The sequence below is a fragment of the Microbulbifer variabilis genome, assembly GCF_020524905.1.
Lineage (GTDB): Bacteria > Pseudomonadota > Gammaproteobacteria > Pseudomonadales > Cellvibrionaceae > Microbulbifer > Microbulbifer variabilis_A.
In genome coordinates, this window is sequence record NZ_JAIVKI010000007.1 from 1 (window position 1) to 57193 (window position 57193).

Here is a 57193-nt window from a genome sequence, read left to right on the forward strand (position 1 = left end):
GTTAAAATCCGTGGCACCAATGCCCTGGCCGGCAGTGCAGAGAATAAATTCAATCTCATCGCAACCCGCAAACTTCCCGTCTATGAAAATGGCAGCTGGTCCGCGCCTCAACCCACTGAAGATATAGCCCCGTTCTTTGCCTATGTGATCAAGAGCGTCGGCCATACCGATCACCAGATCGGCCTGGAGGAAATGGAGGAACTCCATACGCTGTGGAGCGCGCGCGGTGATAACTTCTCGGCGGTGTTCGATAACAAAACCACCTTGTTCGAGGCCCTGAAAAAAGTCCTCGCCGTGGGCTATGCAGAGCCCACCCTGGACTATGGACAAATTATCCCGGTACGTGACGGACCGCGCACGGCGTTTGAACACATGTATCAGCCCGATAATATGGTCGGCGAGCTGGAAAGGGATATAAAGCTGTTTGATCCCGACGAGCCGGACGGCATCGAGGTGGAATACTTCGACCCGCAAACCTGGAAACCGGCCACAGTGCTCTGCACCTTGCCAGGAGACCTGGGCCAAGCGCCGAAAAAAGTTAGGGCCTTCGGCATCACCGATAAAACCAAAGCCTGGCGTTTCGGCATGCGCCAGCGACGCATCCAGAGATACCGCCGCATCCGTTACAGTTTCAAGACCGAAATGGATGGCCTCAACAGCCGCTATCTGAGCTACTGCGCCCTCGCCGATGATATCCCCGGCTATTCACAGACGGGCAGGGTGCTGGCAGTTAACGGCCGGCTCATCACCCTGGATGCGGAACTGGAATGGGGCACAGGTACGCATTTCCTCGCCCTGCGCAAACCAGATGGCACCCTGTCTGGGCTCTATACAGCTACAGCAACCGACAGTGCCAACGTCGTAACGATAGATTCCAATCTGGATTTTACCCCGGTACTGGATGGCAGCATGGAGCCACCGCTGTATATGTTCGGCGAGGCCGAGCGCTGGAGCCACCCGGCACTCATCACCGATATTAAACCCAGTGGCACCGAGCGGGTGGGTATGACGGCGGTCAATTACGATGAGCGGGTTTATGCGGATGATGATAATGGACCATTTTAATGGTTAATTAATTTTCACTTTTTGTATGACAATTTTGTGGGAGATAAATGGTCTCTGTAGTGAGTTTTAGGAAGCAGGTAAGGTGTTAATTTTTGAGAGATGTTCAATTTCTGCATTTGTGTTAAAGCAACTTTAATGGGCTAATTCTCGGCTTGTAACGTAATAACTTTTTAGAAGTTCTGCCTCCTTATTTTACGAGCTGCCTCTATTTATATTAATTCGAATATTGGTGAATAAGATATAGTTCGCTATTGGTTTCAGGTGAAATCAAAAAATATGCTTTTTAATGTGAAAACTGTGGTAAATCTTTAGGAGGTTGAATAAGATGACTGCTCGAAAACAAAAGCAGACAAAGGTTGTGTCTGTACTCTTTATGATTAGCGTGCCATCTGAAAGGAATGTTAAATTATGGGTATTCTAAATAAAATTTTCATCGTGGTGTTTGTAGCTACTTTTTCATTAAGCGCGACAGCAAATTGGGAAAAAGATTATGTACTTTGCGGCGAGCAAGTAACAATCAATGAGATTATGATTGGTGATGTAAATCGTGATAACGGTAAGGATGGCGGTAATGCTATTTATATAGCAACATCGGATCATCCAGGCGGAATTGCAGTCAATGATCATATGAATCTTGATGATGGTCAGAAAGGCGTCGCCTTTGTTGCGCTTATGCAAACTGCGATGGTGATGGGGTACAAGGTAAATTTACTCGATCATCATGGTGAGGGTTGCAAAAGTTTTTCTGAGTTAATTGTCACCAAGTCTTAATTTTTTTAGAAGGTGCCTGAGCATAAGGATAGTGTCGATGAGAATGGTTTATGGGGTTACTGCTGTTTTTTTAATTATTGCGTCGGCACCACCTGCTCTGTCTACGCCCTCAATTAATCCTGTTTTTTATTATAAGGTAGAGAAGAGCACGAATACTTTTGCAGTATACGGTGATATGCCTTACATGACCGCAAAAAGAGAGATCAATGGAGAGTTGTTGACAGATAAAGAGGTTCTCGATCGATACATTGTACCAAAAATCCGATTAAAAAAAGATGATATTCGTTTCGTGGTACATGTAGGTGATTACGGTAGGCCGGGGGATACTTGTAAATGGGGCTCGAAACGTAGCCAAGCTATTGACTTCTCCGATTATTTTCGATGGCAAAACATTGGTTTTTTCTTTACTCCAGGCGATAACGACTGGACGGACTGTAATGAAGAACGTTTTAAAGACACAGATGTGACAGGGTATAACCTTGACCCTCTGAATAACTTGAAAGAAATAAGGGAGTGGTTTTTTGAGGCGGCAGCGCGAGATGTTAGTACTTCCAATAAGGACTATAAAAGGGCGCAATTTAAAATTGCCGATGTAAGCTTTCCGCTGAATCAGTCTCATTATCCAGAGAACCAGATGTGGCAATATGGTGATATGCTTTTTGTCACTATTCATGTTGTTGGTTCGGAGAACGGAAAGCAAACTCGTGATAATGTCTCTGCAAGAGTAACTTCTAATGAAAACTGGATAGACAAAGCTGTGGATAGGGTCAAGTCAAAGAATGAGCTGAGTGGTTTAGCTATTATTACGCATGTTGATCCATTTGGTGATCCATATAAGTCGCCGTGGGGCGATAAAGATCACAAGTCAGAATTTTCTGAGTATACACGCTGTGCGTTTAGTGAAGACTATAATTGGTTGTGTAAAAAACTCACAGATTCGGCAAAAAAATTAAGGAATTTAGGTCATACTAGAGATAAACCCGTGCTATTTATACATGGGGATACTTACCCACATTGCCTCGATAAGCCTTTTCCTCTGCAAGAAAACCTTTGGCGACTCAATGCAGCTGGCGATTTTGATACACTTGATGCTGATGTGGTTTCCTTTAATCGGTATTATACTCCGAGACCGTTTAAAGCTTATACAATAGTTGATGGTCAAAAAGTACCAGACGTATGTGAGTATAAGCCTAAGTCTAATTAATTATTTAGTTGGCTATTGTTTATCACTATTTCTGGAAGTTCATTATTGAGAGGCGCGGCGCACGGCTCTTAGTGAGGAAATAAAAAATCTCAGGGAGTAGCACGAGGTTTTGTATCTCACAGGGTGCGGTTGCGCAGCTTTTTTTCCTGTGCTTGGGATTCTGATTTTTTCAGTTTGATTCATCGTTTCTCTATATCCTGTTAACTCTGAGAAATAAGGTAGAATGGGCATTGATTGCCGAGAAAATATTATATATTTATGGTGATAGTTAGTATAAGTCTAAGATAGCGTAAGGAGAGTGAGCCAATGCTAAAGCAGAGTTTGTTAACCGGGGGAACATTGGAAGATAATCCGCCTGCTAACTGGCTAAAGAAACAGATAAAAATAACACAGGATGGGGGTTATCATTTCTACGCTTCAGTGCCTGGCCATTCACATGTCTATGGCACTTTGGATTTATACCTTGATTATAGAGGGGATCTTTGGATCAATCATATAGATGTTCAACAAGCGGCGCGACGTTGTGGGGTAGGGTCAAAGCTGGTTTTGGCTGCTATCAAAAAATATGGAAAGGTTTATGCATCTCGTTCTGGACAGGATGCTGAAGTAGATGATGATGATACGAGACACTTGTCCCATGAAGGTGCAGCGCTAGTAAACCATTTAATCGCGAGGGGGGCTATGAAAGAAACTTGGTTGAGGTATGTCAGCTAATTCTGGATATATGTTATTCAACCTTATATTTTTACATCCTCGTATTTGATTGCCTCCTGTCATCAGGTACGATCCCTCAAAACAACAATGAGGGGTCGTCATGCGCCTTTTGCTGCCTATTCTCCTATCTGCCGCCCTGGCTGGCTGTCTTGAAGTCGAAGCCAAAGAAGAGCGCGGCTATGACCGCCATGAGTGGCTACCGAAGTGGTCTGACTCTGACGGCGATTGCCAGAGCACCCGTCACGAACTGCTAGTTCAATACTCCCTGGCCCCAGTAAGCTTTACCAATGAGAAAGCATGCACGGTAGATACTGGCCTGTGGCTGGACCCATACACCGGCAACTTCTATACCCTGGCAACCGACCTGGATGTTGAACACATCGTCCCACTTTCGTGGGCCCATAAGCACGGTGGTGCCAATTGGACCCGCGAGCAGCGCCGTGCTTTTGCCGAAGACCCAGCGAACCTGTGGCTGGTGGATGACGGCCACAACCAGAGCAAGGGTGAAAAAGGCCCCGATGAATGGTTACCTCCATACCAGCCCGCCCGCACCATTTATGCCCAACAGTTTCAGCTCATTGCCGAGAAGTATGGGTTGATGTGATTGGGTGTGCCCCCGCATACGCGGGGTTGAACCGCCGACTTTTAGTGCCAATGGGGGCTGCTCAAAACATGTCGTTGAACTTAACCATGCCAATATTCTCAATCGTTATCTCTTTTGCATAACGCTTTAGAGCCTCATCCGTTAAACGGTCTTCTTCCTCGCTCAGCTCGACCATCTCACGCCTGGCTTCTTCTATGGCTTCCTCCAACGTGTTCCCTGTCATTGAGCCGCTTATAAGCGCGTTGATTTCTTGCGCTGTCATTTCAGCAATAAACTCTACGCCCATTCGAGACAGGTAAAATTTAGCGACATCATCGGGAAGTTCATCAATTCTGTCTTCATAAAATCTTACTAACATAGCGCGGACTCCCTAATGGTTTTGCCCAACTCTTTGAGAAAGAGCTGCATCTGCGGCAGTTTTTGAGGTTCATAGCGGCTCATACCCCAACCTATGCCGCCTTCCACATCGATCTTGATCCCGTGTGGCAAGGTATCTTTAACAGCTTTGTGCATCTCCTTTGCTTGAATACTATAAAGAGCATCTTTTAGCCTTATTTGTCTCTCATCAAGCCCTTCCGTAAGAAGATAAAAGCCAAAGAAATCAACACCGCGTAAATCGCCCAGCATCTCAACTGCTCTAAGGCCTATTGCTCTTGCGAGCCCTCGTCCAGAGACCGAAACGCCGGTCTTGGATGAATCCATGCTGCCAGTGGAATCTTCAACTTGAGTCCAACGGCGTGCCCGTTCATATTTTTGACTTGGTGAAAGCTGAGTTTTATGTTGTATTTTCTACCACCGTAAAGCAATACATCCGTGCGCTCATCTTTCTCAGTCAAGGCGGGGTGTCCAGCCATAAAGTGATCCTTCATTTTATTGCTTATTGGTGACACGTATTTTGTCATATCAGTCTACCGAGGGCACTTAGAGTTTCTCCCCGGTGATGTACTTGAAGAGTGGATTGTGGATCTTGCCGATGGCTGGAGAGGCAACAACGACTTTTCGGTTTGGCTAAACGAGCTGGGCTGACTCAACTCCTACTTTTCCAAAGCTGGTAGCTGCTCTCAATCACTCGGTGAATATGCCTGCGGAACCCCTGCGGTAGCTTCGAATACAGCTGCGCAATCAACGGCAGGAAGGGTAACTGTGCAAGGTGATGCAGGTTCTCGGCCCCGTACACTTCCACCAAAGTAATCTCTACCGTCTCGTACCAGTCCGGCATCAGCTCCGCCGGCACCTTCTGGCGGCCTGCTTCCATTTTCGAAATCTGTGAAGGTGCTAGCCCCAGCCTCTTACCTAGCTGCGCCCCCATCATCCTCTTTCCTTGCTTAGCGCAGGCGCCTCTCTAGTGTGCCTGGCTCTAACATCCAGCCGTTGCCGTAACCTCATGTAATAACAAGGTTTCGATAATCGAAATTTAGCCGCATTTTGCATTGCTAGATTGAAAATAATCCAGAATATTCATTTATAAACTGTAATTTTGTTAGAAGTGTTTCGGTGTTTGTCGCCAAAACCCCAAATAAATCACTGAAGGAATTCAGGACGACAGGCCGCCGTCGCTCGGAGGCCCCAGCGGCGGTGAGGGTTTTGAAGTTCCTACAGGAGGTAGACCGTGCCAATGACTGCTCATATTCAACAGCTTCATCATATTGATAGCCTCTGTTCCGGCATGGAGTGGGTCACGGCCTGCCCGGATCTAGGCGCGCGTGATGTGTTGCTACGGATAATCGGCGAGGAGGTGGGCGCAATTGTTCGCGGTGTAGTTCATGCGGTTGAGACTAAAACTGTCGGCAGTAATCCCCCGGGGGAGGAATCAGCACTCAGATAGCTTTCCACTGGAAGTCAGATACGGCTCCAACCACTTGTTATGATTGCCTATATGCCAACTAGTCCAGTTGGGTTTCAATTGAGCGTGGCCCTGGTCACGCTGCTTGGAGGGCTCTTATGTGTTACTCCTTCGCGGTTCCTAAGGATAAGTCGCTGTCATTGCTTCCGATCGAGTTCAACAATGACACTTCGGCTTGGCAACAATTGCGTCTAGATCAGGAGTGGGAGACTTCTTCTGGTAAAGCAGAGGTTCAGCATGTCCTTGGCTTAAAGGGGCAGCCCCGTGTGAGCCAATTCCGTCTCGCAAAGCCTGGTGAGCGCGTATATCCCCGATATTTTGCGCCGGGTATCGTGAGTGATGGGGGGCAGAACTGGTTGCGTCCACTGCGTTATTCCATACGGCCAGCAAGGTCGGCTGTGGATTTAGCGACCCGCTATAGCCTATATAACGCTCGATTAGATAGGTTGCTGGAGGCAAAGACCTGGCGGCCTTTGGTTGGTCACCAGCATGGCATATTGCCGTTTAGCAGTTTCTTTGAGTGGGTAGAGCGCAAAGGGAAGAGGGCTCAAGTTCAATTTACCCCAGAGAGTAGGGAGCTGATGTGGGCGCCTATCCTCTGGGACTACTGGGAGTCTGTCGGTGGAGAGGTTGGTTACTATTCATGCACCTTGATTACCGATGACCCGGCTCCGGAGGTTAAGGCGGCCGGCCACGATAGAAGCCCGATCTTTCTTGCTGCAGATGATATGCAGACCTGGCTAGACGCGAAATCTCACTCGGCTCCAGAGTGGCAGGAGTTTTTGAGGGGGCACCGTGAGCCAGTGACGTATCAAGCCTCTATGGCTGCATGAGTATGGTGGGCTAGCTGGTCAGTTAATGCTCTTGCCTGTTCGCTAATACTACTCAATAGCTGTATAAACATACAGCTATTGAGTATCCCCCAAATGGCATTTGCTTCTCTATACAGCCACGGCGTCAGCTGTGGCTTTCCTTCACCTGCAGACGATTTTAAGGAAGCTGCACTCAGCCTTGATGACCATCTGATCACCAGATCGGCCTCAACCTACATGGTTCGTGCCAATGGCGATTCGATGGTGAATGCCGGCATCCACGATGGTGACCTGTTGATCGTCGATCGCTCCCTAACGCCTGTGCATGGCGATGTGATTGTTGTGGCACTGGACGGCCAGCTCACTTGTAAAATCTTGGACCGACGTCGGGGAAGATTGCTTCCGGCTAACTCTAACTATCCAGCAATCCCCATATGGGAGGGACAAGAATTGATAGTGGAGGGGGTGGTTAAGGCATCAGTGAGGTATCACAGGGGTGACTAATAGTAGACGTCGAGTGAAGCGCTTCAAAAATTAAGTGGGGGAACAAGTGGGGGAATGCAAAGAGCAGAAACAAAAAAGCCCTGAAAAATCAGGGCTTTATGTTTAAAAATGGCGGTGGGGCAGGGATTCGAACCCTGGGACCTGTTACAGTCAACGGTTTTCAAGACCGCCGCTTTCGACCACTCAGCCACCCCACCAAATTGTGCTGCGCATTATACATAGCTTCGTGCTACATACAACCGTCTTTGTGAAATTTTTTAATAAGTTCAATAGGTTAGGTGATTTATTGACCAACCTGACTGGATTCTTCAGGCATAAAAAAGCCCCCAGCAGCCACGCTGCTGGGGGCTTTGCATGTCGCTATTTAGCCAGCTTCTGCTGAGTTGCGGTCAGCACCAGCTTGTGTTTGCGCTATACGACGGGCCATACGCGGGTCGTTGGCCGGGCGCGATAGGGCACGTGGGCTGTGCTCAATGGCCGCTGGTTGAGCGGTGTCCAGTGGTTGCTGAGAGCCTATTTCGCGGTGCTCAGTCACGATAGCCAGCTCAAGCAATGGCTTGGGATTGATGCGCGGGTCATTGCCTGCGCGGCCCAGAGTTGCCGGTGTGCTGATCTCCTCGGAAGCTATAGCCTCTTCGGCCATTATTTCTTCTCTGGTGATAGTGTCACTTTGCTTTTCTGCCGCTTTAGCGGCTTCGCTGGCTTCCTGTAGGGCTGTCTCCTCAGCATCTTCCTGCTCTACAGTGGCTTCTTCGGCACTGGAGGCAGTCTTACTGTTTGCCTGTGTCTCGGTGGTAGCTGCTGCTTGAGCAACTTCCTTGGTTACTGCGGGCTTACTTGCTGATGCGGCAGTGGTCGGCTCTGCTTTTGAGCGGGCCTCTTCAGTTGGTTTTGCTTCCTCTTGGTTCACAGTGGTCTCCGGCGCAACGGTAGTTTGCGCGGGGGTTTTCTCTGTGGGCTTAGATTCAGCTGCCTGAGTGGGCTCAGGTGCCTTCTGCTCATTGGGCTTCGGCGCGTTGCTTACAGGGGTGTCGCTGGAGCTTTTGGCCGTGGTATCCATGGATTTTCTGGCTTCGCTTTCTGCTTCGTCAATGGCTTCATTGACTTCGCAGTTCAGCTCTTCCTGGCTTTGGGCTACGGCTGTGGCGGCAGTATTTTCTTCACGACGACCGCGGCGACGAGCTTGCGGGCGGCCGCGAACATTACTGGGGCGACGTGACGGGCGCTGCTGATCAGTGCTTTCCTCTACCTCAGAAGTGTTTTCACGGATGTTGCTTTCGGAGATATTGCCGAGGCTCTCATCTTTGCGGCGATTGTCCCCACTGCGACGGCGACGGCGACGACGCTGTCCTTCACCGCGATCCGCTCCGCTGTCTCTCTCATCGAAAGGCTTTGCGGTCTGTTTGGTCTCTCGCTGTTCTTCGCTCTTGGCGTCTTCACGGCGATCGTCTCTACGGCGGGTCTGGCGCTCACCGCGGTTGCCTCGGTTGCCACTGCGTTGATTGCGATTACGGTTGCGATTGCGCTGGTAATCTTTGCCGCGACTCTGCGATTTTTGATGCTTTTTGGGCTCTTCTTCTTTGCTGGTGAAAAGCTCCGCAATAGCGCTTATCAGGCGACTAAATAGGCCTGGCTCTGGTTTTTTCTCTGGAGTCGGTGCCGGTGCGGTGTGCTCAAGCGGTTGAACAGCAGGTTGCGCCGGTGGGCGCTTCGGCTGCTCTTCTTTTTTGGTGACGGCTTCTTCTACGCTTCCTGAAATTTTATAGGAAGTTTCCAGGGTAGAAGTGTCGTCATCGCGCAGGCGCTGTACTTCAAAGTGTGGTGTTTCAATCTCCGCGTTAGGTACGACTACTACACGGGTATTGTTGCGCGCTTCAATCTGGGAAATAGTCTTACGCTTCTCGTTTAGAAGGTAAGTGGCGACATTCACCGGGGTGATTGCTCGGATCTCTGCGCTGCGCTCTTTCTTGGCCTCTTCTTCGACTAGGCGCAGGATAGAGAGAGCCAGGGATTTGGTGCCGCGAATGGTGCCCTGGCCGCTACAGCGGGGGCAGACGCGAAAGGTGGTTTCCCCGAGAGATGGGCGCAGGCGCTGACGTGACATTTCCAGCAGGCCGAAGCGGGAGATGCGGCCAACTTGTACGCGGGCGCGGTCCATGCTGAGAGCTTTCTCCATGCGCTTCTCGACTTCACGCTGGTTGGATTTGCTCTGCATGTCGATAAAGTCGATCACGACCAGGCCACCCATATCACGCAGGCGCAGTTGGCGAGCAATCTCGTCGGCAGCCTCCAGGTTGATATTGCGTGCGGTCTCCTCGATGTCGCCACCTTTGGTCGCGCGGGAGGAGTTGATGTCGATAGATACTAACGCTTCGGTAACATCGATAACGATGGAGCCACCGGAGGGTAGTTTCACTTCTCGTTCAAAAGCGGTCTCAATCTGGCTTTCAATTTGGTAACGGTTGAAGAGCGGAATGGTGTCTTCGTAGAGCTTTACCTTATGGGCGTAGTGGGGCATTACCTGGCGGGCAAATTCTGCTACGAGCTCATATGCTTTTGGGTCATCAACAATGACTTCGCCGATGTCGTCACGCATGTAGTCGCGTATTGCTCGGATTATGACGTCACTTTCCTGAAAGAGGAATTTTGGTGCGCTGTATTTATTTGCGGCATCCGTTATTGAGTCCCATAGCTTGAGTAGATAGTTGAGATCCCACTGCAGCTCTTCACCACTGCGACCAACTCCGGCAGTGCGCACGATAATGCCCATGCCGGAGGGAACATCTACGCTTGCCAGGGCATCACGCAGTTCGGATCGTTCATCACCCTCAATACGGCGTGAGATACCGCCGGCACGGGGATTATTTGGCATCAGTACCAGGTAGCGCCCGGCGAGGCTGATAAAGGTGGTAAGGGCTGCGCCCTTGTTGCCACGCTCTTCTTTGTCAACCTGAACGATTACTTCCATTCCTTCTTTGACGACATCTTTAATCTTGATGCGGCCTTCGATGTCTTTGGGTTGCTTGAGGAAGTATTCGCGGGAAATTTCTTTCAGGGGAAGGAAGCCGTGGCGCTCTTCGCCATAGTCGACAAATGCGGCTTCAAGCGAGGGTTCTACACGGGTAATTTTACCTTTGTAGATGTTGGCTTTTTTCTGTTGGCGGGTGCGATTTTCAATATCCAAGTCATAGAGCCACTGGCCATCCACCAGGGCTACACGCAACTCCTCGGGTTGGGTTGCGTTAATCAGCATTCTCTTCATGCGTGTCGATTTCCTTGCGTTGCGCAAAGGTTTGACACCGCTAATTGCAGGCTTGCTTGTTGGCCGCCAAGAGGAGAGGACCTGGTGGCGGGGCAGGGAAATGGGAGAGGCTGTCTATTCCGCAAATTCAGTCTACGCGGCTTTTCGAGACGAGCGTTCGCCCAATATTTTCACTGCAAAAACTCCGGATATACGCTGCTTTGGTGTTATCCGTTGGCACTTATCAGCACCTTTCTTCCTTTAGTACCTTATGTTTAGTACTGCCCTATACCAGGGCCGTGGGTTTCCAAGGCCGGGTTGGGCGCCACCCTTCGGTCAGTTTCAAATTAGGTGGCAAGGTTTGCGTCATTATTACTGGCTCTGCAGTTCGGCTTTTGGCCTGTACCTTTCTTCATTTTGTTGACCAGGTCATTGGAAGCATTTGTACCCTGGTTGCCAGTTCGGTCGCTGGCATTATCTGCAGAACGGGACGCAAATTTTGAGTCGTCCTTTCAAGCGCTGCGGGTCGCGGCCCGTCTTACCTTCGCGATTGTTACCCACTTAACTGTGGGCTGTTGTGCCGGTGAGGCCCCCTTGAGATTCTCATTTTGGGGAGCGCTCATCTGCTAAGTTTTTATCAATAACGCGGGTATACCCGCGCACTGGCCGAACAGCGGTATTTTCTCTGAAACCATGGCTATCTCTTCATGTGGGAAGCCGCCAGTGGCCGAAAACCAGCCGAATTCAGGCCGGCCGAATATAGCACGGGCAGGGAGGTGCTTCAATTGTCCCTGCGGTGGCGCTATGATGCGCGTCATGCGAAGTACACCTCCCCCTAAAACGGCTGCGGCCGACACTCCCTCTGATACCTGGAATCCCTCTGGCGGCGTGCAGTTATTAACTGTGCCCGAGGAGCTGGCTGGTCAGAGGATTGATAATTTCCTGCAGGCGCGCCTAAAAGGCGTGCCCCGTTCACGCGTCTACCGAATCCTGCGCAAGGGTGAGGTAAGGGTAAATAAAGGACGGGTCAAGGCAGAATACAAGCTGGCGGCGGGCGATATAGTGCGTGTGCCGCCAATCCGTGCGGCAGAGCAGGCCCCGGCCCCCCTTGCTGGAGAGCAGCTGTGCCAGCTGGTACGAGACTCCATACTTTATGATGACAATGGCCTGCTTGTGATCAATAAGCCTGCGGGCCTTGCCGTTCACGGCGGCAGCGGTGTCCGGCTTGGCTTGATTGAGGTGCTCAGGCAGATGTATCCGCAGAGCCCATTTATTGAGTTGGTACACCGTCTTGATCGGGATACCAGTGGTGCAATCATGGTGGCTCGCAAGCGTGCTGTTTTGCAGCATGTTCAGTCGGAGCTGAGAGGTGGCCGAATTGGAAAGTCTTATTTGGCGCTGGCGGTGGGTAAGTGGCCCAGAGGTAGAAAGGTTGTTGAGGCTCCTCTGCGGAAGAATACCCTCAAAAGTGGCGAGCGGATGGTTTCGGTACACCAGGATGGGAAAGCTTCCGAGACGCGTTTCCAGGTGCTGGAGCGTTTCAAGGCGGCAACACTACTGGCGGCAGAGCCGGTAACCGGCCGCACCCACCAGATTCGCGTGCATGCTCAGTTTGTCGGTTGCCCCTTGGCGGGGGATAGCAAGTACACCAGTGACGAGGATAACCGCGCGTTTCGCGAGCGAGGATTAAAACGTCTTTTCCTGCACTCTGCTTCGGTGCGATGTACCCTGCCTGACGGTAGCGCTGTGCATGTTGAAGCGCCTCTGCCCTCTGAAATGCAGGTACTGTTGAAGAAATTGCGGGATGGATAAGGCGGTTTAGTAATGCTAGTTATCCTTGATTGGGATGGCACTATTTGTAATTCCGAAGCGCGGATTGTGGCCTGTATGCTGAGTGCAGCTGAGCGGGTTGGCTTGCCTGTGCTCACTCCTGAGGCGGTGAGCAATATTATTGGGTTGGGTTTGCCGGAAGCGGCGGCCACCCTTTTTCCAGAAGCTCCCGATGGAGATCGACAGGCGCTGAGGCAATTCTACTCAGAGGAATGGATGGCTGCGCGGGTTGAGCCCTTGCCTTTATTTGAGGGGGTGTTGGATACCCTGGATAAATTACTTTCTCAGGGGCACCAGTTAGCGGTTGCCACAGGAAAGAGTCGCCGCGGTCTCAATCGGGAGTTTGAAGAACATGGTTTGGGGCATTTGTTTGTGGCGAGCCGCTGCGCGGATGAAACTGCTTCCAAGCCCGATCCGCGAATGCTCAATGAGCTATTGGTTGAAACCGGTCACGAGGTTGGTGAGGCGGTGATGGTTGGCGACACTACTTATGATTTAGCAATGGCGGCGGCGATTGGCATGCCTTCAATTGGTGTTAGCTATGGGGCTCACTGCCCGACTCGCCTGCAGGAGTATCGTCCCCAGGCGATTATCGATGAGTTTTCCGGGTTGCTGGGCTGGTCGCCTCTTACTCCTTAGAGGCAGGTTTTAGGGGGTTTATGCCAAATTCTCCCAGTAGGTCTACCAGGCGGATAAGGGGAAGGCCCACGAGGGTATTGATATCCGTGCCCTCGAGTTTTTCAAATAAGGCGATGCCGAGGCCCTCAACTTTAAAAGAGCCGGCACAGTCGTAAGGCTTCTCTAATTCCACATATCTTTCAATCTGCGCCAGGGTGAGCGGGCGGAAATACACGGTGAATGTTTCCACTGTGCTTGCTTGGCGACCGCTTTCGCTGTCTAAGAGTGACAGGCCGGTGTGAAATGTGACTTTGTTGCCGGAGCAGGCTTGTAGCTGGGCGATGGCTTTGGTGCGATTGCCAGGCTTGCCTAAAATCCTTCCTTCGTATTCTGCCACCTGGTCTGAGCCGATGATCAGGGCTTTGGGGTGTTCTTTCGCCAGGGCCAGGGCTTTTTCCTGTGCGAGCCGCAAGGCCAGTGTACCAGCATCCTCTCCCGGTCTGGCCTCTTCATTTATACGGGGTGCCGCGTGCCGAAAGGGCAGGTGGAGCTGCTGTAATAACGCTCTGCGGTAGGGGGAGCTGGAGGCTAGTATCAGTGGGGAGGCCATTATTTGGGCAGTTCCATGGTTGTTTGGTCAATGTTTGTGACCGAGCGATACTGCAGTGACTGAATTGTTTTGACAAGGGTAGGGTGAGTCCATAGAATTGCGCGCTTATGTCGATAGCCCCCTCTAAATCAGTATTGCCAAAGAGCGTTGACGCTCGAAAATTGGTGCAGCGCGAGCAGTATCTGGAAGGTGTTTTACCTCTGGAATCACTGGGGCGCCTCCGTGAGGCTGTAGAGTCTGTTGAAGGGGAGGTTGTGGCTGAGATTCAGTTTGCCCGCAACCTGCAAAATCACCTCACTGTTAGTGGCAAGGTGTCGTGCACGGTGGATTTGCTATGCCAGCGTTGCCTACATCCCGTACGCGAGCAGCTCGAGGCGCAATTTTGCTGGGGTATCGTTTGGTCTGAAGAGCAGGGCAAAGCCCTCCCCAAAGACTTGGATCCGGTAATTCAGGATGGCGATGAGTTAAACCTTCACCAGATCCTGGAAGATGAAATTTTGCTTAATCTGCCGATGGTGGCTTATCACGATGCGGAATGTGTCTCTAAGGACAGTTTCCATGTTGGTGAGAAGGAAGCCGAGGCGGGTGAGCAACGGGAAAACCCCTTTAAAGTGCTGGAGCAGTTGAAGGGTTCTTCGGGGAAATCCTAGATTTTTCCGGGGAGTTTGGGCTCGCCGGTAGGCGCCCCGGTTCCAGCGAAATTTGTTTATTTTAGGAGCTAGCAATGGCTGTTCAACAAAACAAGAAGACTCGTTCCCGTCGCGGTATGCGCCGTTCTCACGACGCTCTGGGCGCCGGTGCAACTCTCTCCGTAGACCCGACTACCGGTGAAAAACACCGTCGTCACCACGTGACCAAAGACGGTTTTTACCGTGGTCGCAAGGTGATCGAAATCGGCGGCGGCTCCGAAGAAGAGTAAGCCTTGTCCAGCCAATTGCGATTGGCCGTGGATGCAATGGGCGGGGACTTAGGTCCCCGCTCTGTCGTTCCGGCCTGTATTAGATTTCTTCAAAACTTCCCCGAAGCGCAGCTGAAACTCTTTGGTCCGCGCGCACAACTAGAGGCGCTGTTCCTCGAGCATCGTCACCCTCAAATCCCTGATCGGCTTGAAATTGTCCCCTGTGAGCAGGTTGTTACCCAGGAGTGCAACCCTTTGCAGGCTGTTCGCCATAAACGCGAATCCACTATGGCTAGAGCCTTGAAGGCCGTGGCGGAGGGGAGTGCCCAGGCGATGGTGACTTCTGGAAATACCGGCGCCCTATTGGCCCTGAGTCGCAGTGTTCTGGGTAATATTGAGGGCGTTCGCAAGCCAGCGCTGGGCAAGTCCGTACCTTCCGGGCACGGTTCCTGCTACCTTTTGGATCTCGGTGCCAATGTGGGATGCAGTGCGGAAGACTTACTGCAATTTGCTCGTATGGGGATAGAGGCTCAACACCTACATACCGGTATCCCTCGTGCAGACATCGAAGTGGCCCTGCTGAATATCGGTGCAGAAGCGCACAAGGGGACCGCTGAGATACGTAGGGCCGCCGAGCTTCTTGAGGCGGACCCGAAAGTCAATTATGTGGGCTTTGTGGAGGGGCATGACATCTTTACCGGTGCTGTCGACGTGGTTGTGTGTGACGGTCTGATGGGAAATGTCGCCATGAAATCCGCTGAGGGCGTGATTAGACTAATGGGTCAAAAAGCATTCACCATTGAGAAAAAAGGGTGTTTTAAGCGTTTTTTTGGCCAATTAGCCATAAAACTGTTGCGAAAATGGCGCACACAGGTAGAGCCCGCCCGCTATAATGGCGCCAGCTTTGTAGGGGTGAAGGGCAACGTGATTAAAAGTCACGGAGGTGCCAGCAGCGAAGCTTTTTACCGGGCGATGGTGACGGCAAAAGAATGTGCCGATGCCAATTTAGCCGCCAGAGTTGGCGCTGCCCTGGTACAGGCTGGCGAGCGAAACTCAAAGGAAATGGGGTAGAAGGTTCGCCCCGCTCCTACTGAAATTTGCCAAATAGGTTTAAGGATATCTTATGACCAATGCCGCGCTTGCATTCGTCTTTCCTGGGCAGGGATCTCAAAAGATCGGTATGCTCTCCGAGATCGCTCAGGAGGCCCCTGAAATCCAGTCTACCTTTGCTGAGGCTTCGGAGGTTCTTGGGTATGATCTTTGGGACCTCTGCCAAAATGGTGATCAGGAAGCGATCAATCTAACCCAGCGCACCCAGCCCCTTCTTTTAACCTCCAGTGTCGCCCTCTATCGCCTCTGGCGTGCCCGTGGTGGTGCCGTGCCTGCGCGTATGGCGGGACATAGTCTGGGAGAGTGGTCTGCACTGGTGTGTTCTGGTGTCTTGGCTTTTAAAGATGCTGTCCACTTAGTTCGTGAACGCGGCCGCCTGATGCAGGAAGCCGTACCCGTGGGCACCGGGGCCATGGCCGCAGTGATTGGCCTTGACGATGCGGTGGTGGAAGAGGTCTGTGCTCAAGCTGCTGAGGATGAAGTCGTTGCGGCTGTGAACTACAACTCACCCGGGCAGATTGTTATTGCAGGAAGTAGTGCCGCGGTTGAAAGAGCAATCGATGCCTGTAAAGCGGCCGGCGCCAAGCGCGCAATGCCCTTGCCGGTGAGTGCACCATTTCATACTGAGCTAATGCGTCCAGCAGCTGAGAAGCTCGCCCCTCAAATTGAGGCAGCGGAGTTTAGCGCTCCACAAATTCCCGTTGTACACAATGTGCATGCTGAAACCGAATCGGACCCGGCGAAGATTAAGGCTTTAATGATCGAGCAAATCTATAGCCCCGTGCGCTGGACAGCCTGTACCCAAAAGCTTGTGAGCAATGGCGCTACAGATCTGGTTGAGTGTGGTCCGGGTAAGGTGTTGGCTGGTTTGGTCAAGCGTATCAACCGCAGTGCTACCTGTCATGGTATCGATACTCCCACCAGTTTTAATGAAGCGCTGAGAGCCACAGTTGCCTGAGTTGCTCAGACACGATTGGCGGTGGTCGAAAAAGGATAAAGCAAGTATGAGCCTAAATATTTCCCTTGAAGGTAAGGTGGCCCTGGTCACTGGGGCTAGTCGCGGTATTGGTGCGGCAATTGCGGATATGCTGGGCAGCCAAGGTGCAACGGTGATTGGAACGGCTACCAGTGATGCCGGTGCCGAGAAAATCAGTACACGTTTTGCCGAAAAAGGCTTCAGTGGGGCTGGTATGGTGCTTGATGTGACGAGTGCGGAAAGCATTGCCGGGTTGCATGAGGCTGTGAAAAATGATTTTGCGGCGCCGACCATTTTGGTTAACAACGCGGGTATCACCAAAGACAATTTACTTATGCGCATGAAGGATGATGAGTGGGATTCTGTCATTGAGACAAACTTGTCCGCTGTCTACCGTATGACGAAGGTATGTCTTCGGGATATGACCCGGGCTCGCTGGGGGCGTATCATTAATATCAGCTCTGTAGTCGGCAGCATGGGCAACGCCGGTCAGAGTAACTACGCGGCCACCAAGGCCGGAGTTGCTGGTTTTGCACGTTCTCTGGCTGCGGAGATTGGCTCCCGCGGTATCACTGTTAATACCGTCGCCCCAGGTTTTATTGATACCGATATGACCAAAGTGCTACCTGAAGCCCAGCGTGAGGCATTGCTTGGCAAGATCCCCTTGGGCCGCCTGGGGCAGCCGGAAGAGATCGCTTCTGTTGTGGCATTTCTGGCAAGTGATGCCGGAGCCTATGTCACAGGGGAGACAATTCATGTCAATGGCGGCATGTATATGACCTGAGATACACTAAAAATATCTAAATAACTTGTTGATTTTTATAAGATTTTTGTATTTGCTATTGGTGCCGCAGAGCCGTGCATTACAACCCTAAAAACTTGGGGTACAATGGCCTCTGAATTATCCAAAAGCTGTGTGAGCCGGTCGTTATCGCCGTTAATTGGATTGGCGAAATAACAATAGCGACTAAAACAGATTTTTACCCACTAGGAGTTAAATTGAATCATGAGCAGCATTGAAGAGCGCGTTAAAAAGATCGTTGCTGAACAACTGGGCGTGAAGGAAGAAGACGTTAAGCCTGAAGCCTCTTTTGTTGAAGATCTGGGCGCGGACTCACTCGACACAGTTGAGTTGGTAATGGCTTTGGAAGAGGAATTCGAAACCGAAATCCCCGATGAAGAAGCTGAGAAAATCACAACTGTTCAGCTGGCAATTGATTACATCAAGGACAACCTTGGTTAATTCCTGCTGGGTGGTTTAGGCGCGAACAGTTTTATTACTGTGCGTAGCCAAGCGTTTCTGAGAGCCGTTCTATGTTACATAGCGCGGCTCTCTTTTTATTTGCACTATGGAATTGTGACTACTGTTCGAGTGTTGTTTCCTTCACAAATTATTGGAGGGGGAGCAGTGGCAGTAAGAGTTTCGGGGGGACCGCAGTGTCGCACAGAAGAGTTGTTGTAACCGGAATGGGCGCAGTAAGCCCGCTGGGTAACACCGTAGGGGAGACTTGGTCTGGCATCCTGAATGGAGTCAGTGGAGCTGTCCCAATAGAGTCGTTCGATGTTTCGGCGTTCTCAACCCGCTTCGCCGCTACGGTAAAAAATTTCGATCCCACGCCCTACGTGCCAGCAAAAGATGCACGCAAGATGGATACCTTCCTGCAGTATGGTCTGGTCGCGGGTATTCAGGCGATGGAAGATAGTGGCCTTGAAGTTAGCGAAGGGAATGCACCGCGTATGGGCACCTGTATCGGTTCCGGTATGGGGGGCATCCTGGCTATTGAAGACAATGCCTTGTTAATCGCGGAGAAAGGCCCTCGACGGGTATCTCCATTTTTTGTGCCGGGTGCCATCATCAACATGGTAGCGGGTAACCTATCGATCAAATATGGTCTTCGAGGACCTAACCTTGCCGTTACAACGGCCTGTACAACAGGTACCCATGCCTTGGGGCTGGGCATGCGAACCATTCAATATGGCGATGCGGATGTTATGGTGTGCGGCGGGGCCGAAATGGTCACCACACCCGTGGGGCTCGGCGGCTTCTGTGCAGCCAGGGCGCTTTCCACACGCAATGATGATCCCAAAACGGCCAGTCGCCCTTGGGATAAAGACCGGGATGGCTTCGTATTAGGTGAGGGCGCTGCGGTGCTCGTACTGGAAGAATACGAGCATGCCAAAGCCCGTGGTGCGACTATTTACGCTGAACTTGCGGGTTTTGGTATGAGTGGCGATGCGCATCATATGACTTCGCCTCCTGAAGATGGCGCGGGAGCCGCACTATCAATGCAGAACGCGTTGAACGATGCGGGCATGGATGCATCTGAGATCCAATATATTAACGCCCACGGGACCTCTACCCCATTGGGGGACGCGGCTGAGATTCAGGCGGTACACAAAGTTTTCACCGGTTCTGCAGAAAGGCTGGCTGTAAGTTCCACCAAGTCTATGACGGGACACCTTCTCGGCGCAGCTGGTGCTATTGAGGCGGTTTTCTCTATTCTTGCGCTGCGTGATCAGATGGCGCCACCAACAATCAATTTATGTAATGTCGATGAGGCTTGTGGAGGCATCAACCTTGTTCCGCAAGAGGCTCAGCCGATGGCTATTGATTCAGTACTTTCTAACTCCTTTGGGTTTGGTGGTACTAATGGTTCATTGATCTTTAAGCGAATCTGACCCATCTGCCCGCCTTTGGGTGGGCAACTCCTATTCTGGGGAGTGCATGTCCAAATTGCCGCAACTTTTCCTTCGAGGCCATCCTGTGCAGACCTTGCCAGGAGATGGGCATTATAAAGATGGAATCCTCGAAACCATGCGTTGTCACAACGGAAGGTTGCCCCTTTGGCCGTTACACAGAGAGCGCCTTGCTCGTAGCTTGGGCTTAGGCGAGTTGTCACTTGATGAAATTGCTCAGTGCATCCTTCATCTAGTTGCAAAGCTTGGTCACAAAATGGCGATCGCTCGGTTACGGGTAGGCCTTCTTGGTGGCGAGTGGTGTTGGGATCTGTCCTTTTTGCCACTGCAGCCGACAGTGGAAGCTGAACTTGGGGTTCGCCTTTTCCCCTGCAAGACTGATCTGCCGGTTTCACAAAGTTGGAACTCTGGCTGCAAATATTTGTGTCGTAGTCGATATAATAGGGCGAAATCTGAACTTCCAATGGGCGAGTGCCTTGATGGCTTGATATTCGATAGTGAAGGCAGGGTTATCGAGAGCTTGCGCTGTAATTTGCTGGTGCGCTTTGGTGATATTTGGGTAACACCTAATTTACAGCGGTGTGGTGTCCGGGGTGTCATGCGAGACTGGCTGTCCAGTAGGATTCAATGGCAGGAGCGAGATATGGATATTCAGGATCTCTGCGAAGCTGAGGAAGTCGCTTTGTGTAACAGTGTTCGGGGCGTATTACCTGTAGTGGAAATTATCGGTCATAAGCGTTGGCCGATTGGGGCTGGCGTTCGTGGGTTGCAGTATTTGATCGTGGAAACATTGTGGTAAAGAAAAAGCAGACAAGTTCTCCCGTTAAGCTGTGGAAGATCCTGTTTGGTGGTTTTCTTCTCACAGGTCTGTTGGTGGTAGCGTCTCTTTGGATGTTACAGGTAGCTCTTGCTGCACCGCTGCCAGTGGGGAAAACAGGCCTTCAGTTCCAGGTGGACAAAGGGAGTAGCCTATCAAGCACCTTGCGCAAACTGAAAAGTGATGGGGTGATTAACTGGCCGCGGTTGGTACTTGCCTATGCCTACTGGGAGGGCAAAACGGACATCCATTCCGGTGAGTATCTTATTCCCCATGGAAGTACGGCAATGGATTTAATTGCCCGGCTAAACCGAGGGGATGTCACCGTTTATCGGCTGACTTTGGTTGAAGGTTGGACCTTCCAGCAGGCCCTGCATAAGATTCGCTCAGGGCAACGGGTTGTTAGATCTGAGGCGGGCAGCAGTGTCAGTGCAGCTGCCCGGGCTCTCGGCCTGGAAGAGGGTGCTGAGGAAGGCTGGGTTTTCCCAGATACCTATGTTTACCGCTCTGGGACTACGGATATTGAGCTTTTGCGCCAGGCTTACGAACGCATGCAGCGTGTATTGGATGAGGAGTGGCAGGCAAAAGGCGAAGGGCTCCCTTATACGTCTCCTTATGAGGCTTTGATTATGGCCTCGTTGATCGAAAAGGAAACCGGTCATCCTTCGGAGCGTAGTGAAATCGCCGGAGTGTTTGTGCGTCGCTTAAATAAGGGGATGCGCCTGCAAACAGATCCCACTGTAATTTATGGGTTGGGAGAAGATTACGATGGTAATCTCACACGGGCACACCTTCGAGCGCCAACCCCGTATAATACTTATGTAATTAATGGGCTGCCGCCAACACCGATTGCATTGCCTGGGCGTGCGGCTATCCGTGCAGCACTTAATCCAAAGCCCGGCAAAAGCCTTTATTTTGTAGGCAAGGGGGATGGCTCCCATCATTTCTCAGCGACTCTGACAGAGCACAACCGTGCGGTGCGGGAGTATCAGCTGAAGAGACGAGCGGATTATCGCTCCAGTCCGGCAAAAGGAAATTAGAGATAGTGTCGCGCGGAAAATTTATAACCCTGGAAGGCGGGGAGGGGGTTGGTAAGTCTACTAACCTGCAGTTTATCACTCAGTGGTTAGCTGATCGTAATATCCCATTTATCCAAACCCGTGAGCCCGGCGGTACCCCGCTGGCTGAACAACTGCGGGAATTGCTCCTGGCAAAGCGTGAAGAGGCGGTTGACCCCACGGCGGAACTGCTGATGGTCTTTGCAGCTCGAGCACAGCATTTGGCTAATGTGATTATCCCGGCCCTGGAGCGCGGAGATTGGGTGATTTGTGACCGTTTCACCGATGCTACTTATGCCTACCAGGGTGGCGGTCGAGCGCTCGATAGAGCTCTGATAGAGCAGCTTGAAAAAGATGTACAGGGTGATTTACGGCCCGACAAGGTGCTTCTCTTGGATCTAGATCCGCAAATAGGTTTGGAACGCGCAGCCAGTACTGGAGCTGCCGATCGATTTGAAAGTGAGCAACTGGCTTTCTTTCATCGAGTGCGTGCAGCTTACCGCGAGCGTGCCGAGGCGACCCCCGCGCGCTATGCCATTATTGATGCCAGCCAGCCGTTGGCACAGGTCCAGCAACAGCTGGGGCAGGAGTTGCAGCGTTTTCTCTAAGGGGCGCTGGAAGAAATAGTCCCAACTGGTTGGTAGTGAAGTTTCCCATTACAAATTTGGCAAATGGCAGTGTCTGAAGCACCCGAACATATCCCTATCCCCTCTCTTTTACCTTGGCAAATCCAGCAGTGGCAACGGCTCGGCACCCAGTGGCGTGCGGGGCGGTGTCCGCATGCCCTTTTGTTGAGTGGTCAGCCGGGCCTAGGCAAACGCGCTTTTGCCGAGGCTTTTTCTGCGTTGGTGTTGTGCGAACAGCCCAGAGAAGGGCAGGCCTGTGGAAGTTGCAAAGACTGCCACCTTTGGCAGGCGGGATCGCACCCGGATTTTCTTCGGATAGAGCCAGAAAAAGGGGGAGGGCCGCTTAAGGTTGAGCAGATTCGCCAGCTCGGTGACTTTGTGTCTCGAACCAGCGGCCGAGGGGGCGCGCGCCTGGTGTGGTTGGCGCCGGCGGAAGCTATGAATATCAACGCGGCTAATGCTCTGCTGAAAAACTTAGAGGAACCTGCGGCATCAGTAATTTTTTTACTGGTTAGTGACTCTCCGGCGGGCTTACTGCCAACGATTCGCAGCCGCTGCCAATCTGTTACATTCCCACCCCCTTCTGAAGAAATGGCGTTGCAGTGGCTGTGCGGATCTGGATTGGAGGAATGCGCGGCAACTAGGGCTCTGGTGCTCGCTGGTGGGGCACCATTACTGGCTGGGCAATTGGCGGAACCCAAGAGTGAGGACATTCGGGAGCGGTTTCTGCAAGAGCTTGTTGCTCTGGCCCAAGGGAGTGCTAGGGCAGTGACAGCCGCTGGCCGCTGGGAAACCCCGCCTGAGCCTGCAAACCTAGGCCAACTAATACAATTTTGGCAACAATGGGTCGCTCAAATGGTTTGGGTACGCAGCTGTGATTCCACTGGCGATGCTCAGGTCATGGCACTTTTGCAAAGGCTTCCAGGTACTGGGCGTGGTAGCTTACGTGCGCTGTTTGGCTTTTATGATCATCTTCTTCAGGCGCGTATGGGGCTCGCAAGTGGAGCGAATCCTAATCGTCGCCTGTTGCTGGAAGAGTTGATGATTCGTTGGACTAGGTTGTTCGCCTGAGCAAAAAACGATCAATAACGAATGGCGTACTATTTATATTCTTGAAAGTATGAAAGAGCTGGGTTCTGGACAGAAACAGTACGCTCAGATAAGTTAGCGCAACATTAAAAACATTGAGGTTGAGCATGAAAGCCATGGGAGGCGGTGCCCGAAACGGCATCCTATCGCTGAAGATTCAGGATAAATCAGTTCTCTACGCGGCTTATATGCCTTTTGTAAAGAATGGTGGCCTGTTTATCAGTACGGATAAATCCTACAACCTCGGTGATGAAGTCTTCCTGTTGTTAAGCCTGATGGATGAGCCGGAAAAAATTCCGGTGGCCGGCAAGGTGATCTGGATAACCCCCAGTGGAGCCCAGGGAAACCGAACGCCGGGAATTGGTGTTCAGTTTGGGGACAAGGACAACATTGCGCAAAACAAGATAGAAACTTACCTGGCTGGCACCCTTGAATCCAGCCGACCCACTCACACGTTGTAATTTTCACATGCTCGTAGATTCTCATTGTCACCTGGATAGACTGAAGCTCGATAAGTTTGATGGCGATCTGGACGCGGTTCTGGAGTTCGCTCGTAGCCGGGGAGTCGGGAAATTCTTGTGTGTTGGTATCAGTCTCGATAACGCCGATGCCGTCGTGGAAATCGCTGCAAAGTATCAAGATGTGGTTTGCTCAGTGGGGATCCATCCGCTGGATGTCGAATCCGGTCTCGCTGGTGTGGATCAATTGATCGAAATGGCGGGGCGTCCCAAGGTGGTAGCTCTGGGGGAGACCGGTCTCGATTATTACTACAGTACCGAGACAAAAGAGACCCAACAGCAAAGTTTTATTGCCCATCTGCAGGCGGCGGGCCAAGTGGGACTGCCGGTGATAGTGCATACCCGCGATGCCCGTGAGGATACGATTCAGTTGATTCGGGAGCATGGAAACCTGCAAACAGCGGGTGTATTGCATTGTTTCACCGAGAGCTGGGAGATGGCGAAGGCCGCATTGGATCTCAATTATTACGTTTCCCTCTCCGGTATTGTTACATTTAAAAATGCCGAGGATCTGCGCGATGTTGCGCGCAAACTGCCCCTCGATCGCCTTCTGGTGGAAACAGACTCTCCCTACCTCGCACCGATTCCCTATCGTGGCAAGCCCAATATCCCGGCTTATGTGCGGGAAGTAGCCGAATTCATTGCTGAGTTGCGCGGAATTTCTTACGGGCAGCTGGCTGAAATCACTACAGAAAATTTTCTCCGATTATTTCCTCGGGCTGCCTAAGCCCGGCTAGTTAGAAGTTCCCTATATGATGAAGCAGCAATTGCAGGTCATGCTGACCCTGCAGGACGAAATTAATACAGTCGTTAATGAAAACTGGCGTGCGCAAAACTTTGCCTGGTATCGCGCTATTTGGGTAGAAAGTGCCGAACTTTTGGATCACTACGGTTGGAAGTGGTGGAAAAAACAACAGCCCGATGTAGATCAGGTGAAACTCGAGCTGGTAGATATTTGGCATTTTGGCCTGAGCCTTGAATTGCAACAGGGCGCCCCGACTCAGGTTGCTGAAAAGATGTTGCAGGAATTAGAGGCAGGTCAGCGAGCCCCTGGTGATTTTCGTGAGAACCTGGAGGCCTTCACCCTGAACACTTTGGCAAGCAAGCAATTCGATCTGCCAGGGTTTGCTCAGCTTCTCGTCGACACAGAGATGTCTTTTACCGAACTGTATCAACGTTATGTAGGCAAGAATGTACTCAATCGTTTCCGACAGGAAAACGGTTACAAAGAGGGTACTTATGTGAAGACCTGGGGTGGGCGTGAAGATAATGAGCATCTGGCTGAAATTGCCAGTGAGCTCGACGCCTCCGCTGAGGATTACAGCGATCAGGTTTATCGCACCTTGCAGCAACGTTACCGGGAAATCGCTTTGGCGTGATCCTTATTTGACGTTTTATTTGAGAAAAATGCAGTTTTGCTAGGCAAATTGAGTTGGTAATTTCCCCGCTTGAGGTGAAATTTGCTTGAGAGGCCCTATAATGCGGCCGCTTACAAACGAGGAGAACTATCGTGAAAGCACCTGTTCGTGTTGCTGTTACCGGCGCTGCCGGTCAGATCAGCTATTCGCTGCTGTTCCGCATCGCCTCCGGCGAGATGCTGGGTAAAGATCAACCAGTTATTTTGCAGCTGCTGGAAATCACTCCAGCATTGGAAGCGCTGAAAGGCGTGGCCATGGAGCTCGAAGACTGCGCTTTCCCGCTGCTGGCGGGTATCGTTCAGAGCGACGACGCTACTGTTGCGTTTAAAGACGCTGACTATGCTCTGCTCGTGGGTGCGCGTCCCCGCGGACCGGGTATGGAGCGTAAAGACCTGCTTGAAGCAAACGCCGCTATCTTCTCTGTACAGGGTAAGGCGCTGAATGACGTTGCCTCCCGTAATGTGAAAGTATTGGTTGTTGGCAACCCTGCGAATACCAATGCCCTGATCGCTCAGCGCAATGCGCCTGACCTGGATCCGCGCAACTTCACTGCAATGACTCGCCTGGACCACAACCGCGCTCTGTCGCAACTGGCCAACAAAACTGAGTCTAGTGTTAACGACATTACCCACATGACCATTTGGGGTAACCACTCCTCCACCCAATACCCAGACCTGTACCAGGTTAAAGTATCGGGTGAAGCTGCCATGGATAAAGTGGAGCAGGACTGGTACGAGAACGACTTCATCCCAACTGTTCAGCAGCGCGGTGCCGCCATCATTAAGGCTCGTGGTGCCTCCTCTGCAGCTTCTGCAGCTAATGCCGCTATCGATCATATGCGCGACTGGGCTCTGGGCACCGCAGAAGGTGACTGGACCAGCATGGCTGTTTACAGCGATGGTTCCTACGGTATTCAGGAAGGCCTGATTTACTCTTTCCCTTGCACTTGCAAAGGCGGGGATTGGGAAATTGTACAGGGCGTGGATATCAACGATTTCTCTCGCGAGAAAATGTCTGCGACCGAGAAGGAGCTGGCAGAAGAGCGTGATGCGGTTGCCCACCTGCTGCCGTAACTCTTCCGATTAACTGGCCTTATTGGCTGGTTCGCCAAGAAAGCCCGCACGAATGTGCGGGCTTTTTTTGTTTGTGGTGGTAGCGCTAATTGCCTCTATTGCGCCGAAAAATGCTCCCATCAGAGAGGTAAGAAAAAGTTGTTTGTTCTTACAGCTTTCGTGTTGCCTGCCCTAATGTTTCCACCCAACCCTATTGTCGGTCACTTTCTTAGAGTGACTGCAATATAGCTCTGGCGGCTTGCTGGGTCGCACAATGGCCCTCTGAAGTGGCAATCAAACTAGGATTGGCTGATTCCAACATACTGATAGTTTTGAAACTGGCGGGTCGTTACACGAGTGTGGGCTGGTGGCGACGGCACTACACTGAGGAAGTAAGTATTGTCTGGAAACGTTTGCCATGGTCACAGAAGTCGGTCGCCAAGCACCACGTTGCGCCTGCATTCTTCTACAGCCTAACCAGTCCCTATCGGCAACGGGAAACCTTTGGGTGTTCTTCTCTTTGGTTGGCGTTTCCCTCGGTATTAGTCTGGCCTTTGCTTTTGCCGGGGCCTGGATGATTCTGCCATTTGCAGGTCTAGAGATCCTGTTACTTGCAGTTCTATTCGCCTATGTCTATTTGGAAGGGACTCGTCGTGAGGTGATTCGTATTAGTGATGAGCGAATCGTTTTCGACTGCTGCAAGGGATTTCGCCAGCAATCTGTCTACCATAGAGAGTTTTCTCGGGGCAATTTGGCCTTATTAGTGCGAATGGGGAACAGTGCGGCTGAACCGGCATCGGTGACCTTCAGTGGTCCTGAGGGTTGTCTTGAGGTAGGCGAATTTTTGACTGACGCAGAGAAAGCGGATTTGGTGCAAAAGCTCAAACGGATTGGCATTTTTGCACGTAGGGAGAAGGAGTTTCGCTTGCATCAGTTTTGATTGGAATGCCATATGGCATTCTAATTAGTACTTTTCGTTATAATCCCCACAAAGTTTACAGCAACTCCTTAGGGGATTTCTTATGGCCTTTCCAAAAATTGGCAACTTGGCACCAGCTTTCACTCTGACAAACCAGAAGGGAGAGAAGGTCTCACTCAAGGATTTCCGTGATAAAAACAATGTTGTGCTTTATTTCTACCCAAAGGCGCTAACCCCAGGCTGCACTACACAGGCCTGCGGCATCCGGGATAGCTCAGATGCGTTCGAAAAACTTGACACGGTTGTTCTCGGTGTCAGCCCGGATCCTGAAGCCAAATTACAGCGTTTTGTCGATAAACATGAACTGAACTTTGATCTTCTTTCTGATGAGGATCACAAGATTGCAGACAAGTATGGTTGCTGGGGCTTGAAGAAATTTATGGGCAAAGAGTACATGGGGCTGATTCGGACTACTTTTATCATCGATAAAAGTGGACGCTTGCGTCATATCATCGACAAGGTGAAAACCAAGACTCACAGTGAGGATGTGCTTAGTTGGGTGGCTGAAAACCTGGATTAATTCATTGAGATGGCTGGTTGATAAACTCCTTCTTGGGGGAGTAGTTGGTCGCTGTCCCCCGAGCTTCCTTGAGTTCTTAATAAAAGTGAGTATCTGGGCCACTCAATTCTGCCCCCTACAGCACAATAAGATGAAAAAAACCACTGTCGCCCCTTGCATTCTCAATTCTTGGTCTATACTGGCAGATGTAAAGGAAAGGTGCGCCGGCGAGAGAGTGTTTCTCTTTGGGTATTGCCGGAGCGGTTAGTTTAAAAATTGTACATCTCTGTGAAGGATTCGATGTCTGTTTTTGGTGCATCCCGCATCGAGTAGTAGTCCGCCGAAGTTGTTGGTGTGTAGGTGTGGGCAGGGGCAACCGGGATTCGCTGGATGCGGACATAGAAAAATAACTGCGGCTCACGGAACTCAATAGGAGCAGCTCGATGAACCATACTCAGCCCGACCAGACTTCGCTCTCAGAAGACAAATCCCTTCAGCAGGCCAGAATATCCGGTGATCCCAATATTCTCGACCAGTTGTTGGCTCCACCCGAAGCTACCAGCTTTGGCATTGCTGCCAGAGTTATCGATGTGCTGGAGCAGCGCATCGGTAAGGCTTCTCTTGCTATTCGCCCCGTTGCCTCCGACTTAAGCATGTCCACCCGGACCTTGCAGCGTCGTTTGCAGGAGCATAACCTGAGCTTCGCCTCATTGCGTGACCATGTGCGTTTCCGTCACGCGGTGCACTTCCTTAAAGACACCGCCTTGAGTGTCGACGGAATTTCAAGGATCCTGGATTTTTCTGACAGGACCAGTTTCACCAGTGCGTTTAAGCGTTGGACAGGTATGTCACCAACAGGTTATCGCCGTCAGGTGCGCCAGCGTTTTTAAATGAGTGGGAATTGATCAGGCCGGTCTTTTGTCGGTCGGCCCGATCCGTTGCCTCAACAGGGGAAACCCGTTAGAGTTGGCGGCAATTTTATAGGCTGACTCTTTGAGGTTTTGCATGAGCTTTTTTATCCCCTCTGCCATGGCACAGCAAGCGGCACCGGCACCACAGGGTAACCCGATGATAACCCTGTTGATGTTTGCGGGTCTGTTCGCATTTATGTGGTTTTTTATCATCCGTCCTCAGCGCAAGCGCCAGAAGGAGCATCAGGAACTGGTTGGCGCTCTGAAAAAGGGTGATGAAGTAGTAATGAGCAGCGGTATGCTGGGTCGTGTAGACAAGGTAGACGAAGACTACATCGTACTGGAAGTTGCAGACAATATGTCCCTGAAGTTCCAGAAAGTGGCTGTTCATGCAGTGTTGCCTAAAGGCACAATTAAAAAGATCTGATTGATCTTTGCGAATTATTAAAAAGCCCGGCAGTTGCCGGGTTTTTTTGTGGCTATTGTTTTTGATATGGTTAAATATTGAGCTTTGTAAGGCTATTAAATATTGAATTTCCTGGGCTCCCAATTTACAGAGGCCAGCTTGATGAGATTCTCTTACTTCTACCTCGGCCTAAAATAATAAAATGAAATCGGTTTTGTTCAGTATTAAGCAAGTTGAGTTCCCCGGGCGTCTGAATCTGGCCCATCTGCCAACTCCTCTGCAACCACTCGACCGTATTAGCGAACTTTATTCCTATCCATACGGTGGTCCGAGAATCTGGGTGAAAAGAGATGACCTGACGGAATCGGCAATGTCGGGTAATAAGCTGCGAAAGCTTGAGTTTGTGGTTGCGGAGGCTCTAAAACAGGGCTGTGATACCTTGATCACTTGCGGCGGTATTCAATCCAATCATTGCCGCACAACCGCTCTTGTCGGGGCTCGTTATGGGCTCAAGGTGCATCTTCTGTTACGGGGAGAGCCAGTAACTCAGGCCGATGGAAACCTGTTACTGGATCGGTTGGCGGGTGCCGAAGTTACTTTTCATTCACCTGCGGAGTTCGCCAGGGATCTTAACAGCCTTTTCAACTTCTGGAGTGATGAATACCGTAAGCGCGGATTTAAACCATTCTGCATTCCAACAGGTGCCAGTGATGGCCTGGGTTTGTGGGGGTATCTCTCTGCTTCGCAGGAATTAATGGCTGACTGTCGAACCCGGGGAATTGAGCTGGATCATATTGTCTGTGCTACAGGGAGCGGCGGTACTCAGGCCGGCTTAACCTTAGGGTGTCACCTGCAGGGACTCGGTGTAAAAGTGACAGGTTATGCGGTTTGCGATAATGCCGCTTATTTTCAGTCCAAAGTAAGAGAAGATGTTCGCCATTGGAGCAAGCTGACAGGGAACCCTGTAGATACGCAATCTTTGCAAGTGAATGTCAACGCTGACTATATTGGGCCGGGATATGCCAAGGCTGAGCCTCCAATCTACAAAATGATCGAGGAAGTCGCTAGCTTGGAGGGAATATTGCTGGATCCCATATATACCGGCAAAGCTTTTTATGGGCTGATACAGGAGTTACATAAAGGCCATTATAAAGGCAGTAATAATCTGGTTTTCGTACACTCGGGGGGGCAATTTGCTTTATTCCCCTACCGACAAAACTTCTCTTTTCAGAGGGGTTAAGCCCCCTTTACTGTTCTAGCGCAGCGGAAGCTGCTAACCTGCGCAACAAATTACGGCTGCGGCTGTATATAAAACAATCAGAATTAGTTCAGAGAAGTGGGGGGTTAGTTTGGATTCCTTTAATCAGCTGCTACTGTCGTTGGACGGTTTGCTCGGTTCGGCACCTTGGTTCCCGTGGGTGCTGCTTGGGGTAGGTTTCTTTTTCACCATTTATCTAGGGTTTCCGCAAATCCGTTACTTTGGGCATGCAATTAAGATTGTCCAGGGTAAATATGATAAGCCCGGTGACCCAGGTGATACTTCCCACTTTCAAGCTCTGGCGACTGCTCTTTCCGGTACTGTGGGTACTGGTAATATTGGTGGGGTAGGTCTCGCTATTTTCTTGGGTGGTCCGGCCGCGTTGTTCTGGATGTGGATGACTGCCTTCCTGGGTATGACAACCAAATTTGTCGAAGTCACCCTATCACACAAGTATCGTATTAAAGCGGCGGATGGCTACTATGCCGGTGGTCCCATGTTCTATATGGAGCGCCGTCTCAATATGAAATGGTTGGCGGTCCTGTTTGCGATCTCCACTGTTATTTGTTCCTTTGGTACCGGAAGCCTGCCCCAGGTGAATAATATTGCCCAAGCGATGCACGATTCTTTCGGTATTGAAAAAGCACTGACCGGTGGTGTGCTCGCAATCTTGCTGGGTATGGTGATCATCGGCGGGATTACTCGAATCGCCAAGGTTACCTCCACTATTGTTCCAGCAATGGCACTGATTTACATAGTTGGTGCATTGGGAGTGATTTTCTACAACATGGAAAACGTCATTCCCTCTTTTGTGGCTGTTTTCCGCGATGCCTTTAGCGGCAGTGCTGCGGCAGGTGGCTTCCTCGGAGCGAGTTTTGCCTATGCCTTTAACCGTGGGGTGAACCGCGGTCTCTTCTCCAACGAAGCCGGCCAAGGTTCGGCGCCAATTGCTCACGCCGCCGCACGTGCTGATGAGCCTGTTTCCGAAGGCATGGTTTCCCTGCTGGAACCGTTTATCGACACCATCATTATCTGTACTTTGACCGGTCTGGTAATCCTATCTTCCGGTGTTTGGACTGAGAAACATGAAAACCTGTTTGAGGGCGCCGACACCTACGTTGTAGAAGGCCGTTACGAAGAGGGTGATCCCGAGCAAGTTAAGCAATTGTTTAACTACCTAAGTGGTCGTTCTAGTGATGTGAAGCCCTATAACGGTTCGGTAGTTGTGACAGATGGACACCCGCTCAATGTGCAGGATTTCACCTTAATCCATGCTCGTTCAATTGCTGAAGATCTGGATTTCCGTGTCGGAGAGGACCAGTTCAGCGGTGTATTGAATGTCGTAGAAGGTAAATTTGCCAATGAGGATGTGGATATCTGGGGCAAATCCCTGGTTCACTCTGTCGCTCTGACCAGCAAGGCTTTCCAGCGCGGTTTCTTTGGTGAATACGGCGGGCTGATAGTTACTCTTGGTATCCTCCTGTTTGCGTTTTCAACCGCTATCGCTTGGTCTTATTACGGTGATCGCTCCATGATCTACCTGTTTGGCCCTAAAGCGGTAATGCCTTACAGAATTGTGTATGTGATCGCCTTCTTCTGGGCGGCGATTGAAGACACCACCGTTATTTGGAATCTGTCCGCGGTAGCTATCGTCATTATGACTTTACCTAACTTGTTTGGTATCACCATATTGGCGAAGGAAATGAAGGATACGGTGAAGGAATATTGGAAGGATCCCAGTCATAAATAAAATGACTGCTCGCAAACGTCTCAATTAAAAAAGGCAGCCTACTGGCTGCCTTTTTCGTTACCTGGATAAGCTGGTATGGCAGCGTATCCAGGCTTCTAGGGGGTGCTCAGTAAACGCCCTTATTCAGATTGGGCACTGAGGGTTACACCGGAGTAAGAGGAGTAGCCACGAATACTGATGTACCAGGTTCCCGCTTGAGGATTGCTGACATTACAGCTTTCATCATTACCCCACTTGTAGGGGCGGCAATCCCAATTGTTACGGGTGGGCTCTGAGCCGTAACGCACGTAGAGGTCAGCATCACCACTGCCACCAGACATGGTTGCGGTAAGAGAGGACATACCCTCGGCAACATCTAATGTGAAATGTTGCCAGCTGTTGCTGGAGCCAGATAGGTCGGTTTCTTCCCAGCCACCAGGCTCACCGCCGCCGCCGTCACCTTCGGTGAAACTACCTACCAAGCTGACACCGGAGAAGGAGCTGTAGCCGCGAACCATTACGTAGTAAGTGCCTTCTTGGATATCGCTATCAGCAATTTCACAAACTTCGCTATTTCCTCCGGTATAGGGACGGCAGTCGTATGTGGAGGTGGTTGGTGCAGAGCCAAACCGTACATACAGGTCCGCGTCGCCGCTGCCACCAGACATTTCGAACTTTAAGCCGGTAGCATCGGCAGGGACTTCGAGGGTGTAGTGTAATTCATCGCCGGAGCTACCTGACAGGCCATCGACGGGCACGCCGTTATCCAGAGGGCCAGAGGGGGGAGGAGGAGGGGGAGTACCACAGCTGACCCCGACAGTACTGAAGGCCGCGGTAACGTCTGCCACATTGTAACTTAGATCCTCTGCAGCTTGCTCAACACCACAAGCAGCCTCATCGTAGCCAGAATTTGACCCCCAATACATCTGGTTGGCGAGAACGAAAACATCAAAAGCTGTGCGGGTATTCCAGCCACTGGTGTTGGCTAGCAAGAAGAATGCTCGGTTATAGACGCCGGAACTATAGTGCACGTCAATGCCGTCATAGTAGTCATCGGCATGACCAATGGAGCTTCCATCTTGTGTGGGATCTTCAAAGTAGCGCAGGGCACCACTGGACTTGAAGATCTCTGCACCTACCAGCCAGTCGTTGCTGCCACGCATAAAGTATTCTGCGGCCTCACCAGCAATATCGGAGAAGGCTTCGTTAATGCCACCAGGCTGGTTGTAGTAAACCAATCCAGAGTTCTGCTCGGTAAAGCCGTGGCTCACCTCGTGAGCAGTCACATCCAGGCTGACCAGTGGATAAAAATAGCTCTGGCCGTCACCGAAAGTCATCTGGCTGCCATCCCAGAAGGCATTTTCGTAGTTGTTGCTGTAGTGCACACGTAAGCGCAATTTTTGAGTCAGCGGAGATGTGTTATACCAGTCGCTATACAGACCGAACACTACACCACCGAAGAAGTGGGCATCATTCAGCGGTGAATAGGCGCCGTTGATTTGCTTGTGGTCATTGTAGGGGCAGGTGAACTGGTGAATACTGCCGCCACTAGTAGCGTGATTCATATCCACAGTTTCGACGTTGGTGGTATCCATCCGGCAGCTGCTATCGACTTCCATTGACGGATAATCGGTTCCGTACTCGTAGCGACCGGTTTTTTGGTTGCCACCCGGACCCTGCGCATCCTGGAAGTTGAGACCCTCCCAATGCTTGATCACTTCACCGGTCATGGCATCAATAAAATAGAAGGGGCGCTTTGGCTCGCTTCCATATTCAACCCAGTTCACCAGGTAGGCGAGGCGCGCTTCATCCTGATCGTTGATGTAAACATAGAGTTCTTTTTGCTGGTTTTTGGCTTCCAGCTTGAGAACAGGCAGTGACAGGGCACCTGACATCACACCTTGCTGTGCGCGCAGGGAAACCTGGTGGTTCATCGCGCGATCAAGGGCATTGCCGGCATCAATGGCTGCGCGCACGGTGGGTACTTCGAGCTCAAGTCCGGTGAGAATATTACCGTGCATCTCGGTAATAAGACCTTGGCCAGAGCTGGTTACGGTCTGCCCCCAAACGGGGACACCTTTATGAGTTTGTTGATAGCGGGCGATGGTTTTGCCATTTCCCAAAGTGCGCTCGCGAATTTTCACCAATGCCATATCTGATCCGGCAACAGTGTTTAGTGTTTGAGGCGAGAGCATATCCGGAGTTGCTGGGACACGGTCTGCGGCCTGAGCACTAATAGCCATGGCTAAAGTGCAGGTAAGTCCTACGAAATGCTTCATTGCTAGCTTTCCCTTTATGTAACTTTTTTATTAGGGACCGAGCACCTGGGACAGATCGGCAATCCAGTAAGGGATAGCCGAACGGTTCAGCAGTTTTGGTGCAAACGGTCTTTATGGTTGGTAAGACAGCAGAAGAAGGCCGGGCATCTGGGGTGGGGCCATAAAATGGCAATGACGTCCGCTTTCTCAAACCGGTTGCCCAAAATTTCCGGGCAACCTGAGATTACCTTGCATGCGCTTAGTGGCAACAAAAAGGTGATGACAAACTCATATATTTGAATTGTTTTCGATATTTTTGCTTAAGTAGTCACAAATCAGCAAATAATATCCTGCCGAAGAATCCAAAATGATGCGCCTAAATAAACCCGATAAAAGGGTGGTGCGCCAGTCAATAATTTATTTTCAGGAAAGTCTCGAAGATTTTTATTGGGATTATCTACACATTAAGAAGAAGATATTCCCGCTCCCAAGAGCTGATAACCCGGTTAAATTCCTCATATTCATCGCGCTTAATTGCGCTCCACGCTTTTACAAATTTTCTGCCAAACATTTCTGTAGCGGCTTCGCATTCCATTAAAAGATTGAGAGCGTGTTCTTGTGTGCGAGGTAAAGTAATGGCTTCTTTGGAACAGTCGCCCTGATACGGTGCGCTGGGTGCCACTTTATTGATCATGCCAAGATATCCACAGGCGAGAGAGGCGGCAATGGCGAGATAGGGGTTGCAGTCGGCCCCAGGAAATCGATTTTCCAATCTTTTTCCCTGGGGTGAACTATCGGGAACCCTAAGCCCCGTAGTGCGATTATCATAGCCCCAGTGCAGGCTCGTGGGTGCAGCCATTTCAGGAGTGAATCGGCGATAGGAATTTACATTTGGGGCTAGAAAACTAATGAATCCCGGGGTGTATTCCTGCATGCCACCAATAAAATGCATGAAGGTTTCGTTTTCTTTTCCATTGCCGTCTACAAAAATATTTTTTCCGGTTTTTATGTCAATGATACTCTGGTGGAGATGTAGAGCACTGCCGGGTTCGTCTTCCATGGGTTTGGCCATAAAGGTGGCATAAATTCCATGGCGTAAAGCTGTTTCTCTAACTGTGCGCTTAAAAGTAAAAACCTGATCGGCGAGTTGCAGTGGATCTCCATGGAGAAAATTGATTTCCATCTGGGCGGTCCCGGATTCATGAATCAGGGTATCTACATCCAGGCCCTGCGCCTCACAGAAGTTATACATATCCTCAATAATGGGTTCGTATTCGTTGGCCGCATCGATACTATATGACTGTCTCGTTTTTTCCGTGCGGCCAGATCTTCCTACCGGTGCTGAAAGTTTTTCATCGGGATCGAGGTTGCGTTTTACCAGGTAAAATTCTACCTCTGGAGCAACAACCGGCTTCCAGCCTTTCTCCTTATATTTTTCCAAAACAAATTTGAGGATATTGCGAGTACTAATCGGATGAGGTTGACCATCCCGGGTATAGCAATCGTGAATAATTTGAGCAGTGGGATCATTGGCCCAGGGGTTAAGTCGAACGGAATCGGGATCAGGTACCAATAACATATCCGTATCTGCCGGGTCGACAAGCTCATTGTGTTCATCCACATAGTCACCGGTAACGGTTTGCACCAGGATACTTTCCGGTAAACGGCTATCCTGGGTGAGAAATTTATCCGTAGGGGTGAATTTGCCTCTGGCATTACCTGACATATCTGGTACCAAGCATTCCACCTCTGCAATATCGTGCTCTGCCAGCCAGCTTGTAATCTTGTCCATTCGCTTTTTTCCGATGTGTTTCCATCTGAGAGTCGCTCCAGTATATGTCTGCCCCCACTATTCGCGGTAGCCACAGGTGCTTTAAGACTCAATGACTTGCCTTCCTATACGAAGGAAAGGGTGGAGACTGAAGGAGACCTAGCATGGAGGGTAAAAGCGAATTACCATTCTGTAATTCCCAGAGGATGGTAAAACTTTAAGCCTCCATAAGCCTCCACCCGACACAACGCATCAAGGGGCTGCATTGATGATAAGCACACCTGGTTATATAGATTCCTATTACTCCGCAAGTGCCAACCCACTGGCCCCCTATCCCCAGCTGGAAGGTGCCAGGGTGGCGGATGTGTGCGTAATCGGAGCCGGCTATACCGGACTCTCTACGGCATTGCACTTGGCTGAGCGAGGTTACAAAGTGACTGTGTTGGAAGCGGAACGTGTGGCTTGGGGGGCTTCAGGGCGCAATGGTGGGCATGTGGGGGTGGGGCAGAGGCGCTGCCAGAGTGATCTGGAAGAAATGTTTGGAATCGATATTGCCAGACAGCTCTGGCAATTTAGCTTGGAAGCAGTGCATCTGGTCGAGCAGTTAATCAACAAGTATCAAATTAATTGTGATCTGAAGCGAGGGATTATGCACCTCGCAGCCAAACCCAGCCATGATAACTATTTGCGCAAGGAGGCCGAACTTCTTCAAGAGCGCTATGAATACACAGATGTGCGCTATGCAGATGAACAGGAGGTGGGTGGCCTTGTGGGCACTGGGCGCTATTTGGGGGCACAAATTGACAGTGGGTCGCTGCACCTTCACCCGCTCAACTATGGCCTGGGGCTGGCGGCCGCCTGTGCTGAAGCTGGTGTTGAACTCTTTGAAAACAGCAGAGTGACTCGCTATCAAGGTGGGAGTTCCTGCACGGTTGAAACAGCCAAAGGGCAGGTGAAGGCAGGTAATATTGTGCTGGCCTGCAATGGCTATCTCGGCAATCTGGAGTCTCGCCTGGCTGGCAAAATAATGCCGATTAATAATTTTATTCTGGCTACTGAACCCCTGTCCGAACCTCTCGCACAAAAGCTGATCGCCAATGATTACGCCGTACAGGACACCCTGTTCGTTATCAATTACTGGAAACTCTCAGGGGATAACCGTCTGATTTTTGGGGGGGGGGAGAATTATACGACTCGCTTTCCCGCAGATATTCGCAAGTTTGTGCGGAAAAATATGTTGAAGGTCTATCCGCAACTTGAGCGGGCCAGAATTGATTATGGTTGGGGTGGCACTCTGGCAATCACCATGAACCGTATGCCGCACATGGGCCGATTAGAACCCAATGTCTATTACAGCCAGGGTTATTCGGGCCATGGGGTGCCTACTGCCACTTTTGCGGGCAAGTTGCTCGCAGAAGTCATCGCTGGCACAGAGGAGCGTTTCGACATTATGTCGAAAATTCCAACAGAGACTTTCCCTGGGGGGACCCTTCTGCGTTGGCCCGGCCTGGTATTGGGGATGCTCTACCACAGTCTTCTCGATAGATTTGGGCATTGAGGGACTGGCCACGGCTGGTTACTGGTGAAATTATAGGCTGCTTTGGTGTTAATATGCCGTGACTTGCATTTGGGAAGCCGAACTTGTCCAACACCGAAAAGCAGAAACGTAAAAGCCAGTTATCTCCCCGTCGCGAGCCCATTCAGGCCCGCGCGAGGGCAAGAGCACGACAGATTCTCGATGTCACCGGGAGCCTGCTAGAGGAGGTGGGGCTCGATGATCTCACTACGATCCTAATTGCCAGGAAGCTCGATATTTCGGTGGGCTCCCTTTATCACTATTTCCCCAATAAACACGCGATTCTCTACGCTATGGGCGAGCAGTGGCTGGCCAGCATCAGCGGGGCTATGGATGAGTTGGCAGAACTCGACCTCGAAGAGATGGTGCTTGAGAATTTTATTGATGAGTTGGTTGGGCGCCTATTGGCTGTGTACCGTGAGCAGCGCGGGCTACTGCCACTGGTTCAGGCAATGTGGGGAATCCCCGAGTTGCATGAGCTTGACGAGAGCCATGACGAACTGGTGATCGGGCATTTGGTTGGTATGTTTCGGCGTTTGGGCTTTGCCTGCCCACCCAATGAGTTGAACCGCTTGGGTCGGCTTACGCTGGAAAGTTGCCACGCGCTATTGCTGGTGATGGTCAACCAGGCCGAGAGGCGCGCTTATCGCACCCGAGAGGATTTACAGCAAATGCTGTTCATTCTGTTAAATGGCAGAAGTAACGATAACAGTCCCGAAGGACTTGGTGATGTGGAGGCTCCTTGATGGCTATGCGACCAGATAAACTGGTAATCGCGATTTCCTCGCGGGCTCTGTTTGACTTGAATGATAGCCATAAGGTGTTCGAGGAGCAGGGCTTACAGGCATTCTCCCAATATCAGGTAGAGCGGGAAAACGATGTTTTGCAAAAGGGTGATGCCTTTCATCTAGTAGAGAAATTTCTAAAAATCAATGAGCAGCTAGGGGGGGAGCCCAGGGTTGAGGTCATCCTACTCTCGCGCAACAGTGCTGATACCGGACTGCGGGTGTTTAACTCTATTGAGCATTACGGCCTGGATATTACCCGGGCGGCTTTCTGCAATGGAGAAAGCCCCTATCGCTATATTGGGCCATTTGGCTGCAACCTGTTTCTGTCGACGGATGGCTTGGATGTGCGCCGCGCACTGGAGCAGGGTGTTGCCGCAGCGACTTTGGTGGCTGGTGGCAACCGTGAACAGCGTGACGATGTTTTACGCTTTGCTTTTGATGGTGACGCGGTAATCTTTTCTGATGAGGCAGAGCAGATTTTTAAACGGGATGGACTCGCCGCCTTTACCCGGGCCGAGCGGGCCTCAGCACAGATGCCTCTCGGTGGGGGACCTTTCAAGGGGTTCCTTGAGGCCCTGCAAAATTTGCAGTCAGAGTTCGGTTTGGAGGGCTGTCCAATCCGCACTGCGCTGGTAACAGCCCGGTCGGCCCCGGCCCATGAACGGGTAATCCGCACATTGCGCGCCTGGGATATCCGGGTGGATGAATCAGTATTCCTGGGGGGACTCCCAAAGGGGGAATTCCTGAGGGCATTTGGTGCTGATGTTTTCTTCGATGATCAACCAGCGCACTGCGCCTCTGCCGCTGAGCATGTTGCTACAGGTCATGTGCCACATGGAATTGCCAATATCGCTAATAGTGAAGCCTGATCAAATAAGCCCTTCGGGGGGCTATTAATACCTCGAAGTTGATTGACACCCGCCGCTCTTCACCGGATATTCACCTGTCCGTTGGCCCCGGCTTCAATTGGCTGCTATTCTTTTCTCGCATAACTCAAGATGTTTTTTATAACTAACAATTTATCTGTCAGAGTTACACTCGTCCAGGGGCGGAGTGATTGATATCAAAGGGAGGACTTATGAAGCTGCAGCAGTTGCGATATATCTGGGAAGTGGCACATCACGATCTCAACGTTTCTGCTACTGCGCAGAGTCTCTATACCTCCCAGCCGGGTATCAGCAAGCAAATTCGCCTTTTGGAAGATGAGCTTGGAGTGGAAATTTTTGCCCGCAGTGGCAAGCACCTTACCCGGGTGACCCCAGCGGGTGAGGCGATCCTCAAGACCGCTGGCGAAATTATGCGCAAAGTGGAAAATATCAAGCAGGTTGCCCAGGAGTTTAGCAATGACAAGAAGGGCAGCCTAGCTGTTGCGACTACCCACACCCAGGCACGTTACGCGCTGCCTCCGGTTATCAAGCTGTTTATTTCCCGTTATCCGGATGTCTCCTTGCATATGCATCAAGGCACGCCCATGCAAATTTCGGAAATGGCGGCTGATGGCACAGCGGATTTCGCCATTGCCACCGAGGCGCTTGAGCTCTTCAGTGATCTGGTCATGATGCCGGTTTACCGCTGGAACCGCTGTGTTTTGGTGCCAAAAGACCATCCTCTCTGTCATGCGAGCAAGTTGGACCTGGAAGAGGTCGCAAAATACCCGATTGTTACTTACGTGTTTGGCTTTACCGGCCGCTCAAAACTGGATGAGGCCTTTTTGGAGAAGGGGCTTTCCCCTAAAGTGGTATTTACCGCTGCAGATGCGGACGTTATCAAAACCTATGTGCGACTTGGGCTGGGTATTGGCATAGTGGCGGATATGGCGGTGGATGGTGAGGATGAAGATTTAGTTGCCCTTGATGCCAGCAACCTGTTCGAGTCCAGCGTTACGAAGATCGGCTTCCGCAAAGGAATTTTTCTGCGGGGCTTTATGTATGATTTTATCCAGCAATTCGCTCCGCATCTAACCCGGGAGTTGGTGGATCAGGCAGCGCACGCTACTTCCAGGGCAGAAGTGGATGCGCTATTTGCCGATACAGAGCTTCCTATTTATTAATAGCCGCGTTAGCTGTTAGGTGGAGGCTAGGAGGCCTCTGCCTGTTGAATCAGCGGCTGTAACACTTCTTTGGCGAATTTGAAGTAAACGGTGTAAACCTCCGCTTCCTGCCCCTCACGTTCAACCACAAAGAATGGCGCACGATCCACTTTAAAGTGCTGGGCAACCTGTATGCCAGCACTTTGCGGGTCTCGTACATCGGCTATCAAGGTCTGATCGATAAATTTTAGCTGCCCATTCACTTCCAGTTTTTCCTGCACATCGCGGCACTTGGCGCAGGGGGAGCCATCGGCGAGTATTTTTTTGACCAGTGTGATCTTCACGATAAATTCCTTGATCTGGTTAAGCGCTGACATTGGCACTACTGGCATAGAATCTATCAGATGGTCTAATAACTTTGAAATATCAATCCTGGATAGATCTATAACCAAAATCATGTAGCTGGGTTACAGGAAAGCCCGACAGAAAGTGATTCCCTGCGGGCGGGAGGATTGACGCTTGAGGATTGACGCTTAATGTAGGAATTGCTCTGCGGTCTCTAGCAGCAGGTGCACCTTGGCCAAGCACTCGTTGTGTTCTGCTACCGGGTCTGAGTCTGCAACTATACCTCCACCAGCAGCGCAAGTAATGCGGCCATTGCTGGCACTAAAAGTGCGGATAGCAATATTGGTATCGGCGCGACCGCAGCTGCTGATATACCCGATGCTGCCGCAGTAGATGCCCCTTGGACTGCTTTCTAGCTCGCGAATCACCTCCATGGAGCGGCGCTTAGGGGCACCGGTAATGGAGCCGCCGGGAAAGCAGGCTGCCAGGAGATCGCTGTAGGCCGAATCCTCCTGCATTTCCCCCGTCACTACGCTGACCAAATGGTGGACGTTGGCAAAGCTGGCCAGCTGGAACAACTCCGGCACACGCACACTGCCACTGCGGCACAATTTGCTGAAATCATTGCGCAACAGATCCACGATCATCAGGTTTTCCGCGCGATCCTTAGGGCTTCTTTGCAGTGTAAATGCAGCTCGTTGATCCTCCACTGGGTCGGCCGCTCTGGCGGCGGTGCCCTTGATAGGTTCGGTACGCAAGCTGTTGCCATCGGCACGGATAAAGCGCTCTGGTGACAGGCTCAGCAGGCTGCCTTGGGGTAACTCCATAAAAGCGGAAAAGGGGCCGGCTACCCGTCGGCGCAATGCCATATAGGCGCTGAAGAGGTCGCCTTCGTAAGGAGCACTGAAGCGCTGAGTAAAGTTTGCCTGGTAGATATCTCCCGCCGCGATATATTCGAGGATGCGTTCTATGCGCTTTTGATAGTCGGCGGCGCTGAGTTCATGGGCAAATGGCGCCAATAGCCGAAACCCTTCCAGGTCTTGGTCCTGCTCCCATTGCACCGATTTAAAGCGATCGATCAACTCGCGCACCTGCCTGGCTGGGCAGGCTGGGTGGAATACCAAGTGGCTGGAACCCAGCTGGTGGTCTGCGATAAAAGCCCAGCTATAGAGCCCAAAAAAGCCTGCGGGCAGGTCGGTAGGCCGGGTATCCGCCGGCAAATAGTTTCCGCTGGTGCCCAGTTCATAGCCTGCGAAGCCTATCATTCCGCCGCAAAACGGCAGTTGCGAGTCCCGTTCCTGTGGGCAGAGCTCACGACTTAGGTCATCCACTTGAGTGAAAGGCTCACTGTTGTCTGCAGTCAGTTCCAGCGTGTTGAGGGGATCGGCGCTGATAATATCGTAGCGACCACCACTGCTGAGAGGCCGGCCGCTATCGAGCCACACCGGCACTGGAAGATCCGCAATCGCCCGAAAGGCCGCGGCAGAATTGAGTGAATAGGGCAGGGAGACTATTTGCATATCAAAACACGGCAGTCTGGAAGACGGCGCACACTACACACTTTGTCGCGGCGTGAAAAGGGCGGCTGGCCCTTTGGTCAATCCTTATTAGTCAATCCTGCGCTCGATGCCGGCCTGGGACATCAGGCGGGTAGCGAGCTCCTCCACGGAAAGTTGGGTGGCATTGAGGAAGGGCACCTGAGCCCGCCTCAGCATCTGTTCGACTTGGCGCACCTCGAATTCACACTGTTCCATAGAAGCGTAGCGGCTATTGGCGCGTCTTTCCTGTCGAATTTGCATCAGCCGCTTGGGGTCTATGGTGAGGCCGAAGAGTTTTCGGTGGTAGGGACGCAATATCTTGGGCAGGGTGGTGGAGTCCATATCCTCTTCGGTGATGGGGTAATTGGCAGCGCGCAGTCCAAACTGCAAGGCCAAATAAAGGCAGGTGGGAGTTTTGCCGGAGCGAGAGACCCCGAGCAATATCACATCCGCCTGTTCAAATTCACTGATACGGCGGCCGTCGTCATTGTCGATAGCAAAGTGCACCGCCTCAATACGCTCACTGTAGCGCCGGTTGTTGGCAATGCCGTGGGAGACATTGACCGTTTGAGCGGGGTCGCGCCCAAATAAATTGGCCAAAGGTGTCAGGTAGTTCTCGAATACATCCAGCATCAATGCGGGGCTTTGATGCAGTTGCTCGCGAATCTGGTCTGAAACGATGCTGGTAATAATGATGGGTTGCAGGCCGGACTCAAGCGATGCTCTCTCTATGCGCTGGAGGGCTTGCTGAACTTTCTCAGGTGAGTCTATGTAGGGCAGAGTCACCTGCTCGACATGCTGGTCCTGAAACTGAGCCAACAGGCTGTGGCCAATGGCTTCCACGGTAAGGCCGGTTCCATCGGAAATAAAAAAGGCGGTGCGTTTGTCTTTTGCCATGCTGCGTCTCTGTCTGTTGGCGGGACTTTTTTAGTGGCCGCTAGTATAGGGGGGTGGGCTTCAAAGGTCTTATTTTCTGAGTGCTGTGCCGCCTTGTAGAAAATTTACAACATATTGGCCGTTTTTCCTGGGCTATTTTTTACAAGACTCATCCTTATAATCGGCGCCCAACAAACCTGATTTCAGAGGGCCTTCACTTGACGAATTTCACCATCGACTTTGCAAAACTGGGAATGGATGATGTCGACAAGGTCGGCGGTAAAAACGCATCACTCGGCGAGATGATCTCATCTCTGGCCGGTGCTGGTGTGAGTGTACCGGGCGGCTTTGCGACCACAGCGGAGGCCTTTCGGGCTTTCCTTGCCCATGAACAGTTGGAGCAGCGTATCGCCGAGCGCCTGAAAGGACTCGATGTCGGTGATGTTACCGAGCTTGCCAAAGCGGGCGATGAAATTCGCAATTGGATTTTACAGACTCCTTTCCCCGCACAATTGGAAAAAGAAATCCGTGATGGCTATGAAGCCCTGGGTGGCGGTGAGACTGCCGTTGCCGTTCGCTCCTCAGCTACTGCGGAAGACTTGCCGGATGCTTCTTTCGCCGGTCAACAGGAGACCTTCCTGAATATCCGCGGGATCGATGCGGTTCTGATTGCGGTTAAAGAAGTCTTTGCCTCTCTCTATAACGACCGCGCTATTGCCTACCGTGTGCACACGGGTTACGCGGATGTGGGCGTTGCCCTCTCTGCCGGTATCCAGCATATGGTGCGCAGTGAGACTGGTGCTGCCGGTGTGATGTTCACCCTGGATACTGAGAGTGGGTTCCGCGATGTGATCTTTATCACTGCGGCCTTCGGTTTGGGCGAGACCGTTGTTCAGGGTGCCGTGAATCCCGACGAGTTCTACCTCTACAAGCCTGCTTTAGATGCCGGGCGTCCGGCGATCCTGCGTCGCAATCGCGGCAGTAAAGCCATCAAGATGGTGTACGACGAAAGCGGTGAGTGTGGGCGCTCTGTAAAAACCGTTGACGTTGCAGAGGAAGACCGTCAGCGTTTTGCCCTGAATGATGAAGAACTGACCAGCCTGGCAGTACAGGCGCGCAAGATTGAAGAGCATTACGGTCGCCCGATGGATATCGAGTGGGCCAAAGACGGTGATACCGGCAAATTGTTTATTGTGCAGGCACGCCCGGAGACTGTGCGCTCCCGCGATCAGGGTACCAGTATCGAGCGCTACAGCCTGCAGGAGCGCAGCGAAGTGCTGTGTGAGGGGCGTGCTATTGGTCAGCGCATCGGCGCCGGTCGCGTGCGCAAGTTGAAGTCCGTTGAAGATATGGCGGCTATGCAGGACGGCGAGGTCCTGGTGACCGATATGACCGACCCGGATTGGGAGCCGGTTCTGAAGAAAGCCAGCGCAATTGTCACCAACCGCGGCGGACGTACTTGCCACGCGGCGATTATTGCCCGTGAACTGGGAATTCCTGCAGTGGTTGGCTGTGGAAATGCCACCGAGTTATTAGAAAACGGTACTCCAGTAACCGTATCTTGCGCCGAGGGTGATACCGGTTTCGTGATGTCTGGCGAGTTGAATTTCCAGCGTGAGGAGACCGAAGTTTCCGAAATGCCGGACCTGCCTTTCAAAATCATGCTCAACGTGGGCAACCCGGATCGCGCTTTTGCCTTCAGCCACCTGCCCAATCAGGGTGTTGGCCTGGCGCGTCTAGAATTTATTCTGAACCGCATGATTGGTATTCACCCGAAAGCGCTGCTTGAGCTGGATAGTTTGCCAGAAGATCTGCAACAGAATATCCGTGAGCGCATCGGCGGCTACGCTTCCCCGGAAGACTTTATTGTCGAGAAGTTGGTGGAAGGTATCGCTACACTGGCCGCGGCTTTTGCGCCCAATCGTGTGATCGTACGTTTGTCAGACTTTAAGTCCAACGAATATGCACACCTGGTAGGTGGCCAGCTGTACGAGCCCAGCGAAGAGAACCCGATGCTCGGTTTCCGCGGTGCGGCCCGTTACCGCTCCGAAGATTTCCGTCAGTGTTTTGCCCTGGAATGTCGCGCGCTGAAGAAAGTGCGCGACGAGATGGGCCTGACCAACGTGGAGATCATGGTGCCCTTCGTGCGCACCCCGGAAGAGGCGGAAGAGGTGGTTGGCCTGCTCGCCGAGAATGGCTTGCGCCGCGGCGAGGCTGGCCTCAAGGTCATCATGATGTGCGAACTGCCTTCGAATGCCCTACTGGCTGAAGAGTTCCTGCAGCATTTTGACGGTTTCTCTATCGGTTCCAATGACCTGACCCAGCTTACCCTGGGCCTGGATCGGGATTCCGGCCTGGTGGCTGACCTGTTCGATGAGCGAAACCCTGCGGTGAAGGCTCTACTGTCTCGTGCCATTCAGGCCTGTAAGAAAGCCGGTAAATATGTGGGTATCTGTGGTCAGGGGCCATCTGACCACAAAGACTTCGCCCGTTGGTTGATGGATGAGGGGATCGACAGTGTTTCCCTGAATCCGGATACCGCTGTGGATACCTGGCTATTTTTGGCTAACGAAGAAGCCTAATTTCCTATTAAAGCGGCCCTTTCGGGCCGCTTTTTCTATTTCAACACCTATTCTGCGGCTGTGGTTTTTTTTACTGGGGCCTATTGCGCATTTGCCCAAAAATTAGACTCCTGTTGCCGCTTCCTTCGATAACTTCGGATTTTATCCTGCTATTTCTGTGTGAGTTTTGCAGATCACACGCTACCGAAAAAATTCAAAACTCTATGGCTTCCCTGCCGAGAGAAGAATTCATTCTAAGTCTTACCACCAGCCTCAATAGAATCAGAAGAGTCCTGAGGCAGCGCGTTAATAAAAAAATCTAGCGCAATTTGCTTTGGTGCTGATTCACCTGCAGGGGTAAATCCCCCGGTGTTGAAGTTTAAGTGGGGCCAGTAGGGCTGTTTCCCTCTCCGCCCACTTTGGCAGAACAGAGAAAGTTATTGAGGTGAGCTATGCATACGAGCAGACAGTTACAGATCCCAATATGGCATATTTTTCTGATGTTATGTCTCCTGGCATTACTCGCAGTACCTCCCGCAATGGCAAAGCCCCGCGGTGGTAACTGGTTTGATGATCGCGCTGCCGCCAGGGGAGGGAGTGCCTCAATCAGAATTGATTTGAGTGAACAACGCGCATACCTCTACAAAGGCGGTAAGTTGGTTGGGGTATCAAGAATTTCTTCAGGGAAGCGGGGCTATGGCACGCGGCCAGGACATTTCCGTGTACTTTCCAAGCATCCAAATCACCGCTCAACAGTCTATGGCAGCTATGTAGATAGACGCACGGGACGTGTGGTGAGATCCAATGTGAATACCCGTAAACACCGCCGTCCTGCCGGTACCGTGTATCGCGGTGCGAAAATGAATAACTACATTCGTTTTAATGGCGGTATTGGGATGCATGCATCAGGCAATGTGCCCGGATACCCGGCCTCTCACGGTTGTGTGCGCATGCCGCCACATATGGCGAGTAAATTTTATCGCCATGTACGTGTAGGTACACCGGTTCGTGTCACACACTAAAAATTGCGTCACACATAAAACAGTTTTGTAGCAGCGAAGCCTTGGCCGGGTATTATCTACAGAGGTGATACCCGGTATTTATTTGTTGGCCTGCCACCAGAGTTCCAGTGCCGCTATCATCATTTTTTATGGAATGATTGCGAGAGGAATTATGTCAATTTCAACCCCCGATTTGTGTGATACCCACGGCGATTCAGTACAAGTGGTTGAGCCGATGTTTATCAATTACGGTGGTCGTGACAGTTTCGGCGGTCAAATTGTAACCATCAAGTGTTTCGAAGATAACTCCCTGGTGCGTGAGCTGGTTGCAGAACCTGGGCGGGGCAAAGTTTTGGTGGTCGATGCGGGCGGTTCCATGCGCCGTGCCTGTCTTGGGGATATGCTCGCCGAGAAGGCGGTAGCCAATGGTTGGGAAGGCATTGTGATGTATGGCTGTATCCGTGATGTCGATCAGATTTCGGCGCTGGATTTGGGGGTGCAGGCCCTGGGTACGCACCCTATGAAAACTGAAAAAAAAGGTATTGGCGAGCGGGATCTGGAAGTGACTTTCGGCGGTGTGACCTTCCGCCCAGGCGATTATCTCTATGGAGATAACAACGGCATCATTGTTGCGCAAAAATGCCTAATGCCTAATGCCTAATGCCTAATGCCTAATGCCTAATGTAAGTACAGCCTCAATGAGTACTTGTTAAATAAAAATGCCCACGGCAACTAAGCCGCTGTGGGCATTTTTCCTAAGGACCCTTTTATCGATTGTTTAAATCAGAAACCGGGTCCTTCGGCATGCGCAGTGACATCAGAAAATAAAGGATTTTATTTTTGTCTTCATCGCTTAGATTCTGGAAATTTTCTGCGGCATAGCCGGCATCACTACCGGGATTATCATGTAACAGTATGGCTTCTACCAAGGTGAGTGCACGGCCATCGTGCATATAGGGCGCTGTGTCTGCAACCCCCCACAGTCGTGCGGTAATAAACTCCCTGTTTTGTACCTCATCCTGGAAGAAAGCGGTTTCAGATAGTGCGATGCCCATGTCATGGCGTTTGAGATCCGAGAACATTTCCACTTCAATTCCAGCACCAAAGATAGATTTAAAAATTGTGGGGGGCTTACTCAGGTCCACCTCATAGAAAGTATCTTCAAATGGTGCTTCAGGAGAGCCTGTTAGCTTGTAGGGTAACCTTCTGCGTTCAGTGGTCATAACGGGACGGTGACAGTCGGCACAGCCAACTTGACGGAACAATTTGCGGCCATCGTTATTTTTTGTGGACTCTATTTGGAAGGGGCGGTCCAGAGTGGTTACAAAAATACTAATTGCGGAAAGGTCACCGATAGATATTTCATTGGTGACACCATCATTGTCCTCGTCGGCATCCTCACCACCAAATTTTTCCGTCGCTTGCATACCCATGTGAAAAGAAAGGGCGTTCATAGCGAATTCACGGGCTGATGCAACATCTCCCTTCCTGCCAAAAGGTCGTACGACCAAATCCTCATCGACACCTTCCACATTGCTGGTATCCAAATTGCCATCCTCATCGGCAACGATGGTGCCAAAATTAACGGATTTGGTATCCAGGCTGACAACCGTTCCTGGATTGTCCAGGGCATTTTGCTTGAGAGCTTGTAGCTCAAAGGTCATTTCTCTAGCTACTAACTCAATGCCCCCGGTGCCAAATAAAAAGAGGGGATTGATCAGGCGGCCATCATATTCGGCAGTTCCATCAAAGCTTTCGTCAATGACATCAATATTCACCGGGCGCAGCATTGCACTGGTACTAAATCCGCCGCCGCCACCAATACCCATTGTGGGCGGTACAGTTCTGTTACTTACAATGCTATGGCATTCCAGGCAGTTCTGAGAGTCGAGGCCATTGACGCGCAAAAAGGTGCCATTGCCCTGTAAAGTCGGCCGATTACCTGCGTCGGGGGAGTGGTTATCGGGCTGGGATTCATCGTGGGGACCATCACCGTAACCATCATAGCGATTAAAGGGGGTGCTAAAAATTAACATTCCTGCCTGGCGAATTTCATCCAGGGTTAGCTCTCCCTCCACAATTTGCCCCTGGGTGATTCTATCTTCCGGGGCTAACCGGGGGCCTTCTCCCACCAGATTGGCGAAGAGCAGTGTGGGGGTTAGTAGTCCGACACCGGCAAGTGAGTTCACAAGAGTCTGCTTCATACGAGCATCCTAAATTCAATGCTTTATCTCAACTGATCCAGAGCTTCATTTGCGGCGTCCATTCCATCTCTCTAAATATAGGTAGTATTTCCCAGGGATATCGCGACAACTGGCGCCTCATGCATCTTTATGACGTATAAATCACGGGTTTTCTTGGGCGCCGGCTGGTTAATGGGGCTCTTGATAAGACCTTGATGTGAAGAAATCGCCGTAAGGTGGGGCTTGAATGCCATATCTGAAACTTTTTGCTGCTGAGACCCTGCGGAACTATTCCGCGGCTCCTTAAGTCCATTCGTTGCCTATCATTGTCTTTTGAAATAACACCATGGCTTCTGGTAAGTGGCAGGGTACTTCGCCGCTACGGATACTACGGAAGGTAAAAATGAGCGAACTGCGCAAGAAATTCTTCACCAAACCCCTGCTAAACATCATCAAGAGGGTTTTGCCGCCAATATCGCAAACTGAGCGGGAGGCAATGGAGGCAGGAGAGGTTTGGTGGGATGCCCAGTTACTTTCCGGTAAGCCGGACTGGAAGCAACTTCTCGATATGGGGCCGCCGGAGCTGAGTGAGGAGGAGCAGGCCTTTCTCGATGGGCCTGTCGAAGAGCTTTGCAAGATGGTCAATGATTGGCGGATCAGTTTTGTCGATCACGATATTCCAGAACCTGTATGGGAATTCCTGCGAAAAAACCGCTTTTTCGGCATCATCATTCCTAAAAAATATGGCGGCCTCGGCTTTTCCCCCACCGCGCACGCTGAAATTGTGACCAAAATTTCCACACGCAGTAACACAGTGGGTGTGACGGTCATGGTGCCCAATTCCCTGGGGCCAGGCGAATTACTGCTTGCTCATGGCACCCAGGAGCAAAAAGACTACTATCTGCCCCGACTTGCCGATGGCACGGATATTCCCTGTTTCGGGCTTACCAGCCCTCAGGCGGGTTCCGATGCTGCCGCCATGATCGACCATGGAGAGGTTTGTTACGGCGACTACAAGGGGGAAAAAGTGTTGGGTATGCGCGTCAACTGGCACAAGCGCTATATCACCCTGGGGCCGATCGCTACGATTTTGGGACTCGCCTTTAAACTGTACGACCCGGAGCATATTCTCGGCGATAAAGAGGAGCTGGGGATTACTGTGGCGCTTGTTCCTACCGATACCGAAGGTGTGACTATTGGTCAGCGCCATCTTCCCGCAATGCAGGCGTTCCAAAATGGCCCCAACTGGGGAAAAGACGTTTTCATTCCCATGGAGTGGATTATTGGCGGTCAGGAGAATGTCGGTAAGGGCTGGGAAATGTTGATGAGCGCCTTGGCTGCGGGGAGGGGAATTTCACTTCCCTCACTTTCCACTGGCGGTGCCAAGATGGCTGCGAGGACCACCGGCGCCTATGCCCGTATACGCGAACAATTCAATATTCCCGTAGGGCGCTTTGAAGGGGTACAGCGGCGCTTGGCGGAAATTGCCGCTATTGCCTACGTGCTCGATAGTGCCCACAAAACAACCACCAGGGCGCTGGATGACGGTATTAAACCTGCGGTCATTACCGCAATCATGAAAGCCAGTGCAACGGGAGGGTTACGCCAAGCCATTGACGATGCCATGGATATCCATGCGGGTAAGGCGATAATGGATGGGCCATTAAATTATTTGGGCAATGCCTATCGCGCCGTTCCAGTGGCGATTACGGTAGAAGGCGCAAACCTATTAACGCGCAGCTTGATGATCTTTGGCCAGGGGGCGATACGCTGCCACCCCTATATACTCGATGAGATGCTCGCTGCTGAAAACCCCGATACAGAAGAGGGGTTGGAGCAATTGGATAAGCTGTTACCGAAACACATGTGGTTCCAGGTCAAAACGCTGCTGCGCGGGGTATTTCATGGTTGGACCGTTGGGCTTTTTGCCAGCAGCCCACGCAATGTCGGGGGTGCGGCAAAGTATTTCCGTCAGATCAATCGCTATTCGGCTGTGCTGACTTTGGTTACAGAAGTCTCTCTGATTACCTTGGGCGGAGAGCTGAAAAGAAAAGAATTGATATCGTCCCGCCTCGGCGATGTACTCAGCCAACTCTATCTGCTGAGCTGTACCCTCAAGCGATTCTATGATGACGGCAGCCCAAAAGATGATTTGCCGTTGTTGGAATACGCTATGCGCGATGGCTTGCACAAAATTGAAGTTCAGCTGCTGGAAGTCTTTCAGAATTTCCCGCGCCCATTCTTTGGCCAACTGATGCATTTTCTCACCATGCCTTGGGGGCACAGTATTCACACAGCCTCGGATCGCCAGGCCCGGGCTTGTGCAGAGTTGCTGCTGAACCCATCTAAAACTCGGGACCGTTTAACTCGCGGCGTTTTCCTTGGCAACCCTGGAGATGGGATCGATATTGTCGAGCAGGCTTTTGATAAAGTCTGTGCATCCGAACGTGCCCGGGAGAAACTGAAAAAAGGTGGTATTCGCACTCTCAGTCGTGAGTCAGTAAAAGAAGGGCTGCAACGTAACTTGATTAGTAGTGAAGAGGCGGATGCCCTTCGGGAAGCCGCAGATGCGGTTGACAAGGCTATTCAGGTCGATCATTTCGATCACTTGGCCAGGGAGGCAGGGCAAATTCAATAGCGCCTCGAGAGAAACCAGGTTTCCATGGAAGAGTCTCCCAATAAAGTCCCCCAACGCTTTACCGCTGTTGAGGCGTGTATCGATGCACTCTTGCAAAAGGTCGGTAAAAAAATTGTATTGGGGTTGCCACTGGGGCTGGGAAAAGCCAATCACTTTGCCAATGCCCTCTACGCACGTGCTGCTGCCGATCCATCTATCTCCCTGACCATCTTTACCGCGCTCACTCTCGAGCGGCCCAGGGGTGATAGTGATATCACTCGTCGATTTGTACAACCACTGCTGGATCGTCTCTACAGTCATTATCAGGATCTCGGCTATGTGGCGGCACGGAGAAAAGGGCAACTACCCGATAATGTTGCGGTGATAGAGTTTTTTATGGAGCCCGGTGCCTTACTGGGTAATCACTATGCGCAGCAGCATTATGTCAGCACCAATTATACCGAGGTGCCCGCTGAGCTCTTGCGTAATGGTATTAATGTGATCGCGCAAATGGTATCGCCCTCAGCAATGGGGGATAAGTTCAGTTTGAGTTGTAATCCGGATCTGACTCTACCGCTTTTAAAACTGGCCTCAGAACGCAAAGAAAAGCCATTATTTTTGCTTGGAGAAGTGAATCCCCAGTTGCCTTATATGCCCGGTAGCAGTGAGCTTGCTGAAGCGGATTTTGATTTTTTACTCGAAGGGGAGACCTTTGATACCCCATTATTTCCCGCTCCCTCAATGCCGGTGAGTTTTACTGAGTACGCTATTGCTTTTCATATTGCCAGCCTGATTGCTGATGGTGGCACATTGCAAGTGGGTATCGGTGCACTGGGCGATGCGGTTTGTCATGTACTGCGGCTGCGCCATAAAGACAACAAGTTGTTCTCTCGTTTGCTGGAAGAACTGATCGGGACCGAACTGCCTTCTTATCGGGAAAGTCTGCCTCTGCAAATAGCACCTTTTCAACGGGGGCTTTATGGTGCCAGTGAAATGGTTCCTCATGGCTTTTTGCATCTGCGCAGGGCAGGGGTTTTGATACGCGAAGTTTTTGGCGATGCGGCGCTGCAGGAGCTGTTGGATTCCGACAGCATCACCCACACGGTGAATGAGGAGACATTACTTGCTCTCCAGAAGTGCGGCCGTATCCACTGTCCGTTAACCACTGAAGATACGGAGTTTCTACAACGCTTCGGTATTGTGGATCCGAGTTACAGTTGGCGCGGTCACAAGTTGCTGACGCCCGATGGTGAGGAAGAGGAGTGCGATCTGCACAGTGAGCACGGCCGACGGCGTCTGATCGGCGGTTGTCTGAATAACAAACTGAAAGGGGGTATCTGGCTACACGGTGGTTTTTATTTAGGCCCTGAGGTGATGTATCGGGAATTGCGCGATCTGGCCCCCGTCGAGCGGGCCGGTATCGATATGACCTCCATTGATTACACTAATGATCTGCAAGGTCAGCAGATGCTAAAGCGTGCCCAGCGTAAACACGCTCGCTTTGTAAATTCAGCGATGATGGTGACATTGGGCGGGGCAGTTATTTCCGATGCCTTAGTAGATAACCAGGTAGTTAGCGGCGTTGGGGGGCAATATAATTTTGTGGCACAGGCGTTCGCACTCCCCGAAGCTCGCTCTATCATTGCACTGCCGAGTACACGCGTTCGCGACGGAATTTGTGAAAGTAATATTGTGTGGGAATACCCTCATACCACTATACCCAGACATTTGCGGGATATCGTGGTGACCGAATACGGAGCGGTGGATCTGCGCGGTAAGACGGATCGGGATGTGATGATCTCTATGCTCAGTATTTGCGATACTCGATTCCAGGCTGTGTTGCTGGAACAGGCCAAGTACGCGGGCAAAATTGAAAAGGGTTTTGCTATTCCGGCCGAGTTTAATCGGAATACTCCAGAGCATATTGCCGGGATTTTCTCCGATGAAAAATCCCTTTCTATGCTGCCTTATTATCCATTGGGTACGGACTTTACTGATGAAGAGGGATTATTGGCCGTTGCGCTCCAACAATTGAGAGCTGCCGACCGCAGTTGGTGGCGAATGCTGATGATGGTGATCAAAGGGCGTAAGGTATGGCGAGACAGGTCTGAGAAGTTGACTTTTATCCACCGCTGCCTGGAACGTATGGGGTGCGATCAGTCCGATACTTATGAGCACCGCTTGGAGGCCTATGTCATTGCCGCTGCGCTGCATGATTATATTGACTCCCGCCGTCCTCTCAGTGGTTAGGAGTCAGTTATTGTTCAGAGAGGCGCTGTTGACGTTGTTGGGCCTGAATAGCAGTAAGGGCAATGGTGTAGACAATGTCGTCCACCAGGGCACCGCGGGAAAGGTCATTCACTGGTTTGCGCAATCCTTGCAACATGGGGCCAATACTGACTAAGTCCGCACTGCGCTGTACAGCTTTATAAGTCGTGTTACCGGTATTTAGGTCGGGAAAAATAAAAACGGTGGCACGGCCGGCAACTGGACTCTCTGGCGCTTTTTGTTTGGCCACATTTTCGATGAGCGCCGCGTCGTATTGCAGCGGTCCATCAATAACCAGCTTGGGCCTCCTTTCCCTGGCGATTCGTGTTGCTTCCCGCACTTTGTCCACGTCTAACCCAGTCCCTGAGGTACCGGTGGAATAACTGATCATCGCCACACGGGGTTCGATACCAAAAGCTGCTGCTGAGTCTGCTGATTGAATGGCAATAGCGGCCAGTTGGCTGGCGTTGGGATCGGGATTAATCGCACAGTCCCCGTATACCAATACTTGCTCTGGTAGAAGCATAAAGAAAATTGAAGAAACCAGTTCTTCACCTGGGGCTGCTTTGATTAATTGCAGAGCGGGGCGGATGGTATTGGCGGTGGTGTGGATGGCGCCTGAAACCAAGCCATCTACCTGGTCCAAAGCCAGCATCATAGTGCCCAATACCACATTGTCTTGCAGTTGTTCTTTCGCGACTACCTGGGTGAGCCCTTTGTTTTTACGCAAAGCCACCATGGGCTCAATATAATTTTCCCTGACATCCTCCGGCTTGATGATTTCTATCTTGTTATTGAGTTTAAGGCCCTGTTGCTCGGCAACTCGTTGGATAGTATCAGCTCTCCCCAGTAGTATGGGTTGCGCAATACCGCGGTCTACACAAGCCAGAGCCGCGCGAATTGTGCGAGGCTCTTCTCCCTCCGGTAGTACTATGCGCTTTAGTGCCCGTCGTGCCAGCTCTGTCAGGTGGTAGCGAAAAGCTGGGGGTGCCATGCGGCGCGGCCGCTGGGAGACCTGACTAAGGGATTGCACCCAGTTATTATCCAGGTGGCTTGCGAAAAAATCCTGTACCCTGTTTACCCGCTCGCGATCATCCGCAGGGGTACGCAGGTTAAAAGACTGCAGTTCCATAACGGTATGCCAGGTGTTGGAGCCAACCAGCATTACCGGCAGGCCGGTCTCCATGGCTGGGGTGCAAAGTTTCTGTACACCGCGATCTAGTCGGTAGCCTCCGGTCAATAGTAAACAACCAATCTTTACACCATTCATTGCCGCCAAACTGGCCCCAACCATGACATCGGGCCTATCGGCGGAGGTGACCAGCAGGGCACCGGGAGAAAAACGGTGCAACATATTGGGGAGTGATCGAGAGCAGAAGGTCACACTGCGTAAACGGCGACTTTCCAATTCTCCACGGTTGATCAACTGTGCATTGAAGTGCCGGGCGAGATCCAGTGCGCGGGGTGCCAATAGCTGTGCGTTCCAGGGAATAGCGCCGACAATACGTAAGGGGATCTGACGGTAGAGGGATTTGCGGTCGATAGTTGCGGAGCTGGGTTCCTGCTGGGCGCCCACCGAGATAAAGTGACCGCCGGGTGGGTCGGTTATGTGGGGAGGAGCATCCAGCTTATTGATAATGCAGCCCACCACCGGGTTGGATGGACCCTCCCCAAATGATTGCATAGCAAACTGCAGGCGCTCTTTAAGCTGACGGATATTGCCCGTGTGCAGGCTGGCAACCAGAACTACTTCTGCATCCAGGGTTTTTGCCACTTGGCAGTTTAACTGATCTGCATATTGGTTGAGCCCGCCGGGTAAAAGACCCTCCACAACGATGACATCCGCCGCTGGAAAACTGCTACGGTAGCGAGCCAATATTTTTTCCTGCAACTCCGCGGTATCACCTGCGGCAATCATGGCTTCCGCTTGCTGCACGCTGATGGAAGGGGGAATATCCAGCTTAGTGGTTTGTCGCAAAATCTCGGTTGTTCTCTCGGTGGCGCCATCGCGGGAAGGAGGTTCACTGACAGGCTTAAAAAACTGGGTTTCCACGCGGTTGCGCTCCAGTGCCCGTATCAAGCCCAAGCTTACCGAGGTGATACCCACGCCCATTTCCAGTGGGATCAGCATCAGGGTGCGCGCATTGTGCGACATCTTTAAGACGCCCTGCTCGCAATGCGAATGGTGTCGCGAGCAATTACCCATTCCTCCCGAGTGGGTATGACAAAGATATCTGGTGTCCCGACTTTGGAAATTCGCCCCTCGGCATCGAAGCGGATTTTTTCATTACACTCTTCGTCTAGTTGGTAGCCGAACTGGCTGAGCCAGCCTGTGGTTTCTCGGCGCACCCAGGCCGAGTTTTCGCCGATTCCTCCGGTGAAGACCAGGCTGTCAACGCGCGTCAAGGGGACCGTGTAAGCCGCGATATATTTGGCCAGCCGATAACAAAAAATTTTAAGGGCTAGGCTTGCACCGGCGTGGCCTTTTGCCATGGCTTCTTCAAGCTCACGACAGTCATTGCTCAGTTCAGATATTCCGAGCAAACCACTGTTGCGATTGAGCAACTGTTCAAGCTCCGCCAGGGAGTAATCCAAGGCTTCGCCTAAATGAAGTAACAGGCCTGGGTCCAGGTCCCCACAGCGACTACCCATCACCAGCCCTTCGAGTGGGGTCAACCCCATGCTGGTATCAACACTCTGCCCGCCCTTTATGGCGCAGAGGGAGGCCCCATTGCCCAGGTGAGCGGAGATGACATTGATGTTGTTAATGGGTTTCTTCAATAACTCCGCACTGCGTTCGCCAATATAGCGATGACTGCTGCCATGCATGCCGTAGCGGCGCAGGTGATGATCTCGGTAAAAGCGGAAGGGCAGGGCGTAGAGGTAGGCGTAATCCGGTAAGCTCTGGTGGAAGGCGGTATCGAATACCGCTACCTGGGGCAGTTCAGGAAAGGCGACTAATGAGGCCTGAATGCCTTGCAGAGCGGCGGGGTTGTGTAGAGGTGCCAGTTCACAGCAGGCCCTTATGGCCGATAGCACATTGGTATCTATCGGTGCGGAATCTGCGAACAGTTCGCCACCGTGAACCACCCGGTGGCCAATGGCCACAAGATGATTGCGTAATTCTGACCATGGGTCGGCGAAGCGTTCTACCAGGGCACCGATAACGCTGTCATAGTCATCACCTGGTGAGAGGGGTTGCTTGCCCTCTTTATTGCAATACAGCCATTTGAGCACCGCTGAAGATGTATTTAGTGCATCGGCCTGGCCATTTAAATGTTCCTCGCCACTTGCGGGGTCAATTGCGGAGAATTTGAGGGAGGAACTACCGCAATTGAAGATCAGAACAAGGTTTTGACCAGACATAGGCATTGCGCACCATAGCGTGTATACCCTAAGGCTAGCTAATGTGGCGTAAAAATCCTTTATTGGAGGGGAATAAGATGGGGAGTAAAAAAAGGGCCGCGATTGCGGCCCGAGTTCTAAATGCAGATATAAAAGCGCAGTTTACACAACTGTTCTTCT

The 57193-nt window shown here is 51.5% G+C and carries 56 protein-coding genes and 1 tRNA gene (1 of these 57 cut by a window edge); 42 read left to right on the forward strand and 15 right to left on the reverse strand.

The window, feature by feature from the left end:
- The 5 genes from LC073_RS09745 to LC073_RS09765 form a co-directional block, all read left to right on the forward strand.
- Positions 1 to 1065: host specificity factor TipJ family phage tail protein (locus LC073_RS09745; RefSeq protein ID WP_226646532.1), on the forward strand; the 1065-nt coding region annotated here is incomplete at its 5' end.
- Between the two features lie 408 nt (positions 1066 to 1473).
- The gene (locus tag LC073_RS09750) at positions 1474 to 1836 is read left to right on the forward strand and encodes a hypothetical protein (protein WP_226646533.1); all 363 of its coding nucleotides are present in this window, start codon (positions 1474 to 1476) and stop codon (positions 1834 to 1836) included.
- 37 nt (positions 1837 to 1873) lie between these two features.
- A complete protein-coding gene (locus LC073_RS09755; RefSeq protein ID WP_226646535.1) occupies positions 1874 to 3040 on the forward strand; it encodes a hypothetical protein in 1167 nt (388 codons plus the stop codon).
- Positions 3041 to 3346: 306 nt separating this feature from the next.
- Positions 3347 to 3754: a GNAT family N-acetyltransferase gene (locus LC073_RS09760; RefSeq protein ID WP_226646537.1), complete on the forward strand. Its 408-nt coding sequence runs from the start codon at positions 3347 to 3349 to the stop codon at positions 3752 to 3754.
- A 100-nt stretch (positions 3755 to 3854) separates the two neighbouring features.
- A complete protein-coding gene (locus LC073_RS09765; protein ID WP_226646539.1) occupies positions 3855 to 4358 on the forward strand; it encodes an HNH endonuclease family protein in 504 nt (167 codons plus the stop codon).
- A gap of 61 nt (positions 4359 to 4419) precedes the next feature.
- Here the strand turns inward: LC073_RS09765 and LC073_RS09770 are convergent, their stop codons facing one another.
- From LC073_RS09770 to LC073_RS09785, 4 genes are all read right to left on the reverse strand, one after another.
- A complete protein-coding gene (locus LC073_RS09770) occupies positions 4420 to 4716 on the reverse strand; it encodes a hypothetical protein (protein WP_226646540.1) in 297 nt (98 codons plus the stop codon).
- On the reverse strand, positions 4710 to 4985 hold the full coding sequence (locus LC073_RS09775; protein WP_226646542.1) for a hypothetical protein: 276 nt from the start codon (positions 4983 to 4985) through the stop codon (positions 4710 to 4712). The genes LC073_RS09770 and LC073_RS09775 overlap by 7 nt, the downstream gene beginning before the upstream one ends.
- Before the next feature lie 17 nt (positions 4986 to 5002).
- Positions 5003 to 5212 carry a hypothetical protein gene (locus LC073_RS09780; RefSeq protein WP_226646544.1) on the reverse strand — a complete coding sequence of 70 codons (210 nt, stop codon included), beginning with the start codon at positions 5210 to 5212 and terminating at the stop codon, positions 5003 to 5005.
- A gap of 173 nt (positions 5213 to 5385) precedes the next feature.
- Positions 5386 to 5613 (reverse strand): hypothetical protein, encoded by a 228-nt coding sequence (locus LC073_RS09785; RefSeq protein ID WP_226646546.1) that lies wholly within the window; start codon positions 5611 to 5613, stop codon positions 5386 to 5388.
- 360 nt (positions 5614 to 5973) lie between these two features.
- Here LC073_RS09785 and LC073_RS09790 point away from each other — a divergent pair, with 360 nt between their 5' ends.
- From LC073_RS09790 to LC073_RS09800, 3 genes are all read left to right on the forward strand, one after another.
- Positions 5974 to 6183, forward strand: a complete 210-nt coding sequence (locus LC073_RS09790; RefSeq protein ID WP_226646855.1) for a hypothetical protein — start codon at positions 5974 to 5976, stop codon at positions 6181 to 6183.
- Between the two features lie 116 nt (positions 6184 to 6299).
- A complete protein-coding gene (locus LC073_RS09795) occupies positions 6300 to 7034 on the forward strand; it encodes an SOS response-associated peptidase family protein (RefSeq protein ID WP_226646548.1) in 735 nt (244 codons plus the stop codon).
- Positions 7035 to 7127: 93 nt separating this feature from the next.
- Positions 7128 to 7517 carry a LexA family protein gene (locus LC073_RS09800; protein WP_226646550.1) on the forward strand — a complete coding sequence of 130 codons (390 nt, stop codon included), beginning with the start codon at positions 7128 to 7130 and terminating at the stop codon, positions 7515 to 7517.
- A 109-nt stretch (positions 7518 to 7626) separates the two neighbouring features.
- Here LC073_RS09800 and LC073_RS09805 read toward each other — a convergent pair.
- Both LC073_RS09805 and rne read right to left on the reverse strand, forming a co-directional pair.
- Positions 7627 to 7714 (reverse strand) — tRNA-Ser (locus LC073_RS09805).
- A gap of 167 nt (positions 7715 to 7881) precedes the next feature.
- Positions 7882 to 10779 carry a ribonuclease E gene (rne, locus tag LC073_RS09810; protein ID WP_226646552.1) on the reverse strand — a complete coding sequence of 966 codons (2898 nt, stop codon included), beginning with the start codon at positions 10777 to 10779 and terminating at the stop codon, positions 7882 to 7884.
- On the opposite strand from rne, the gene LC073_RS09815 reads away from it, so the two are divergent.
- The 3 genes from LC073_RS09815 (at position 10778) to LC073_RS09825 (ending at position 13227) form a co-directional block, all read left to right on the forward strand.
- Positions 10778 to 11023 (forward strand): hypothetical protein, encoded by a 246-nt coding sequence (locus LC073_RS09815; RefSeq protein ID WP_226646554.1) that lies wholly within the window; start codon positions 10778 to 10780, stop codon positions 11021 to 11023. The two genes, rne and LC073_RS09815, sit on opposite strands and share 2 nt — an antisense overlap.
- A gap of 539 nt (positions 11024 to 11562) precedes the next feature.
- Positions 11563 to 12570 (forward strand): 23S rRNA pseudouridine(955/2504/2580) synthase RluC, encoded by a 1008-nt coding sequence (gene rluC, locus LC073_RS09820; protein ID WP_226646556.1) that lies wholly within the window; start codon positions 11563 to 11565, stop codon positions 12568 to 12570.
- A 12-nt stretch (positions 12571 to 12582) separates the two neighbouring features.
- Positions 12583 to 13227: an HAD-IA family hydrolase gene (locus tag LC073_RS09825; RefSeq protein ID WP_226646557.1), complete on the forward strand. Its 645-nt coding sequence runs from the start codon at positions 12583 to 12585 to the stop codon at positions 13225 to 13227.
- Here the strand turns inward: LC073_RS09825 and LC073_RS09830 are convergent.
- On the reverse strand, positions 13217 to 13816 hold the full coding sequence (locus LC073_RS09830) for a Maf family protein (protein WP_226646558.1): 600 nt from the start codon (positions 13814 to 13816) through the stop codon (positions 13217 to 13219). The genes LC073_RS09825 and LC073_RS09830 overlap by 11 nt on opposite strands.
- Before the next feature lie 107 nt (positions 13817 to 13923).
- Between LC073_RS09830 and LC073_RS09835 the strand changes: the two genes are divergently transcribed.
- The 21 genes from LC073_RS09835 to LC073_RS09935 all read left to right on the forward strand — a co-directional run bounded on the left by LC073_RS09835 (position 13924) and on the right by LC073_RS09935 (position 31878).
- Positions 13924 to 14466 carry a YceD family protein gene (locus LC073_RS09835; RefSeq protein WP_226646559.1) on the forward strand — a complete coding sequence of 181 codons (543 nt, stop codon included), beginning with the start codon at positions 13924 to 13926 and terminating at the stop codon, positions 14464 to 14466.
- A gap of 74 nt (positions 14467 to 14540) precedes the next feature.
- Complete coding sequence (gene rpmF / locus LC073_RS09840; protein ID WP_020415201.1) at positions 14541 to 14735, forward strand: 50S ribosomal protein L32; 195 nt, start codon at positions 14541 to 14543, stop codon at positions 14733 to 14735.
- A gap of 3 nt (positions 14736 to 14738) precedes the next feature.
- The gene (gene plsX / locus LC073_RS09845) at positions 14739 to 15785 is read left to right on the forward strand and encodes a phosphate acyltransferase PlsX (RefSeq protein WP_226646560.1); all 1047 of its coding nucleotides are present in this window, start codon (positions 14739 to 14741) and stop codon (positions 15783 to 15785) included.
- 52 nt (positions 15786 to 15837) lie between these two features.
- The gene (gene fabD, locus LC073_RS09850) at positions 15838 to 16782 is read left to right on the forward strand and encodes an ACP S-malonyltransferase (protein WP_226646561.1); all 945 of its coding nucleotides are present in this window, start codon (positions 15838 to 15840) and stop codon (positions 16780 to 16782) included.
- A 46-nt stretch (positions 16783 to 16828) separates the two neighbouring features.
- A complete protein-coding gene (gene fabG / locus LC073_RS09855; protein ID WP_226646562.1) occupies positions 16829 to 17584 on the forward strand; it encodes a 3-oxoacyl-ACP reductase FabG in 756 nt (251 codons plus the stop codon).
- 222 nt (positions 17585 to 17806) lie between these two features.
- The gene (gene acpP / locus LC073_RS09860; RefSeq protein ID WP_152453358.1) at positions 17807 to 18043 is read left to right on the forward strand and encodes an acyl carrier protein; all 237 of its coding nucleotides are present in this window, start codon (positions 17807 to 17809) and stop codon (positions 18041 to 18043) included.
- A 194-nt stretch (positions 18044 to 18237) separates the two neighbouring features.
- Positions 18238 to 19479, forward strand: a complete 1242-nt coding sequence (gene fabF / locus LC073_RS09865) for a beta-ketoacyl-ACP synthase II (RefSeq protein WP_226646565.1) — start codon at positions 18238 to 18240, stop codon at positions 19477 to 19479.
- A 46-nt stretch (positions 19480 to 19525) separates the two neighbouring features.
- On the forward strand, positions 19526 to 20296 hold the full coding sequence (locus tag LC073_RS09870; RefSeq protein WP_226646567.1) for an aminotransferase class IV: 771 nt from the start codon (positions 19526 to 19528) through the stop codon (positions 20294 to 20296).
- Positions 20290 to 21354, forward strand: coding sequence for an endolytic transglycosylase MltG (gene mltG / locus LC073_RS09875; RefSeq protein WP_226646569.1), 1065 nt, complete (start codon positions 20290 to 20292; stop codon positions 21352 to 21354). The genes LC073_RS09870 and mltG overlap by 7 nt, the downstream gene beginning before the upstream one ends.
- Before the next feature lie 5 nt (positions 21355 to 21359).
- On the forward strand, positions 21360 to 21980 hold the full coding sequence (gene tmk, locus LC073_RS09880; protein WP_226646571.1) for a dTMP kinase: 621 nt from the start codon (positions 21360 to 21362) through the stop codon (positions 21978 to 21980).
- A gap of 63 nt (positions 21981 to 22043) precedes the next feature.
- Positions 22044 to 23069 (forward strand): DNA polymerase III subunit delta', encoded by a 1026-nt coding sequence (locus tag LC073_RS09885; RefSeq protein WP_264190497.1) that lies wholly within the window; start codon positions 22044 to 22046, stop codon positions 23067 to 23069.
- 125 nt (positions 23070 to 23194) lie between these two features.
- Entirely contained in the window at positions 23195 to 23548 is a 354-nt protein-coding gene (locus LC073_RS09890; protein ID WP_226646575.1) for a PilZ domain-containing protein, read from the forward strand.
- Between the two features lie 7 nt (positions 23549 to 23555).
- Positions 23556 to 24332 (forward strand): TatD family hydrolase, encoded by a 777-nt coding sequence (locus tag LC073_RS09895; protein WP_226646577.1) that lies wholly within the window; start codon positions 23556 to 23558, stop codon positions 24330 to 24332.
- A 28-nt stretch (positions 24333 to 24360) separates the two neighbouring features.
- A complete protein-coding gene (locus LC073_RS09900) occupies positions 24361 to 24984 on the forward strand; it encodes a dUTP diphosphatase (protein ID WP_226646857.1) in 624 nt (207 codons plus the stop codon).
- A 131-nt stretch (positions 24985 to 25115) separates the two neighbouring features.
- A complete protein-coding gene (locus tag LC073_RS09905; RefSeq protein ID WP_226646579.1) occupies positions 25116 to 26096 on the forward strand; it encodes a malate dehydrogenase in 981 nt (326 codons plus the stop codon).
- A gap of 397 nt (positions 26097 to 26493) precedes the next feature.
- Positions 26494 to 27015, forward strand: coding sequence for a DUF2244 domain-containing protein (locus LC073_RS09910; RefSeq protein WP_226646581.1), 522 nt, complete (start codon positions 26494 to 26496; stop codon positions 27013 to 27015).
- Positions 27016 to 27097: 82 nt separating this feature from the next.
- Entirely contained in the window at positions 27098 to 27574 is a 477-nt protein-coding gene (gene bcp / locus LC073_RS09915; protein ID WP_226646583.1) for a thioredoxin-dependent thiol peroxidase, read from the forward strand.
- Between the two features lie 422 nt (positions 27575 to 27996).
- Positions 27997 to 28443 (forward strand): helix-turn-helix domain-containing protein, encoded by a 447-nt coding sequence (locus LC073_RS09920; protein WP_020415217.1) that lies wholly within the window; start codon positions 27997 to 27999, stop codon positions 28441 to 28443.
- Between the two features lie 115 nt (positions 28444 to 28558).
- Positions 28559 to 28891, forward strand: a complete 333-nt coding sequence (yajC, locus tag LC073_RS09925; protein ID WP_020415218.1) for a preprotein translocase subunit YajC — start codon at positions 28559 to 28561, stop codon at positions 28889 to 28891.
- Between the two features lie 181 nt (positions 28892 to 29072).
- A complete protein-coding gene (locus tag LC073_RS09930; RefSeq protein WP_226646585.1) occupies positions 29073 to 30110 on the forward strand; it encodes a D-cysteine desulfhydrase family protein in 1038 nt (345 codons plus the stop codon).
- Between the two features lie 109 nt (positions 30111 to 30219).
- Positions 30220 to 31878, forward strand: a complete 1659-nt coding sequence (locus LC073_RS09935) for an alanine/glycine:cation symporter family protein (protein ID WP_226646587.1) — start codon at positions 30220 to 30222, stop codon at positions 31876 to 31878.
- Between the two features lie 119 nt (positions 31879 to 31997).
- On the opposite strand, the gene LC073_RS09940 is transcribed toward LC073_RS09935, so the two are convergent.
- Positions 31998 to 34136, reverse strand: a complete 2139-nt coding sequence (locus tag LC073_RS09940) for a M4 family metallopeptidase (RefSeq protein ID WP_226646589.1) — start codon at positions 34134 to 34136, stop codon at positions 31998 to 32000.
- A gap of 436 nt (positions 34137 to 34572) precedes the next feature.
- Positions 34573 to 35907, reverse strand: coding sequence for a glutamine synthetase family protein (locus LC073_RS09945; protein WP_226646591.1), 1335 nt, complete (start codon positions 35905 to 35907; stop codon positions 34573 to 34575).
- 247 nt (positions 35908 to 36154) lie between these two features.
- Between LC073_RS09945 and LC073_RS09950 the strand changes: the two genes are divergently transcribed.
- The 4 genes from LC073_RS09950 (at position 36155) to cysB (ending at position 40300) form a co-directional block, all read left to right on the forward strand.
- Positions 36155 to 37444: an NAD(P)/FAD-dependent oxidoreductase gene (locus LC073_RS09950; protein WP_226646593.1), complete on the forward strand. Its 1290-nt coding sequence runs from the start codon at positions 36155 to 36157 to the stop codon at positions 37442 to 37444.
- Positions 37445 to 37527: 83 nt separating this feature from the next.
- Entirely contained in the window at positions 37528 to 38208 is a 681-nt protein-coding gene (locus LC073_RS09955; protein ID WP_226646595.1) for a TetR/AcrR family transcriptional regulator, read from the forward strand.
- On the forward strand, positions 38208 to 39119 hold the full coding sequence (locus LC073_RS09960) for a 5'-nucleotidase (protein WP_226646597.1): 912 nt from the start codon (positions 38208 to 38210) through the stop codon (positions 39117 to 39119). Before LC073_RS09955 ends, LC073_RS09960 begins: the two co-directional genes overlap by 1 nt.
- A gap of 209 nt (positions 39120 to 39328) precedes the next feature.
- Complete coding sequence (gene cysB, locus LC073_RS09965; protein WP_226646598.1) at positions 39329 to 40300, forward strand: HTH-type transcriptional regulator CysB; 972 nt, start codon at positions 39329 to 39331, stop codon at positions 40298 to 40300.
- A gap of 26 nt (positions 40301 to 40326) precedes the next feature.
- On the opposite strand, the gene LC073_RS09970 is transcribed toward cysB, so the two are convergent.
- The 3 genes from LC073_RS09970 to LC073_RS09980 form a co-directional block, all read right to left on the reverse strand.
- On the reverse strand, positions 40327 to 40623 hold the full coding sequence (locus tag LC073_RS09970) for a hypothetical protein (protein WP_226646599.1): 297 nt from the start codon (positions 40621 to 40623) through the stop codon (positions 40327 to 40329).
- 189 nt (positions 40624 to 40812) lie between these two features.
- Positions 40813 to 42144, reverse strand: coding sequence for an aminodeoxychorismate synthase component I (gene pabB, locus LC073_RS09975; RefSeq protein WP_226646600.1), 1332 nt, complete (start codon positions 42142 to 42144; stop codon positions 40813 to 40815).
- An 87-nt stretch (positions 42145 to 42231) separates the two neighbouring features.
- The gene (locus LC073_RS09980) at positions 42232 to 43059 is read right to left on the reverse strand and encodes a pyruvate, water dikinase regulatory protein (protein ID WP_226646601.1); all 828 of its coding nucleotides are present in this window, start codon (positions 43057 to 43059) and stop codon (positions 42232 to 42234) included.
- Between the two features lie 197 nt (positions 43060 to 43256).
- Here LC073_RS09980 and ppsA point away from each other — a divergent pair, with 197 nt between their 5' ends.
- From ppsA to rraA, 3 genes are all read left to right on the forward strand, one after another.
- The gene (gene ppsA / locus LC073_RS09985; protein ID WP_226646602.1) at positions 43257 to 45620 is read left to right on the forward strand and encodes a phosphoenolpyruvate synthase; all 2364 of its coding nucleotides are present in this window, start codon (positions 43257 to 43259) and stop codon (positions 45618 to 45620) included.
- Between the two features lie 518 nt (positions 45621 to 46138).
- Entirely contained in the window at positions 46139 to 46621 is a 483-nt protein-coding gene (locus LC073_RS09990; RefSeq protein ID WP_226646603.1) for a L,D-transpeptidase, read from the forward strand.
- 151 nt (positions 46622 to 46772) lie between these two features.
- Positions 46773 to 47261: a ribonuclease E activity regulator RraA gene (rraA, locus tag LC073_RS09995; protein ID WP_226646605.1), complete on the forward strand. Its 489-nt coding sequence runs from the start codon at positions 46773 to 46775 to the stop codon at positions 47259 to 47261.
- A gap of 106 nt (positions 47262 to 47367) precedes the next feature.
- Here rraA and LC073_RS10000 read toward each other — a convergent pair whose 3' ends face one another.
- Positions 47368 to 48804: a di-heme oxidoredictase family protein gene (locus LC073_RS10000; protein WP_226646606.1), complete on the reverse strand. Its 1437-nt coding sequence runs from the start codon at positions 48802 to 48804 to the stop codon at positions 47368 to 47370.
- Positions 48805 to 49186: 382 nt separating this feature from the next.
- Between LC073_RS10000 and LC073_RS10005 the strand changes: the two genes are divergently transcribed.
- A complete protein-coding gene (locus tag LC073_RS10005) occupies positions 49187 to 51421 on the forward strand; it encodes an acyl-CoA dehydrogenase (protein WP_226646608.1) in 2235 nt (744 codons plus the stop codon).
- Positions 51422 to 51445: 24 nt separating this feature from the next.
- Entirely contained in the window at positions 51446 to 53650 is a 2205-nt protein-coding gene (locus LC073_RS10010; protein ID WP_226646610.1) for an acetyl-CoA hydrolase/transferase C-terminal domain-containing protein, read from the forward strand.
- A 7-nt stretch (positions 53651 to 53657) separates the two neighbouring features.
- Here the strand turns inward: LC073_RS10010 and pta are convergent, their stop codons facing one another.
- Both pta and LC073_RS10020 read right to left on the reverse strand, forming a co-directional pair.
- Positions 53658 to 55823, reverse strand: coding sequence for a phosphate acetyltransferase (gene pta / locus LC073_RS10015; protein WP_226646612.1), 2166 nt, complete (start codon positions 55821 to 55823; stop codon positions 53658 to 53660).
- 2 nt (positions 55824 to 55825) lie between these two features.
- Positions 55826 to 57034 carry an acetate kinase gene (locus LC073_RS10020; protein ID WP_226646614.1) on the reverse strand — a complete coding sequence of 403 codons (1209 nt, stop codon included), beginning with the start codon at positions 57032 to 57034 and terminating at the stop codon, positions 55826 to 55828.
- 41 nt (positions 57035 to 57075) lie between these two features.
- Here LC073_RS10020 and LC073_RS10025 point away from each other — a divergent pair, with 41 nt between their 5' ends.
- A protein-coding gene (locus LC073_RS10025; protein ID WP_226646616.1) for a hypothetical protein crosses the window boundary here: on the forward strand, positions 57076 to 57193 show its 5' portion. Its footprint extends 86 nt past the window's final position; 118 of the gene's 204 nt are visible here — the first part of the coding sequence; it begins with the start codon at positions 57076 to 57078; its stop codon lies beyond the right edge, outside the window.

Bases quoted from the DNA above. Each gene is read 5' to 3' on its own strand.
- LC073_RS09750 (WP_226646533.1), top strand. From the start codon at position 1,474: ATGGGTATTCTAAATAAAATTTTCATCGTGGTGTTTGTAGCTACTTTT.
- LC073_RS09755 (WP_226646535.1), top strand. From the start codon at position 1,874: ATGAGAATGGTTTATGGGGTTACTGCTGTTTTTTTAATTATTGCGTCG.
- LC073_RS09760 (WP_226646537.1), top strand. From the start codon at position 3,347: ATGCTAAAGCAGAGTTTGTTAACCGGGGGAACATTGGAAGATAATCCG.
- LC073_RS09765 (WP_226646539.1), top strand. From the start codon at position 3,855: ATGCGCCTTTTGCTGCCTATTCTCCTATCTGCCGCCCTGGCTGGCTGT.
- LC073_RS09770 (WP_226646540.1), bottom strand. From the start codon at position 4,716: ATGTTAGTAAGATTTTATGAAGACAGAATTGATGAACTTCCCGATGAT.
- LC073_RS09775 (WP_226646542.1), bottom strand. From the start codon at position 4,985: ATGCTGGGCGATTTACGCGGTGTTGATTTCTTTGGCTTTTATCTTCTT.
- LC073_RS09780 (WP_226646544.1), bottom strand. From the start codon at position 5,212: ATGGCTGGACACCCCGCCTTGACTGAGAAAGATGAGCGCACGGATGTA.
- LC073_RS09785 (WP_226646546.1), bottom strand. From the start codon at position 5,613: ATGGAAGCAGGCCGCCAGAAGGTGCCGGCGGAGCTGATGCCGGACTGG.
- LC073_RS09790 (WP_226646855.1), top strand. From the start codon at position 5,974: ATGACTGCTCATATTCAACAGCTTCATCATATTGATAGCCTCTGTTCC.
- LC073_RS09795 (WP_226646548.1), top strand. From the start codon at position 6,300: ATGTGTTACTCCTTCGCGGTTCCTAAGGATAAGTCGCTGTCATTGCTT.
- LC073_RS09800 (WP_226646550.1), top strand. From the start codon at position 7,128: ATGGCATTTGCTTCTCTATACAGCCACGGCGTCAGCTGTGGCTTTCCT.
- LC073_RS09815 (WP_226646554.1), top strand. From the start codon at position 10,778: ATGCGTGTCGATTTCCTTGCGTTGCGCAAAGGTTTGACACCGCTAATT.
- rne (WP_226646552.1), bottom strand. From the start codon at position 10,779: ATGAAGAGAATGCTGATTAACGCAACCCAACCCGAGGAGTTGCGTGTA.
- rluC (WP_226646556.1), top strand. From the start codon at position 11,563: ATGATGCGCGTCATGCGAAGTACACCTCCCCCTAAAACGGCTGCGGCC.
- LC073_RS09825 (WP_226646557.1), top strand. From the start codon at position 12,583: ATGCTAGTTATCCTTGATTGGGATGGCACTATTTGTAATTCCGAAGCG.
- LC073_RS09830 (WP_226646558.1), bottom strand. From the start codon at position 13,816: ATGGCCTCCCCACTGATACTAGCCTCCAGCTCCCCCTACCGCAGAGCG.
- LC073_RS09835 (WP_226646559.1), top strand. From the start codon at position 13,924: ATGTCGATAGCCCCCTCTAAATCAGTATTGCCAAAGAGCGTTGACGCT.
- rpmF (WP_020415201.1), top strand. From the start codon at position 14,541: ATGGCTGTTCAACAAAACAAGAAGACTCGTTCCCGTCGCGGTATGCGC.
- fabD (WP_226646561.1), top strand. From the start codon at position 15,838: ATGACCAATGCCGCGCTTGCATTCGTCTTTCCTGGGCAGGGATCTCAA.
- fabG (WP_226646562.1), top strand. From the start codon at position 16,829: ATGAGCCTAAATATTTCCCTTGAAGGTAAGGTGGCCCTGGTCACTGGG.
- acpP (WP_152453358.1), top strand. From the start codon at position 17,807: ATGAGCAGCATTGAAGAGCGCGTTAAAAAGATCGTTGCTGAACAACTG.
- LC073_RS09870 (WP_226646567.1), top strand. From the start codon at position 19,526: ATGTCCAAATTGCCGCAACTTTTCCTTCGAGGCCATCCTGTGCAGACC.
- LC073_RS09885 (WP_264190497.1), top strand. From the start codon at position 22,044: ATGGCAGTGTCTGAAGCACCCGAACATATCCCTATCCCCTCTCTTTTA.
- LC073_RS09890 (WP_226646575.1), top strand. From the start codon at position 23,195: ATGAAAGCCATGGGAGGCGGTGCCCGAAACGGCATCCTATCGCTGAAG.
- LC073_RS09895 (WP_226646577.1), top strand. From the start codon at position 23,556: ATGCTCGTAGATTCTCATTGTCACCTGGATAGACTGAAGCTCGATAAG.
- LC073_RS09900 (WP_226646857.1), top strand. From the start codon at position 24,361: ATGAAGCAGCAATTGCAGGTCATGCTGACCCTGCAGGACGAAATTAAT.
- LC073_RS09910 (WP_226646581.1), top strand. From the start codon at position 26,494: ATGGTCACAGAAGTCGGTCGCCAAGCACCACGTTGCGCCTGCATTCTT.
- bcp (WP_226646583.1), top strand. From the start codon at position 27,098: ATGGCCTTTCCAAAAATTGGCAACTTGGCACCAGCTTTCACTCTGACA.
- LC073_RS09920 (WP_020415217.1), top strand. From the start codon at position 27,997: ATGAACCATACTCAGCCCGACCAGACTTCGCTCTCAGAAGACAAATCC.
- yajC (WP_020415218.1), top strand. From the start codon at position 28,559: ATGAGCTTTTTTATCCCCTCTGCCATGGCACAGCAAGCGGCACCGGCA.
- LC073_RS09930 (WP_226646585.1), top strand. From the start codon at position 29,073: ATGAAATCGGTTTTGTTCAGTATTAAGCAAGTTGAGTTCCCCGGGCGT.
- LC073_RS09940 (WP_226646589.1), bottom strand. From the start codon at position 34,136: ATGAAGCATTTCGTAGGACTTACCTGCACTTTAGCCATGGCTATTAGT.
- LC073_RS09945 (WP_226646591.1), bottom strand. From the start codon at position 35,907: ATGGACAAGATTACAAGCTGGCTGGCAGAGCACGATATTGCAGAGGTG.
- LC073_RS09950 (WP_226646593.1), top strand. From the start codon at position 36,155: ATGATAAGCACACCTGGTTATATAGATTCCTATTACTCCGCAAGTGCC.
- LC073_RS09960 (WP_226646597.1), top strand. From the start codon at position 38,208: ATGGCTATGCGACCAGATAAACTGGTAATCGCGATTTCCTCGCGGGCT.
- cysB (WP_226646598.1), top strand. From the start codon at position 39,329: ATGAAGCTGCAGCAGTTGCGATATATCTGGGAAGTGGCACATCACGAT.
- pabB (WP_226646600.1), bottom strand. From the start codon at position 42,144: ATGCAAATAGTCTCCCTGCCCTATTCACTCAATTCTGCCGCGGCCTTT.
- LC073_RS09980 (WP_226646601.1), bottom strand. From the start codon at position 43,059: ATGGCAAAAGACAAACGCACCGCCTTTTTTATTTCCGATGGAACCGGC.
- LC073_RS09990 (WP_226646603.1), top strand. From the start codon at position 46,139: ATGGCAAAGCCCCGCGGTGGTAACTGGTTTGATGATCGCGCTGCCGCC.
- rraA (WP_226646605.1), top strand. From the start codon at position 46,773: ATGTCAATTTCAACCCCCGATTTGTGTGATACCCACGGCGATTCAGTA.
- LC073_RS10000 (WP_226646606.1), bottom strand. From the start codon at position 48,804: ATGAAGCAGACTCTTGTGAACTCACTTGCCGGTGTCGGACTACTAACC.
- LC073_RS10005 (WP_226646608.1), top strand. From the start codon at position 49,187: ATGAGCGAACTGCGCAAGAAATTCTTCACCAAACCCCTGCTAAACATC.
- LC073_RS10010 (WP_226646610.1), top strand. From the start codon at position 51,446: ATGGAAGAGTCTCCCAATAAAGTCCCCCAACGCTTTACCGCTGTTGAG.
- pta (WP_226646612.1), bottom strand. From the start codon at position 55,823: ATGTCGCACAATGCGCGCACCCTGATGCTGATCCCACTGGAAATGGGC.
- LC073_RS10020 (WP_226646614.1), bottom strand. From the start codon at position 57,034: ATGTCTGGTCAAAACCTTGTTCTGATCTTCAATTGCGGTAGTTCCTCC.